The sequence below is a fragment of the Enterobacter cloacae complex sp. P12RS genome, from assembly GCF_014895875.1.
Classification (GTDB): Bacteria; Pseudomonadota; Gammaproteobacteria; order Enterobacterales; family Enterobacteriaceae; genus Enterobacter; species Enterobacter bugandensis.
On the sequence record NZ_JADBQO010000003.1, the window covers coordinates 1 to 57510 of the forward strand.

Genomic DNA, 57510 nt, shown 5'->3' on the forward strand with positions numbered 1-57510 from the left:
GTGGAAATACACTGCTCAATTGGTGATTTTGTGGGGCATTTTATTTTAATGCCCTTTTAATAACGCTTAAAAAAGTATTTATTGAATTTAATGATTTTATACTGTAATCATATATCAAGTTCTTCTAAAATTTTTGTAGCAAAATCCTCTTTTGGCCTACCTGCCGTCTGTTCAATTCACTTTCCGTCCTCGTCCAATTCTGAGGATGGCAACGTGGCCGAGTACGCGGACGGCGGCTGGTTCGAGTATGAACCCGAAACCGGGCGCTGATAAGTCCAAGGGATTAAATCCATGGTGATCGCGGCTACGATAACTTCACTTTCAAGACTGAAAACTTCGTAATAGAAGCCGACACCACCCACATTAACAGCAACGTAGTGATCAACAGTGCCGTTAACCAAAGCGGCGGTTCGAGGGATTCAAACGGGATTGTGGTTGATAGCCATGCGTATAACAAAGTTAAGTCCGGCGGTGAAACATCAGGAGGCCCGATATAACAATGTATTACGGCATGAACAACACCACGGGCAAAGCCATTTCAACGAAACCAAAGAACGCTATAACCAGTGCGCTAATATTGAGTGCGGGCATACCTTCGTTACGCATGAAATTTTTGTCCGATCGCGTGTTTTTACTGCGCCGCTAATCTTCTTTTCAAACCCCGCTCATTTGCAATATCCATTAAACGTGCTTCAACTGCCGCTTGAGTGCGCATCCGCGAAAGCGTGGGTTTAAAGCTGTGAGCATTTCCCTGAATATTCAAAGGAAGGGGAATGGATGCAATCAACTTGACTTCAATCTCCCACGGCGCTTCAAAAGGAAACCAATGAATCCTGGCATTTTGTTCCATCCAAAGGTCAAGCCACTGCTCGCCTGGGTGAGTAAATGTCATTCTGGAACCGGAACCAACCCGGCGAAGGGGAAAGTGACTGATATCGCTCAGTAGCACGCCAAGTGTGCGTCGAAGTGTAGAGCCTGCCGCATTGCCGCTGTAATGCGTTTTGATTCGTTTCCTTAAATTTGAACGGCTGTTAGGTTTCCCTCTCTGGTCGGGCGAAATACCAACGTATAGCAGCGTGTAGCCGTCTGAGGTGATGCAGCCCTCTGTCGGCACACCCGGAGGGATCTCCTTAAACCACCAGAAGTAGACGCCATTTACTGGCGGAACTGGCGATGGCTTGCTCATTACTTCTGTTCTGCTGTAGGTTTTCTCGGGATAAAAATCGAACATGCGGCTTTGCTTGCTGAGGTTTTTCCTGATTTTATTCTTTTGCTGTCAGGGAGCGATAGTTTTTAGAAGCCATGAAGAAAAAATGTAAGGGGATAGGGTTTTTGTCTGGCGCTTACGTCCAACATCAGAAAGCGTGGCTGTCGCGATTGATTTTGTGTGTGAGGGAATTTCAGGCAACAAAAAACCCATCAACCTTGAACCAAAACGGCGGGGTTGATGGGCTCCACAAATTGGGGACATCAAAGAAAAGCAGTGGCACTAGTTATGACTGCCCCCTGCTAAAAAAGTTCTGCGCGTTACAAAAATTTTTTCATTACGCGCAAACTTAGGAGTTATCCGAGTCCCGGCCAGATGATGATAATCAGCGTACCCGCCAGCGTCAGCAGTACGTTCGCGATAGCATAGGTGCCTGCATACCCCAGCGCCGGGATGTTGCTGCGCGCGGTATCGCTGATGATTTCCATCGCCGGCGCGCAGGTACGGGCCCCCATCATTGCCCCGAACAGCAGGGCGCGGTTCATACGCAGCACGTAGGCGCCGAACAGGAAGCAGATCACCACCGGCACCAGGCTGACGATAAGGCCGGAAACCAGCATCTGCCAGCCGACGGCGCCCAGGCTGTGGCCGATGCCGCTGCCCGCGCTCAGGCCGACGCCCGCCATAAACACCATCAGACCGAACTCTTTCACCATGTTCAGCGCGCCCTGCGGAATGTAGCCGAAGGTCGGATGGTTGGCTCGCAGGAAGCCCAGCATGATCCCGGCGAACAGCAGACCGGCAGCGTTACCGATGCCGAAGCTGAAGTTGCTGAACTGGAAGGTAATCATCCCGATCATCAGGCCAACGATGAAGAAGGCGCAGAAGGCCAGCAGGTCGGTGACCTGGCTGTGAATGGAGATAAAGCCGATGCGGTCGGCAACGGTTTTTACGCGTCGCGCGTCGCCGCTGACCTGCAGCACGTCGCCTTTGTTGAGCACGACGTTATCGTCGATGGGCATCTCAATCTGGCTGCGGATCACGCGGTTGAGGAAGCAGCCGTGGTCGGTCAGCTTCAACTGCGCCAGGCGGCGGCCCACGGCGTTATGGTTTTTCACCACGATCTCTTCGGTGACGATGCGCATGTCGAGCAGGTCGCGGTCGAACACCTCTTTGCCGTTACGGAAGCTCGGGTCGAGACGGGCGTGGGCGTCCGGGTAACCCACCAGCGCAATGTCGTCGCCCATCTGCAACACCGCGTCGCCGTCCGGGTTCGCCAGAATGCCGTTGCGGCGGATACGTTCGATGTAGCAACCTGTCTGGCGGTAAATCCCCAGTTCGCGAAGATTTTTGCCGTCTGCCCATGCCACCAGCTCCGGCCCGACGCGGTAGGCGCGGATAACCGGGAGATAGACTTTACGTTTGGAATCGGTATCCAGGCCGCGCTCGCGGGCGATTTGCTGGGCGCTGGTCTGCAGATCCTGGTGCTGCAGTTTTGGCAGGTAGCGCGCGCCAACGATCAGGCTCACCAGACCAATCAGATAGGTCAGGGCATAGCCCAGGCTCAGATGGTCGAGGGCGGTAGAGAGCTGCGCGCCCGCCATGCCGGAATGGCGCAGGGTATCACCGGCGCCCACGAGCACGGGGGTTGACGTCATAGAGCCGGCCAGCATACCGGCCGTAAGCCCGATATCCCAGCCAAACAGTTTGCCCAATCCTAACGCGATCAGCAGCGCGCTGCCGACCATCACCAGCGCCAGCATCAGATAATTTTTGCCGTCGCGGAAGAAAATTGAAAAAAAGTTAGGTCCCGCTTCTACGCCAACGCAAAAAATAAACAGCATAAAACCTAAGTTCAGCGCGTCCGTGTTAATGCTGAAGTGCTGCTGGCCTAATAATAAGGAGACGACTAAAACGCCAATGGAATTACCGAGTTGAACCGAACCCAGACGCAATTTACCCAGGCAAAGACCCAGCGCCAGTACCACAAATAATAACAGGATGTAATTCCCATTTAACAAGTCTGCGACGTTTATATTCACGGAGGCTAACTTCTTGTTTACCAGTAAGTTGTTGAATGAAAGGACTTTTTGGGCTACTGTTTTCTGGATCAGGGAAAAGCGCTAACGCTCCCTGTTTCCTGCTTTATTCCCTAAAACATTAGCTGGCGTGTAGTTTAATCGCATTAGCTACTGACAGCTACTGATTATCGCATCACCCTGTGCGTACTTTGGCATGGATTGCCGCACTGCTTTATCTGACTGGGCGTCTACCCGACGAATGTGTATTTGATAGAGATAAGTCAGGAGGATAGTTTGAATATGAAACGAAACTGGGCGGGGGTGATCAGCTGTTTTTTGCTGTTCACGGTCGTGTGCATGTCGCTCGCATTTAATGTAAAGGGCGCGTTCAGGGCGTCCGGGCATCCTGAGCTGGGGTTGCTCTTCTTCACGTTGCCGGGGGCTGCAGCCAGTTTTCTCTCCCGTCAAGGGGAGGTGGTGAAGCCGCTGCTGGGCGCCATGCTCGCTGCACCGCTGTGTCTGCTGATGATGCGCCTGATGTATATTTCAACGCGGAGTTTCTGGCAGGAGCTGGCATGGTTGCTGAGCGGCGTATTCTGGTGCGCGCTTGGCGCGCTGTGCTACCTGTTTGTGCGCAGCCTGGTTCAGCACCGACGGCACCGCAAATAAAAACGCCCTCAGGGTGAGGGCGTCTCTTCATTACTGCTCGGCAAACAGGCCCAGATGCTCTTTAGCGTAGGCCTCAAAGTCGGTGCAACCGCCGATGTGTTTCTGATCGAGGAAGATCTGCGGCACGGTTTCAACCGGCTTACCGACGGTTTTTTCCAGGTCGGCTTTGGTGATGCCTTCCGCGTGGATGTCCACATAGCGGAAGTTGAAGTCATCGCGCTCTTCGGTCAGTTTCTCAGCCAGCTCTTTCGCGCGCACACAGTAAGGGCACCCTGGACGACCAAAAATTACTGCAAACATTTCTCTCTCCTCAAAAAACAAGCCTGACGGCGAATGACACGTATAGTGCCCCATAACCCGCCGTCATTAAAGAAGGTTTCGCCTGTCGTTATAATACCTATGAGCTATGTTTCGCCAATTACACCGCGCACATCATTGCCTATACTGGCTGCCATACGTATTAAGCAAGACTAAAGAGAGACAAGATGACGCCAACCATAGACCTGCTCCAGTCCCACCGCTCCATTCGCCACTTTACCGATGAGCCGATTACCGAGGCGCAGCGTAATGCGATTATCGACAGCGCAAGAGCCACCTCCAGCTCCAGCTTTTTGCAGTGCAGCTCGATTATCCGTATTACTGATAAGGCCATGCGTGAACAGCTGGTGACGCTCACCGGCGGGCAGAAGCATGTGGCTCAGGCAGCCGAGTTCTGGGTGTTCTGCGCCGACTTTAACCGCCACCTGCAGATCTGCCCTGAGGCCGAGCTGGGGCTGGCCGAACAGCTGCTGCTGGGCGTGGTGGATACCGCGCTGATGGCGCAAAACGCCTTTACGGCCGCGGAATCGCTGGGGTTAGGCGGTGTCTATATCGGCGGGCTGCGTAACAACATTCAAAGCGTGACCGACCTGCTGAAGCTGCCAAAACACGTGCTGCCGCTGTTTGGCCTGTGCCTCGGCTGGCCGGCGGACAACCCGGATCTCAAGCCGCGCATTCCTGCCGCGATGCTGGTGCATGAAAACCATTACCAGCCAGTCGATCAGGATGTCCTGAATCAATACGACGAAGAGCTGGCGAACTACTACATGACGCGCGGCAGCAATAACCGTCGCGACACCTGGACGGACCATATTCGCCGCACCATCATCAAAGAAAACCGCCCGTTTATTCTTGAGTATCTGCACAAGCAGGGCTGGGCAACGCGATAGTCCATTCCTCCTGCGCCTGCCTGCGTATATGATATGCAGGCTTTTTCCATGTCTTCAGAGAGGTGCAGGGTGAAAATTGCCATATTGTCCCGGGACGGAACGCTCTATTCATGTAAGCGCCTGCGAGAAGCGGCGGCGAAACGCGGGCATCAGGTTGAGATCCTCGACCCGATGTCCTGCTATATGAACATCGACCCCGCCGCCTCGTCGATTCACTACAAAGGCCGCAAGCTGCCGCACTTTGACGCGGTGATCCCCCGCATCGGCTCCCAGATTACCTACTACGGCACCGCCGCGCTGCGCCAGTTCGAGATGCTGGGCAGCTATCCGCTCAACGAATCCGTCGCCATTTCCCGCGCCCGCGACAAGCTGCGCTCTCTACAGCTGCTCGCCCGACAGGGGATCGATCTCCCCGTCACGGGCATTGCTCATTCACCGGACGACACCAGCGATCTGATCGATATGGTGGGCGGCGCGCCGCTGGTGATCAAGCTGGTGGAAGGCACGCAGGGTATTGGCGTGGTGTTAGCGGAAACGCGTCAGGCGGCGGAGAGCGTGATCGACGCCTTTCGCGGGCTGAATGCGCACATTCTGGTGCAGGAGTACATTGAAGAGGCGAAAGGGCGCGACATTCGCTGTTTCGTGGTGGGGAACGAGGTCGTGGCGGCCATCGAGCGCCAGGCCAAAGAGGGCGACTTCCGCTCTAACCTTCACCGCGGCGGCGTTGCGCGGGTAGCCGATATTAGCGAACGCGAACGGGAAATAGCCGTGAAAGCGGCGCAAACCCTGGGGCTGGACGTAGCGGGCGTGGACCTTCTGCGGGCGACGCGCGGGCCGCTGGTGATGGAGGTGAACGCCTCCCCAGGGCTGGAAGGTGTGGAAAAAACCACAGGGGTCGATATTGCAGGTAAAATGATCTCATGGATCGAGCGTCATGCCACGCCGGGTTACTGTCTGAAAACGGGCGGTTAAATGGATTACCGGGCGCTTTTTGAGTACCCTATGCGAAGTTTTTACTAAAGAGGCTGCACAGCGATGGATTTACAGGTCGTACCTACACTGGATACGTTACGTCAATGGCTTGATGATGCCGGGATCACCTTCTTCGAATGTGATTCCTGCCAGGCGCTGCATCTGCCTCATATGCAGAATTTCGACGGCATTTTCGATGCCAAAATCGATCTGATTAACGACGTGATCCTTTTTTCCGCGCTGGCCGAAGTGAAGCCTTCTGCGCTGCTGGCGCTGGCCTCCGATCTCTCGGCTATCAACGCCAGTTCTTTGACGGTGAAAGCATTTCTCGATATACAGGACGATAATCTGCCAAAACTGGTCGTTTGCCAGTCTTTATTCTCCGGGGCAGGGCTGTCGTTCAAGCAGTTCGCCTGGTTTATGCGCCTGAGCGAAGAGCAAATTTCCATGGTTATGATGGAAGCCAATGCACATCATCTGCTGTATAGCGCGGAAGACGATGCTGAGAATAATGATGCATCTCCCAATTTTCTTCACTAAGCCTGTCTGACTTTTGCGCAGTCGCTGCCATAGCGGCTGCAGAAGGCCATTTTTTCTGCTGCCTTTAACCTTTCTTTAAAGAATTTTTCACCTCCCTCAAGGCCATTTCGGCTTATCACGTAGACTTAACCTGCATAAAAAATTGATAAAAGGCGTTTTTTCGTCTGGGCTATAGCCGGAGACACGGGCTACAGTTATTCTTGCGATGCTTAAAAAAGCGAGCGGATCCTGCCGGATAAAGAGGTTTCTTTTTATTTTGAGCAGAGCGACAAACTATGCATGATTTTTGCATATATCCAGATTGCACAGTTTAGTTCGTTTGTTAACGAGCTTTCAGAAGGAATAACACTATGATCGCCTTGAATAAAAAATGGTTATCGGGTCTGGTTGCGGGTGCTCTGATGGCCGTCTCTGCCGGCACGCTCGCTGCGGAACAAAAAACGCTGCACGTATACAACTGGTCTGACTATATTGCGCCGGACACGGTCGCTAATTTTGAAAAAGAGACCGGCATTAAAGTGGTCTATGACGTTTTCGATTCCAACGAAGTGCTGGAAGGAAAGCTGATGGCAGGCAGCACCGGTTTTGACCTGGTCGTACCTTCCGCAAGCTTCCTGGAGCGTCAGCTGACGGCGGGCGTCTTCCAGCCGCTGGACAAGAGCAAGTTATCGAACTGGAAAAACCTCGATCCGGAAGTGCTGAAGCTGGTGGCGAAGCACGACCCGGACAACAAATACGCCATGCCTTACCTGTGGGCGACCACCGGTATCGGCTACAACGTGGATAAAGTCAAAGCCGCGCTGGGCCCGGACGTTAAGCTGGACAGCTGGGACGTGGTGCTGAAGCCGGAAAACCTTGAGAAGCTGAAAAGCTGCGGCGTCTCCTTCCTCGATGCGCCGGAAGAGATTTTCGCCACCGTGCTGAACTACCTGGGCAAAGACCCGAACAGCAATAAAGCCGATGATTACACCGGCCCGGCGACCGATCTGCTGCTGAAGCTGCGTCCAAACATTCGCTACTTCCACTCGTCCCAGTACATCAACGACCTGGCGAACGGCGACATCTGCGTGGCGATCGGCTGGGCTGGGGACGTGTGGCAGGCGGCGAACCGCGCGAAAGAGGCGAAAAACGGCGTGAATGTGTCCTACTTCATTCCGAAAGAGGGGGCGCTGGCCTTCTTTGACGTCTTCGCCATGCCGGCTGACGCGAAAAACAAAGAGGAAGCCTACCAGTTCCTTAACTACCTGATGCGTCCTGAGGTGATCGCCCACATCAGCGACCACGTTTACTACGCCAACGGTAACAAGGCCTCCGTGCCGCTGGTGAGCGAAGCGATCCGCAGTAACCCGGCAATCTATCCGCCAGCGGACGTGTTCGCCAAGCTGTTCACCCTGAAGGTTCAGGATCCAAAAATTGACCGCGTGCGTACCCGCGCGTGGACCAAGGTGAAAAGCGGTAAATAACGGCGTTTGGTAACGTTGCCCGGTGGCGCTATCGCTTACCGGGCCTACACAACCCGTAGGCCGGGCAAGCGTTCGCGCCGCCCGGCGATGCGCACCCAGACGGTGCGTTTGCACCAGTATTGATCTATGCCGGAGAGCACCCCGTGAATGACGCGATCCCCCGCCCGCAGGCGAAAGTCCGTAAAGCGCTGACCCCGCTTCTTGAAATTCGTAACCTCACCAAATCTTTCGATGGCCAGCATGCCGTGGACGACGTCAGCCTGACTATCTATAAAGGCGAAATATTCGCGCTACTGGGCGCATCGGGCTGCGGTAAATCGACCCTGCTGCGTATGCTGGCCGGTTTTGAACAGCCTACCGCCGGGCAAATTATGCTCGATGGCGTGGATCTCTCCAGCGTGCCGCCGTATCAGCGCCCGATTAACATGATGTTCCAGTCCTACGCGCTGTTTCCGCACATGACGGTGGAGCAAAACATCGCCTTTGGCCTGAAGCAGGACAAGCTGCCGAAAGCCGAAATCACCGCGCGCGTGGCCGAAATGCTGAGCCTGGTGCATATGCAGGAGTTCGCGAAGCGTAAGCCGCACCAGCTTTCCGGCGGTCAGCGTCAGCGCGTAGCGCTGGCGAGAAGCCTGGCGAAACGCCCGAAACTGCTGCTGCTCGACGAGCCGATGGGCGCGCTGGATAAAAAGCTGCGCGACCGTATGCAGCTCGAAGTGGTCGATATCCTCGAGCGCGTGGGGGTGACCTGCGTGATGGTCACCCATGACCAGGAAGAGGCCATGACCATGGCCGGGCGTATCGCGATCATGAACCGCGGGAAGTTCGTGCAGATTGGCGAGCCGGAAGAGATTTACGAGCATCCGACCACCCGCTACAGCGCGGAGTTCATCGGCTCGGTCAACGTTTTTGAAGGGCTGCTGAAGGATCGTCAGGAGGATGGTCTGGTCATCGAATCGCCGGGGCTGCAGCATCCGCTTAAGGTCGATCCTGACAGCTCGGTGGTGGATAACGTGCCGGTCTACGTGGCGCTGCGCCCGGAGAAGATCATGCTCTGTGACGATCCGCCTGCTGATGGCTATAACTTTGCCGTCGGGGAAGTGGTGCACATTGCCTATCTGGGCGATCTCTCCATTTACCACGTGCGCCTGAAAAGCGGACAGATGCTCAGCGCGCAGCTACAGAACGAACATCGCTACCGCAAGGGGCAGCCGACCTGGGGCGATGAAGTGCGCCTGTGCTGGGACGCGGACAGCTGCGTCGTGCTGACGGTATAAGGAGCGATCATGAGCACACTTGAACCTCCAGCCCGCGTCAAAAAACCGGGCGGCTTTGCCCACTGGCTGACGCGCCTTAAGATGAACCACGGGCGCAAGCTGGTAATCGCCATGCCTTACGTGTGGCTGATCCTGCTGTTCCTGCTGCCGTTCCTGATCGTCTTTAAGATCAGCCTGGCGGAGATGGCGCGGGCGATCCCGCCATATACCGATCTGTGGGAGTGGGCCGACGGGCAACTGACGCTGACGCTGAATCTGGGCAACTTCCTCCAGCTCACCGAGGATCCGCTCTATTTCGAAGCCTATCTGCAGTCTCTGCAGGTGGCGGCGATCTCGACGCTCTGCTGTCTGGTGATGGGCTACCCGCTGGCGTGGGCCGTGGCGCACAGTAAGCCGTCAACGCGCAACATCCTGCTGCTGCTGGTGATCCTGCCGTCGTGGACCTCGTTTCTGATACGCGTTTACGCGTGGATGGGGATCCTGAAAAACAACGGGGTGCTGAATAATTTTCTGATGTGGCTTGGGGTTATCGATCAGCCGCTGACCATCCTGCACACCAACCTTGCGGTCTATATCGGCATTGTCTATGCCTATCTGCCGTTTATGGTGCTGCCGATTTACACCGCCCTGACGCGGATTGACTACTCGCTGGTGGAAGCCTCGCTCGATCTCGGCGCGCGTCCGCTGAAGACCTTCTTCAGCGTGATTGTCCCGCTGACCAAAGGCGGAATCATTGCCGGGTCGATGCTGGTGTTTATTCCGGCGGTCGGGGAGTTTGTGATCCCGGAACTGCTCGGCGGGCCGGACAGCATCATGATTGGCCGCGTGCTGTGGCAGGAGTTCTTCAATAACCGCGACTGGCCGGTGGCGTCGGCGGTGGCGATTATCATGCTCCTGCTGCTGATCGTCCCGATCATGTGGTTCCATAAGCATCAGCAGAAACAGATGGGAGATCGCGGATGAACAACTTACCGGTAGTACGCTCCCCGTGGCGCATTCTGATCCTCGTTATCGGCTTCACCTTCCTGTATGCGCCGATGCTGATGCTGGTGATCTACTCGTTCAACAGCTCTAAGCTGGTGACGGTCTGGGCGGGCTGGTCGACGCGCTGGTACAGCGAGCTGTTCCACGACGACGCAATGATGAGCGCGGTGGGGCTGAGCCTGACCATTGCCGCGCTGGCGGCCACGATGGCCTGCGTTCTGGGCACCATCGCCGCGCTGGTGATGGTGCGCTTCGGGCGTTTTCGCGGCTCAAACGGTTTCGCCTTTATGATCACTGCCCCGCTGGTGATGCCGGACGTCATTACCGGCCTGTCGCTGCTGCTGCTGTTCGTGGCCCTGGCGCACGCCATCGGCTGGCCGGCGGATCGCGGCATGCTCACCATCTGGCTGGCGCACGTCACCTTCTGTACCGCGTATGTGGCGGTGGTGATCTCCTCGCGCCTGCGCGAGCTGGACCGCTCCATTGAAGAGGCGGCGATGGATCTCGGCGCCACGCCGCTAAAGGTCTTTTTCATCATTACCCTGCCGATGATTATGCCGGCGGTGATCTCCGGCTGGCTGCTGGCGTTCACGCTCTCCCTCGACGATCTGGTTATCGCCAGCTTTGTTTCGGGGCCGGGCGCGACGACGCTGCCGATGCTGGTCTTCTCCAGCGTGCGCATGGGGGTGAACCCGGAGATCAACGCCCTGGCCTCTATCATCCTCGGCGTGGTCGGAATTGTCGGATTTATCGCCTGGTATTTGATGGCGCGCGCGGAAAAACAGCGCGTGCGCGATATCCAGCGTGCAAGACGCGGCTGAAGGATTTAATATTTCCGGTGATGTGCCGCGCATGACGCGGCACTGTTTTTCAGGGAAGTAAAACATTGGGATTAGTAAAAAAATCACGTATTACGCACGCTCGTCCTAACGTTCCTGCGCTGGTTCAGGTGGCGGCGCTCGCCATTATTATGATCCGCTGCCTGGACGTGCTGATGATTTTGAATACGCTGGGCGTGCGCGGCATCGGGGAATTCATTCACCGCAGCGTGCAGACGTGGAATCTGACGCTGGTCTTTTTAAGCAGCCTGGTGCTGGTGTTTATCGAGATCTACTGCGCGTTTTCGCTGGTCAAAGGGCGAAACTGGGCGCGCTGGGTCTATCTGCTCACGCAGGTGACCGCCGCCAGCTATCTGTGGGCCGCCTCGCTGGGCTATGGCTATCCTGAGCTGTTCAGCATTCCGGGCGAGTCGCGACGTGAGATTTTCCATGCGCTGGTCATGCAAAAACTGCCGGATATGCTGGTGCTCTGCCTGCTTTTCGTTCCGGCGTCCAGTCGGCGGTTCTTCCGCCTGCAATAATGTGTATAATCGCAGCCCTCGTTTTCCTTAAGGTTTTCATATGCAGTGCGCACTCTATGACGCCGGACGCTGCCGCTCCTGTCAGTGGATAGAACAGCCGGTTTCTCAACAACTCACCGCCAAAATGGCCGACCTGCAACAGCTGCTGGCAGCGCACGCGGTGGGCGAGTGGTGCGCACCCGTCAGCGGCGCGGAGCAGGGGTTCCGTAATAAAGCCAAAATGGTGGTCAGCGGCAGCGTTGAAAAACCGCTGCTGGGGATGCTGCACCGCGACGGCACGCCGGAAGACTTAACCGACTGCCCGCTCTATCCCGCCTCGTTTGAGCCGGTCTTTGCCGCACTGAAACCGTTTATCGCTCGCGCGGGGTTAACGCCTTACAACGTTGCCCGCAGGCGTGGCGAGCTGAAGTACCTTCTCCTGACGGAAAGCCAGATCGACGGCGGCATGATGCTGCGCTTCGTGCTGCGCTCGGAAGCCAAGCTGGCGCAGCTGCGCGCGGCGCTGCCGTGGCTGCAGGAACAGCTTCCTCAGTTAAAGGTGATTACCGCAAACATTCAGCCGGTGCATATGGCGATCATGGAAGGGGAGAAAGAGGTTTTCTTCACCGACCAGCACGCGCTGGCGGAGAGCTTCAACGGCGTGCCGCTGTGGATCCGCCCGCAAAGCTTCTTCCAGACCAACCCGACCGTGGCAAGCAGCCTGTACGCCACCGCCCGCGACTGGGTGCGCGCGTTAAACATCCATCATATGTGGGACCTGTTCTGCGGCGTGGGCGGTTTTGGCCTGCACTGCGCCACGCCTGAGATGCAGCTCACCGGCATTGAGATCTCCGCCGAAGCGATTGCCTGCGCAAAGCAGTCCGCCGCCGAGTTGGGGTTAACCAATCTGCACTTCCAGGCGCTGGACTCTACGCAGTTCGCGACCGGGCAGGGCAACGTGCCGGAGCTGGTGCTGGTTAATCCGCCGCGTCGTGGGATTGGCAAATCCCTGTGCGACTACCTGAGCCAGATGGCGCCGGAATACATCGTCTATTCAAGCTGTAACGCACAGACCATGGCGAAAGACATCGCTCAACTGCCGGGCTACCGCATTGAACGCGTGCAGCTTTTCGATATGTTCCCGCATACCGCGCATTATGAAGTCCTGACGTTGCTCGTGAAATCTTAAACAAAATGTGAACTCTGCCCGCCCATAAAATCAGGTAAGCTTACGTCATAAGAGATGAATAAAGGCTTACCCATGAAGCAGATCCTGCTGGTGGAAGACGACCACGATATCGCGGCGCTTCTGCGGCTCAACTTAGAAGACGAAGGCTACGCCATCACCCACGAGCCCGACGGGGGCAACGCCCTGCAGCGCCTTGAAAAACAGCCGTGGGATGCGGTGATCCTCGACCTGATGCTGCCCAACGTTGACGGCCTGGAGATCTGCCGCCGCATCCGCCAGATGACCCGCTACCTGCCGGTGATCATCATCAGCGCCCGCAGCAGCGAAACCGACCGCATCACCGGGCTGGAAACCGGCGCCGATGATTATCTGGCAAAACCCTTTTCAGTGCAGGAACTGATTGCCCGCATCAAAGCGCTGTTCCGCCGCCAGCAGGCAATGGGGCAGGCGCAGGCTGACGGGCAAATTCAGGCCCACGGCCTGACGATCGATCCTCTGGCGCGCAGCGTGCTGCTTCACGGCCAGGTGGTGGATCTCACCCCGCGCGAATTCGAACTGCTGTACTTCTTCGCCCGCCATCCCGGCGAGGTGTTTTCCCGTCTGGCGCTGCTGGAGCAGGTGTGGGGCTATCAGCACGAAGGCTACGAGCACACCGTCAACACCCATATCAACCGCCTGCGCATCAAGATTGAGAAGGACGCCGCCGAGCCGGAGATAATTCGCACCGTCTGGGGCAAGGGTTACAAATTTGCGGAGCCAAACCATGATGCGCCGCTTTAGCCTGAGCCAGCGCCTGACGCTGCTGTTTGTCCTGCTGATGATGCTCTGCGCTACCGTCGCCTGCGCGGTACAGCTCTACAGCAGTATGCAGTACGGCAACGCGATGGTGCAGCGGTTGTCGGGCGGCCTGGCGCAGCAGATTGTCCAGCGGGAACCGATTCTGGACGCGCAGGGCAGGGTTGACCGCACCGCGCTGAAGCCGCTGTTCGACCGGCTGATGACCTTCAACCCGAGCGTTGAACTGTACGTTATCTCGCCGGACGGCGAAATCCTGGCCGATGCCGCACCGCCGGGCCATATTCAGCGGCAAAAAATCGACCTGGCACCGGTTCAGACCTTCCTGAGCGGTACCGCCATACCGGTACTGGGCGACGATCCGCGCAGTCAAAATAAAAAAGTGTTCAGCGCCACGCCGCTGCGGCAGGACGGCGAGCTTAAGGGCTACCTGTACATTATTTTGCAGGGCGAGGAGTCGAACGCGCTGGCGGAAATGGCCTGGCATAAGGCGCTCTGGAGCACGGTGCTCTGGTCATTGCTGTGGGTCGCGCTGTTTGGCCTGCTGGCGGGTCTGCTGGTCTGGTACTGGGTAACGCGTCCGGTTAAGCGCCTGACGGAAGAGGTCACCGGCCTGGAGCAGGACAGCATTAGCGCAATCAGGCTGCTCGCAGCACAGCCGCCGGATGCCGCGGCCAATGACGAAGTGGCGCTCCTGCGCAACAGTTTCATCGAGCTGGCGCGGAAAATTACCCGCCAGTGGGACCAGCTGGCCGACAGCGATCGCCAGCGCCGGGAGTTTATCGCCAACATTTCGCACGATCTTCGTACGCCGCTGACCTCGCTGCTGGGCTATCTTGAAACCCTGTCGCTCAAATCCGCCACCCTGACGCCGCAGGAGCACCAGCAGTATCTCGCCACCGCGCTGCGTCAGGGACAAAAGGTACGACATCTTTCCCAGCAGCTTTTCGAGCTGGCGCGCCTTGAGCACGGCGGCATTAAGCCGCAGCGCGAGCGTTTCGCGATGGGAGAGCTGATCTCCGACGTGGCGCAGAAGTTTGAGCTTACCGCCCGCACGCGCGAGGTGAATCTGCATATTGACGTGCCGGGGCCGCTGCCCCTGATAAACGCTGATGTGTCGATGATCGAGCGCGTGGTGACCAACCTGCTCGATAATGCGATGCGTCATACGCCCACTGGCGGGGAAATTCGTCTGGCGGTGTGGCAGGAGAATGAACGGCTTCAGGTTGAAGTGGCAGACTCCGGAACGGGCGTGGATGCCTCGCTGCGCGACGATCTGTTCCAGCGGCCTTCGGCGCTGAATACCCAGGCATCGCGGGAGAACCGCGGCGGGTTAGGGCTGTTAATCGTTAAGCGAATGCTGGAGCTGCACGGCGGCGGGATCAGGCTGATGGAGTCCGTGAGCGGGGCGCGGTTCAGGTTCTTTGTGCCGCTGTGAGAAATTGCCGGGTGGCGCTGCGCTTACCCGGCCTACAGACCACCCCCGTAGGCCAGACCACCCGGCAAAAAGAGATTACTGCGGGAACCACTGCTCGCTGATTTTCTGGTACGTGCCGTCTGCTTTAATCGCCTTCAGCGCGCCGTTCAGTTTTTCCAGCAGGGCTTTGTTATCCGGGCGTACCGCGATGCCGAGGCCCGTGCCGAAGTACTGCGGATCGGTCACTTTTTCCGTTGCCGTACCCAGCTGCGGGTTGGTTTTCAGCCATTCGTTCACCACTGCGGTGTCGCCGAATACGCCGTCGATACGGCCGTTTTTCAGGTCGATAATCGCGTTCTGGTAGCTGTCATAGGCCACGGTTTTCACTTCAGGATGTTTGTCCTGCAGGTATTTCTGGTGCGTGGTGCCATTTTCCATCCCGATGCGTTTGCCTTTCAGCTCGTCAAAGGATTTATAAGCCCCTTTCTTCGCAATCACCACCGCCGAGTTGGCGTAGTACGGGTCGGTGAACGCGACCTGCTTGCTGCGCTCCGGCGTGATGTCCATCCCGGAGATCACCGCATCGTATTTCTTGAATTTCAGCGACGGGATCAGGCTGTCGAAGGCATGGTTGGTAAAGGTGCAGTCGGCCTGCATCTGCTTGCACAGGGCTTTCGCCAGGTCGATATCGAAACCGACGATCTGATTGCTGGCGTCCAGCGATTCAAACGGCGGATAGGTGGCCGAAACGCCAAAATTGATTTTATCAGCAGCGGATGCGCCAGCGGCGAAGGTGGCGAGTAGTGCGGCCAGAACTAACTTTTTCATTGTAATGCTCCCGTCTGTCTATCTTGTCATTATGCGCCGTGTCTGCGGCATGGATGTACAATGCCAGTTAATGAATTTATATGCAATAAATATGATTAAATATTGTATGTGGTATAAAAAAAAGCGGATAAGCCATCGGGTTATCCGCTCTGGTAATTACATTTTATGCACTCGCGTGATTAATTTCTGCGCTCAAACGCTAACGCTTTACGCTCAATCAGTCGCATCATCAGCGTCAGCAGACCGTTCACCACCAGATAGACCACGCCGGCCGCGCCGAACACCATCACGTCATAGGTGCGCCCGTACAGCAGCTGCCCGTGACCCATCACTTCCATCAGGGTGATGGTGTAGGCCAGAGAAGTACTCTTAAACACCAGCACCACTTCGTTAGAGTAAGAGGAGAGCGCGCGCTTGAAGGCGTACGGCAGCAGGATCGCCAGCGTGTCTTTTTTGCTCATGCCCAGCGCCCCGCAGGACTGCCATTGTCCTTCCGGGATGGCACGGATCGCCCCGTAAAACAGCTGGGTGGTATAGGCCGCGCTGTTCAGCGAAAGGGCAATCAGAGCGCAGAGCCACGGCTCAGAGAGCAGGTGCCAGATAACCGGATACGCCTGCAGTGACGGGAACTGGCCCGGTCCGTAGTAAATCAGGAAGATCTGCACCAGCAGCGGCGTACCGGTAAACAGGGTGATGTAACCGCGCACGATCCACACCAGCACCGGCGTTTTCAGCGTCAGGATGATGGTGAAGATGAGCGCCAGGATCAGCGCCACAATGATGGACGCCACGGTCAGCGTCAGGCTGGTGTGCAGCCCTTTCATCAGCTCCGGGAAATATTCAAGCATCAGCCTGGTCTCCGTTCAAAGCGCGTCGCACGCAGGTCAATACGCTTGAGGATGTACTGACTGAGCAGCGTGATTACCAGGTAGATAGCCGCCGCCACGATGTACCAGGTAAATGGCTCCTGAGTACGGGTGGCGATGCTTTTGGTTTGCAGCATCAAATCGTTCACGCTGATCAGACTCACCAGCGCGGTATCTTTCAGCAATACCAGCCACTGGTTGCCCAGGCCCGGCAGGGCGTGGCGCCACATCTGCGGCATCACCAGACGGAAGAAGATCGCTGCTTTCGACATGCCCAGCGCCTGACCGGATTCCCACTGCCCCTGCGGTACCGCTTTCAGCGCACCGCGCAGGGTTTGCGACGCGTACGCGGAGTAGAGCAGGGAGAGGGCAATCACGCCGCAGAGGAACGGGCTGACGTCAAAGTTGTCAATCTGCATCTGCACCGGTATCTGCGCAAAGCCGAGATTGATCGTGAAGCCGTCCGACAGCGTGAGCAGCAGCTGTGAGGAGCCGAAATAGATGAACAGGACCACCAGAATTTCCGGTAGCCCACGCAGTACGGTGACCAGCGCGGAGCCCGCCCAGGCGACGGGGAACCATTTTGCTGATTCCCACACCGCAAAGAACATCGCCAGCACCAGGCCGATAATCAGTGCGCAAACGGCAAGGCCGACGGTCATCCCGGCGGCGCTTGCTAAAGGAAAAATTTCATTCATCAGGAATTACTTCTGGAACCATTTTTTGTAGATGGTTTCGTAGGTGCCGTCTTTCTTCACTTTTTCCAGCGCAGCGTTGAATTTCTGCTGCAGCTCGGTGTTGCCCTGACGAACGGCAATCCCCAGACCGGTACCGAAGTAATCTTTATCGGTCACTTTGTCGCCCACTGGCGCCAGTTTGTCGTTGGCTTTCAGCCACTCGGTCACGACAGCGGTATCACCAAATACCCCGTCGATACGGCCATTCTGCAGATCCAGCTTCGCGTTCTGGTAGCTGTCGTACGGAACGGTGGTGATTTCCGGATGTTTATCCATGATGAACTTCTGGTGCGTGGTGCCGTTCTGCACGCCGACTTTCTTGCCTTTCAGCTGATCGACAGAGGTGAATTTACCTTTCTGACCAATAAACAGGGCGGAGTTGTCGTAGTAAGGGGTGGTGAACAGCACCTGCTTTTCGCGCTCAGGAGTGATGTCCATACCGGCCATGACGGCGTCAATACGGCGGAACTTCAGGCTTGGGATCAGGCTGTCGAACGCCTGATTGCTGAAGGTACAGGTTGCGTCGATCTCTTTACACAGGGCGTTTGCCAGGTCTACGTCGAAGCCAACAATTTTGTTGTTCGCATCAATGGACTCAAACGGAGGGTAGGAGGCTTCCGTGGCGAAACGAATGGTCTGGGCTGCGGTAGCGGAAAGGGTAACGCCAGCAAGCAGCACGGCAAGTAATACTTTTTTCATTATATTTCCCCTGACACAATCAATGAGATAAATAGTTTTTGAAGGCATCGGTTTGCGGGTTCGCGAAGCAGCTCGCGTCACCTTGCTCAACGATATACCCGTTTTCCATGTAGACCACACGGCTGGCGGTTTTACGCGCCACTTCCACTTCGTGGGTAACAATGACCTGCGTAATATTGGTTTCCGCCAGCTCGCGAATGATGCTGACGATCTGGGCGGTGATTTCCGGGTCCAGCGCCGCGGTCGGCTCATCAAACAGCAGTACCGCGGGTTCCATCATCAGCGCGCGGGCAATCGCCACGCGCTGCTGCTGACCCCCTGAGAGGTGCAGCGGATAGCGGTCGCTGTAGGGCTTAAGGCGCAGACGCTCCAGCAGCTTTTCAGCACGCGCGATGGCCTGATCTTTGCTTAACCCCAGCACGCGGCACGGGGCTTCAATCAGGTTTTGCAGCACCGTCAGGTGCGGCCAGAGATTGTATTGCTGGAAGACCATGCCGACGTTTTGACGCAGTTCGCGTATAGCTTTATCTGACGGGGTTTTCGCGAAATCAAAATGGTTACCGGCGATAGCCAGCGTACCGGAACGGGGCATTTCAAGCAGATTAAGGACGCGCAGAAGGGAGCTTTTGCCTGCACCGCTTGGGCCAAGTAAAACCAGCGTTTCGCCTTCCGGGCAGTTCAGCGTGATGTCAAACAGCGCCTGGTGTGCGCCGTAGAAGCAGTTAATGCCGTTTAGTTTAATACTCATCGGGGCAGTCTTTACTCATCCAGGCAATCTATAGCAATTGAGGCCGCAGATAGTACCGTTGACAGAATAGTTATGCAATATTTCTGCGTTAAAAGTTAAATATAACCCGCATTTCCTCTTAAACATAGCACAAAATAGCGAACGGCAAGGTCGGCGAGTATAAATGTCGGCATTCCGCGTGAAATGCCGGACATTTTACGGGGGTAACATTTTTATCACTAATGATCTAGCGGTTCTCAATCGACTGGCGCAGCGTGCCGGCCGGGGCATGAACGCTGCCGCCGATATAGCGCACATCGTCCACCGCCCAGCACTGGCCTTCACGGATCATCAGCACTTCGTCCTGCCAGGTTTGGGTTCCCTGGGTCAGCTTCACGCGCAGCGGAATGTTCCGCGCATCGGTGTTCGGGATGGTTGACGCGCTGGCCACCTCGGCGCTGTCCGGCAGCGTGGTGCGGCTGGAGAACGGATCGGATTTCAGCAGGGCGTTATGCTGCGGATCGCGAGTGGCATCGTTGAGCAGTTTTGCAAGATTATCGCTCAGGTACGGGCGCAGGGCGGTGAGATCATTTCCGCGATGCTGAATGCGGTAATCATAGAACTGTTGCGCCACGGTATCCGGGCCGCCGTCTATGCAGGGGCCGCTGCGGGTACCGATATCCTTAAAGGCTGGCGTGACCGTGGTAGTACAGGCGCTGAGCACCAGCGCGCAGGGCACTAAAAGTGTTAAAGCAGAGTAGCGCATGTTGATTTCCTTATTTATTAACTATCCTTTCAATCATAGCGTAACGAACCGATAATGCTGTTGCTAACGCATTGAACGCTAAAGAAGGAGAGAAAGTATGCAGTTTTCAACAACGCCAACCCTGGAAGGACAGACCATTACCGAGTATTGCGGCGTGGTCACCGGCGAAGCGATTCTGGGCGCGAACATTTTCCGGGATTTCTTTGCCGGGATTCGTGACATCGTCGGTGGACGCTCCGGCGCGTACGAAAAAGAGCTGCGTAAAGCGCGCGAAATTGCGTTTAAGGAGCTGGGCGAGCAGGCCAAAGCGCTGGGCGCAGATGCCGTTGTAGGAATCGATATTGATTATGAAACCGTCGGCAAAGATTCGAGCATGCTGATGGTGAGCGTAAGCGGCACGGCGGTGAAAACCCGTCGATGAAGCGCTCGCTTTCAACGTTCCTGCTGGCGATGTTGCTGGCAGGATGCGCCCAGGAAAAAGGCATTGTTGATAAAGGTGCCTACGAGCTGGATACCCGCCATCAGGCGCAGGCGGCCTATCCGCGGATAAAGGTGCTGGTGATCCACTACACCGCCGACGACTTCGACACCTCGCTTGCGACCTTAACCGACAAAAACGTCAGTTCCCACTATCTCATCCCCGCAAAACCGCCGACGCCGGACGGCAAACCGCGCATCTGGCAACTGGTGCCGGAGAGCGAGCTGGCCTGGCATGCCGGGATCAGCTTCTGGCGCGGCACCAACCGGATCAATGACACGTCTGTCGGCATTGAGCTGGAGAACCGCGGCTGGCAGAAGCGCGACGGTGTGAAAGTTTTCGCCCCGTTTGAGTCCGCGCAAATCGCGGCGCTTATCCCGCTGGCGAAAGACATTATCGCCCGGTACGACATCAAACCGCAGAACGTGGTGGCGCATGCTGATATCGCGCCCCAGCGTAAGGACGATCCCGGCCCGCTGTTTCCCTGGCAGGCGCTGGCGAAGCAGGGGATTGGGGCCTGGCCCGATGCCGGGCGCGTGAACTTCTATATCAATGGTCGTCCGCGCTATCAGGAGGTAGATCGTGCAGCCCTGCTCGATCTGCTGATGCGCTATGGCTATGAGGTGCCGGACAACGCCACGGATCAGCAGCAGCAACGCGTTATCACCGCCTTCCAGATGCACTATCGCCCGCAGGTATGGAACGGCGTCGCGGATGTGGAAACGATGGCCATTGCAGAAGCCCTTTTAGAGAAATACGGGCAGGGGTAAACCTTCGGTTTGCGCCCGAATGCACGTTTTCCCCTTATTTGTGCTTGAGATTAATCTTAAGTACAAACTCAATTCATTTTTAGTAAATTGACTTAAAATTATCCGGATTTAAGATAGACACATAGCTTGCTAAGTAAATCAAAAAAATATTGCTGGCGGCAGGCGTTATTATTTTCTCCTTGAGCCTTTCATCAGGAAAAGATTGTTGGTTTTCGGTTTTAATACCGCGGCCATGCTATGTCTAATAAATCTAATCTTAAATGGGTATAACAATGTTAAGCATTTACGGTAAAAAATTACGTCCACAACCTGAAATGGAAGCCATTATTTCTGCCACTGAAGGTTTTGAAGAGAAAACCTTAAAGAAATGGCAGAAAATTTCCACGGCTGACTCTCAGTATATTCATATTATCGTCAGCGGCGAAGTCGAATTCCGTCGTGAATCAGACGAACTCTGCATGTTTACCGTCACCGGACAGTGCGTGTTTGGCCTGTCCGCTATTTTCTATCAGTCAGCCCATATGTACGGCCTGGTCCGCGCAAACACTGTGGTACGCAGCATCAAAAAAGAGGCCTTCGCGCAGCTTATGACCGAGAAAAACCTGTGGCCTGAATTGACCAAAGTGCTCTCCTGGTACATCTGCCTGCTGAGCAAACGCGATGATGTTCTGGTCGCCCGTAGCGCCTATTCTGTGGTCCGCGAATTCCTCTACGAAATTAATGAGCTGATTGTTCACCAACAGCGCGATATTAATATCTATGACTATATTCAGGAATATACCAACCTGGCCCGCAGTACCATTATTAAAATCCTCTCCGACCTGAAAAAAGGTCAATATATTGTGGTAGAGAAAGGTCGTCTGCTTAACCTCACTACGCTGCCTGAAAAATATTAACTACTCCAGCCGGTCTCCTTTTTTACTCAAAGGAGACTGGACGTTATCGTTATGCAACAAACTGCTTTGCGATTGATCCTGCGTTTCGTCAACCGGCGGCGCGGGAATTTTGCCTTGAGAATAATCCTGCTCTTGTTCTTTCAACGCCTGCTTAAACAATTCGGCTAACGAAGCATCCTCACTTCCCGACGACGCGGTGGCGTTTTCGTGCGCCTCGGTTCCCGGCAGAGTATCACGCGAGGTATCGTGCCCGGCATCCTGCGGCACGGTGCTGTCAGGGGCCTGTTGCCAGTCAGCATCATCGGTGCTTATCGGTAGATCCTGCATGGGCGGCATCTCTTCCCGTACCGGCGCCGGTTTAGGATGCGGATGCGGGAACGGTTTACTCACGTACACATAATGCATATCGGAAAGCTGCGTTTCCGGTTTAGCGACGCTCGCTTTTACCGGTTCAGGGGCCGGGTGGCGGAAATTCCAGTAAATATGCGCGTACAGCCCCGCCATGACCAGGGCGCACAAACCCAATACCCATAAAAAAGTATGACCGCAAATTTTTCTCAGGCTGGGGAGGCGGTACGAAAACCAGACCGCCTCTCCGGTGGTGTAGCTGCGCTGAGCCGCAAGACAGATGGTAGACATTAGGAATGCTTCTCCTGCGTGTTGGCGTCCGGTGTGGCATGCGTGGCCTGAATCAACACGCTCGGCGTGGTATGGGTTTCACGCATTAACTGCATCAGCGTATCTTCCCCTGGAATACCATCCACATGCAGATGCATTTTTTGCTGGAACTCGCGGGTGCGTTTCATCATCTCAGCCGTCCAGGTCTGAGCATGGGTTTCAGGCTGGCCAAGAGCCAGACTCAGCGCCTGATCCAGCCAGCCCATGTCTTTCGCATCGCTGGCGGCGCTGATGGCATCTTTGCCTTCCGGCGTCAGGCGATGCAGCTGGGTAAAGTTACCGGTGGCATGCTGGTTAAACCAGCTGCGGCTCACCTGCCAGGTGCGGTTATTCATCAGCAGATCCATCGAGTCATCGCCTACGCGGGCGACAACAGCGTAGTTAAGATGGGTACCGGTTTTGAGTTCACTGACCCACGGATAACCCTCCTGTGCCAGCGTATCCGGTGACGCGTTACCCTGTTTACACATCAGATTGACCTTCCCGGCGTTCTGACACAGCGCATCATCCGCGGAGGCGTCATACCCCCACATCAGGTACAGCTGGTGCATCGCATCCGGCTGATTAACCACTTCATTGTCGATAACCGGCACGACAGGCGCGTCGGCTTTTGGCTTCTGCTGTTTCCAGCTCGCCGGTACGGGAAGCTGAATCGGCAGTTTTGCATTGATTGAGGCGGTTAAATACCATCCGCAGGCGGCGAACAGAACCGAGGCGAACAATCCCACGGTCGCCAGGCGCTTACCGTGTTTTTTTGCCGGGAGGATCTCGCCTGCCGCCAGGCGTAAATGACGCGGGCTGACCTGCGCTGCACGTTCGGTCCAGGCCGCGAGCATTGACAGGTGCGCCAGTTCATTCAGTTTGCTGATGTTGCCTTTGGTCAGCGCGTGCATCTTGCGCACGCGCGCCGGGGTTAGCGGCGAATTCTCGCACCCGTGCTCTTCACACTGCGCCTGCACATAGCTGAGAAATTCCCGGCAGGTCAGGGGACGCAATGTATGACGGGTATGGGCATATTCGCGAAGTTCAGATGGGTGTAAGAGGGCGGCTTCCTGATCCGCGCTGCCCATCAGCACGATGGACAGACGGAACTCCAGCTCCTGAGCACGCGTAAGCAACATCCCCAGCACCTCACGGCAGGTCTCCTTCATCGCTTCCGCGTGACGGATGACCAGGGTTTTGCTGCGGTTTTTTCCGCCCTGCCACTGATGCAGCACGGCATCCACCGCCTGAATGCGACTCTTGCTCTCTTTCGTTCCCGGGTTGAGCTTGTACAGCAGGCTACTGGCACTCAGCTTAGGAAACGCGTTGATGGCAATGGCGCCAGGAAGGCTGGCCTTCAGCGCATCGCTGAAGTGGCCCAGCAGCGGTGCGTCGTTGCAAAAGAGCCCGATAATTCCCGCCACCTGGCTTTTCTCTTTCAGCAGGTTGAATACGTCCTGATGATAAGGCACCAGAAAATCGCCGGAGAAACCCGTGATTGTTCTGAATGGCGGTTGTTTAAATTTAAAGTGGCTCTGATACATAACGACTTACCGTCTCTGATTAGGAATAGCAACAGGACGAGAAAGTAAAGCAACGCCACAGGGTGGTCAATTTGCGCACAGGGTAAAAATATCCAGTTGCAATGACCTAACATCCCGATTTTATTTGGTCAATAGTTTTTTTTATTAAAGTTAATGGCGAAGTCGATGGTCGTATTTACGGCAGTTAATTACTATTTTTCACACATATTGGCGCAGCCCGACGCTGCTTATTTCCGCTTTGTTAAAGGCCAGATGAAAAATGAGGTTCTCATTTCTGTCACGGTGGATAACGCCTTGTATTATGTTTGTGCTGTTAATTTTTTGCGGCCAGCAAGGCTATCTGACGTTTAAAGATTATAAAAAAGTTACGAATAAGTTGGCTAAATCTGATGAACAGCCGCTGAAAAATCGTCGTGAAGAAAAGACATTTACTCTGTTCACGGCTGCGGTGCGTCAGGATAACTTACCGGCTGCCGCGAAAGCCCCGCTGGCAGCGGAAATTGAAGGAATTGTCAGCAGTGACGATGCCTGGCTCTCCTTTGCGGTGATTAAAACCCCGGCAGGCCAGCGCAGCTATCGCGAAGGCGAGCCGCTGACCGGTTTTAACGATGCCTTTATTCAGGAAATTAACAAAGACAATGTGGTGGTTAATTATGAAGGTGCTACGCAGGTACTGGCGTTAAATAAGCCTGACTATTTTAAGGGCGGCGTTGACAGCGGCCCGGTAACCAAATCGACGAAAGATGCAGGCGCGGAAAGCGTGCATCTGGATGATTATCTGGTGTTAAAACCAGTAATCGAAAAAGGCCAACTGGAAGGCTACAACATCAATCCAAGGAATGCCTCAGCGTTCTTCAGCCATTCCGGGCTGGAAAAGGGCGACGTGGCTGTGAAAGTCAACTCTGTCGATATGACCGATGAAGCAAAGGCAAAAAGTATTATTGCCAACTGGTCGAAAATGAAAGAAGCGGAGGTTGTCGTCAGACGTCACGCTCACCTTGAAAATATTCGGGTTAATGTTCTAAACAATTAACAAGTGTACAGACATGAAGAAATTTCCTTGGGCGTGCGTGGCGCTGACCGCATTGTCGTTATATTCCAGTTCGCTGCTTGCAGCTAACTTTAGCGCGAGCTTTAAAAATACCGATATCCGCGAGTTTATCGATACGGTAGGCCGCAATCTTAACAAAACCATTCTCGTCGACCCGTCCGTTCAGGGCACGGTGTCGGTCAGAACCTATAACGTGCTGACGGAAGATGAGTATTACCAGTTCTTCCTGAGCGTGCTGGACCTGTACGGTCTGTCGGTGATCCCGATGGACAACGGCATGGTCAAAGTGGTGCGCTCAAGCGTAGCCCGCACCGCCGGGGCCCCGCTGGCAGACAGCAAAAATCCGGGCAAAGGCGATGAGATCATCACCCGCGTCGTGCGCATGGAAAACGTGCCGGTGCGTGAGCTGGCGCCGCTGCTGCGCCAACTGAACGATGCCACCGGTATCGGTAACGTGGTGCATTTTGAGCCGTCGAACGTCCTGCTGTTAACCGGGAAAGCCTCGGTGGTGAACCGCCTGGTGGATCTGGTGCAGCGCGTCGACAGAGACGGCATTCAGCGTCGCGAAATCGTGCCGCTGCGCTTTGCGTCCGCCAAAGAGCTCTCCGACATGTTGAACAACCTCAACAACGAAGAGCAGAAGGGGCAGAACGCGCCGCAGCTCGCCACCAAGGTGGTAGCGGATGACGAGACCAACAGCCTGGTGATCAGCGGTTCGGAAGATGCGCGCATGCGCACCCGTTCCCTGATCCATCAGCTGGATCGCGAGCAGAACAACGAGGGGAATACCCGCGTCTTCTACCTCAAATACGCCAGCGCCACCAAAGTGGTTCCGGTGCTGACCGGTATTGGCGAGCAGCTGAAAGACAAGGCGGGTGCGCCGAAGTCGAAAACCGCCACGGCGGCCAGCGATCTGAATATTAGCGCCGACGAGTCAACGAACTCGCTGGTGATCACCGCGCAGCCTAACGTGATGAACTCCCTGGAGAAGGTGATCGACAAGCTCGACATTCGCCGTCCACAGGTGCTGGTGGAAGCGATCATTGCTGAAGTGCAGGACGGTAACGGCCTGGATCTCGGCGTGCAGTGGACCAGCAAGCACGGCGGCGTGCAGTTCGGCTCAACCGGCCTGCCTATCAGCCAGATTAAAAACGGCACCATGAAGGGGGCAAGCTTCACCGGCCTGGCGACCGGTTTCTTCAACGGCGACTTCGGCGCCCTGATGACCGCGCTCTCCACCGACGGTAAAAACGACATTCTCTCCACGCCGAGCGTGGTCACGCTGGATAACAAAGAAGCGTCGTTTAACGTGGGCCAGGACGTGCCGGTCCTTGCCGGTTCGCAGACCACCAGCGGCGACAACGTCTTTAACTCCGTTGAGCGTAAGACCGTCGGTACCAAGCTGAAAATTGTGCCGCAGATTAACGACGGTGACATGATCCACCTGAAGATTGAGCAGGAAGTTTCCAGCGTTGACAACAGCGCGACGGAAGACGCCAGCCTCGGCCCAACCTTCAACACTCGCACCATTAATAACGAAGTGATGGTCCACAGTGGCCAGACGGTGGTGCTCGGCGGCCTGATGGAAAACGTCACCAAGCAGTCGGTTTCCAAAGTGCCGCTGCTCGGCGATATCCCGCTGGTGGGCCAGCTGTTCCGCTACACCTCGCAGGACACATCGAAACGCAACCTGATGGTGTTTATCCATACCACCGTCCTGCGTGACGACGACAACTACAGCGCCGCGTCGAAAGAGAAATATGACCAGATCCGCGTTCGCCAGATGCAGCGCGTGGAGGAGAAAAAGCTCGGCATTATTGAGCCAGCGGATAACGCCATTCTGCCCGCGTTTCCGTCTGCCGACACTAAGACTGCCACCCATGCCGCACCGGTGAAAACCAGCGCGACACGCAATCCGTTTAAAGAGTAAGGCGGAGGGGCAACGTGGACGAACTGAGTAAAACACTGTGTAGCAGCAGCTACGCAAAAGATAACGGCGTTTTATTTTATAACAATGACGTCTATATCCGTGATGACACCCCGGCATTTGCACTGCTGGAAGTGCGCCGGGTGCTGGGACGCGCGTTCGTCCCGGTCACCCTCACGCCGGAAGCGTTTGACGAGATGCTGGCCAAAATCTGGCAGCAGAGCAGCGGCGTCTCGCAGCAGCTGGTGGACGATATGGACGCGGATATCGACCTGATGGCGTTAACCGAGGAGATCCCGGATAACGAAGATCTGCTCGATAACGACGAAAACTCGCCGGTAATCCGCCTGATCAACGCCATTCTCGGCGAGGCGGTGAAGGACGGCGCGTCGGATATTCATATCGAAACCTTCGAGCGCACGCTGAGCATTCGCTTCCGCGTTGACGGCGTGCTGCGCCCGGTGCTGCAGCCTGCGCGCAAGCTCGCGCCGCTGCTGGTATCGCGCATCAAGGTCATGTCAAAACTCGACATCGCCGAGAAGCGCCTGCCGCAGGATGGCCGTATCTCCCTGCGCATTGGTCGCAAGGCGATCGACGTGCGCGTCTCGACCATTCCGTCCCAGTACGGCGAGCGCGTGGTGATGCGTCTGCTCGATAAAAGCAATCTTAAGCCTGACATCAACAAGCTGGGCCTGATTGATGAAGAGCTGGAGAAGCTGAAAGGGCTGATTGACCGCCCGCACGGCATTATCCTGGTCACCGGGCCGACAGGCTCCGGTAAAAGTACCACCCTGTACGCCATTCTTTCGGCGCTGAACGGTCACGAACGCAACATTCTGACCGTTGAAGACCCGATTGAATACGAGCTGGAAGGGGTGGGGCAGACGCAGGTTAACCCGCGCGTGGACATGACCTTTGCCCGCGGGCTGCGCGCCATTCTGCGTCAGGACCCGGACGTGGTGATGATCGGGGAAATTCGTGACGGTGAGACCGCGCAAATTGCGGTGCAGGCGTCGCTTACCGGTCACCTGGTCATGTCTACGCTGCACACCAACAGCGCCGCAGGGGCGATAACCCGCCTGCGGGATATGGGGCTGGAATCCTTTTTAATCGGTTCATCGTTGCTCGGTGTCATTGCCCAGCGTCTGGTGCGTCGGCTGTGTACGCACTGCCGGACCACCAGTCCGCTGGATGCCAATGAAAAAGCGCTGTTCAGCTTTATGGACGCGCCGCCAAAAGCAATCTACCGCGCGGTGGGCTGTGAACACTGCCGCCAGAGCGGCTATCAGGGCCGGGCCGGTATTCATGAGTTCCTGGTGGTGGACAGCACCATGCGCCGCGCCATTCATGAAGATAAGGACGAAATGTCCATCGAGACGCAGCTCTTTAAGCAGGCTTACAGCCTGCGTGAAAACGGGCTGCTGAAGGTGATTAGCGGCGTGACCTCGCTGGAAGAGGTGATGCGCGTCACCGCCGAGCGTGGGGGGGATGCGTAATGGCCTTCTACGCCTGGACCGCAACGGACGGCGCGGGGAAAACCCAGCGCGGCACGCTGCAGGCCGAGGGGCAAAAGCAGGTTCGCCAGTGGCTTCGCGAGCAAAAGCTGATGCCCGTCAGCATCAACGAAACCCGCGAGGCGGCGGCGTCCGGTAAAGCGAAAACCGGCGCAAAGCTCTCCACGCCGGTGCTGTCGATGTTTACCCGCCAGCTTTCGACGCTGGTCAACGCCGCGCTGCCGCTGGAAAGCGCCCTGAAGGCTATCTCGAAGCAGACGGAGGACAAAAAGCTGGCGGCGATGGTGGTGGAGATCCGCGAGAAAGTAGTGGAAGGCCACACGCTGTTCGACGCGTTTAGCCAGTTCCCGCGCACCTTCGACAAGCTTTACTGCACACTGGTGATGGCCGGCGAAAAAACCGGCCACCTGGGCGACGTGCTGGAGAAGCTGGCGGAGTACAACGAGCAGCGCCAGAAGATGAAAAGCAAGCTGACGCAGGCGATGGTCTACCCGATTACCCTGACCGTGGTCGCCATCGCGGTCATCAGCATTCTGCTGGTGGCGGTGGTGCCGCAGGTGATCGAGCAGTTCACCCACATGAAGCAGCAGCTGCCGATCACCACCCGCACGCTGATTGCGGTGAGTGATTTTCTGCAGGCGTACGGGATCTACATCGTGGGGATCCTCGGCGGCGGGTTTGTCGGCTTTAAGACCTGGCTGAGAAACGCCAAAAACCGTTTTCGCTGGCACAGCTGGCTGGTGAACGGATCGCCGATCAAAAAGCTGGTGTGCGCCATCAACAGCGCCCGCTACATCCGTACCCTGAGCATTCTTCAGGCCAGCAGCGTGCCGCTGCTGGAGGGGATGTATATCGCGATGGACGGTATCGAAAACCTCTATGCCCGGCAGGTACTGGAGCAGGCCGCTGATACCGTGCGCCAGGGGGCATCGCTCTATGCCGCGCTGGAGCAGGCGAAATTATTCCCGCCAACCATGCTGTATATGATTGCCTCCGGCGAAGAGAGCGGGGAATTAGGCAATTTAATGGACCGCGCGGCGGAAAACCAGGAATCGGCATTGCAGCATCGAATTACATTAACGCTGTCGGTATTTGAACCGGCGCTGGTGGTATCCATGGCGACGATTGTTTTATTCATCGTGCTGTCAATATTACAACCGCTTCTGCAACTTAATAATATGGTAGGTTAAATCATGGCTTTAAAACGTAAAAACCTGGCGCGTCAGGCGGGTTTCACCTTGCTCGAATTAATGGTGGTCATTGTTATTCTCGGCGTACTGGCGAGCATGGTGGTGCCAAACTTAATGGGCAATAAAGAAAAAGCAGATACGCAAAAAGCAACCAGCGATATTGTCGCGCTCGAAGGTTCGCTGGATATGTATAAGCTGGATAATCACCGCTACCCGACAACCGAGCAGGGTTTACAGGCGCTGGTAACCAAGCCTGAAATCGCGCCAATCCCGAACGGCTACCGTGCTGATGGCTATATCCGTCGCCTGCCGCAGGACCCGTGGGGCGGAGATTATATTCTGGTTAGCCCGGGCGAACACGGCGCGGTCGACGTATTCTCCGCCGGTCCGGACGGTGAAGCCAATACCGCCGATGATATTACGAACTGGTCTCTGGATAAGAAAGAGAAATAATGAATAAACAACGCGGCTTTACGTTGCTGGAAATTATTCTGGCGCTGGTGATATTTGCCAGCTGCGCCATGATGGTGGTGTCAACAATACCTTCACGCAGCGGTGCGGATATATTTGGCCAGCAATTAAAAGCCCTCGTTGATTATGGTTCAGACCGTGCGGTGATGGACGGAAATATCGTCGGGCTGGTCATCACGACGGATAATTATCAGCTGGTGACGCTCGAGGATAAAAACGGCGAACGTCACTGGGCGCCGTTATCCGCCGGGCGTATTACCACCAAAGGCGATTTCCCGGAAGAGATGCACGTTTCGCTCTCGCCCCAGCGCCTTGCCGCCACGGTAAGCGCCGACCCGCAGGTACTCTTTTTACCGGACGGCGAAATCAGCCGCTTCACGCTGACGCTGCAAAGCTATGACAAACAGCACCATTTCCGCGTTGTGTCGCAAGGCGCTGCGCCTGTATCGGTAGAGAACGATGGCTAACGGCAAAAAGCAAAAGGGGATGACGCTGCTGGAGGTGATGGTCGCGCTGGTGATCTTCTCCACCGCCGCGCTGGCGCTGATGAATTCCGTCTCCCTGAACGTGCGTTTCACTCACGGCCTGGCCGACACGCTGCAGGCCAGCTGGGTGGCGGAAAATCAGCTGGCGGAAGCGCAGCTCACGAAAACCGACTTCCCTGACGCCGAGGCGCAGGGAACGGAAATCATGGGCGGGCGCAGCTGGAACTGGCGCAAGCAGCGGGTGAAAACCGCCGACAACGGCTGGGCGAACGCCATTCGCGTCTACGCGGAAGGGGACGACAGCCAGCCGGTTATCGCTTTGCAAATCGTTCCGCCGGGAGAGAGCAAGTGAAAAAAACGCGACGCCAGCGCGGGTTTACCCTGCTGGAGATCATGATTGCCCTGACCATTTTCGCGGTGATCAGCACCCTGGCCTGGCAAATTCTGGACGGCGCAATGCGCACCAGTTCGGCAACCGACGCCAGCGCCGCGAAGCTCAATCAGTTGCAGCGGGCCTGGAATCTGATGGAGCGCGATTTCTACCAGCTGCAGGCGCGCGCCCCGCGTAACGAGCCGGATCTGTTTCGTCAGGTGGATGATGCGCTTGAGCTGACCACGCTGAATGGCGTGAGCGGAACGATCCAGCTGGAGCGTGTGCGCTGGCGCCTGGAAGAGGGGCGTCTTTATCGCGACGTCTGGCCGGTGATTGATGGCCCGGTGGACGCGAAGCCCGATGAAGTGCCAATTGTCAGTGAGGTGAAATCGCTGCAGTGGCGTTTTTATCGTCAGGGCTGGCAGAAAAGCTGGAGCGACCCGGCGCATCTGCCGGACGGCGTGGAGCTGACGCTGACCATGGAAAATGGCGATACCTGGCGCTGGGTCTTTACGACCCCGGGCGATATGCCTGAAGCGGCGGCGCCAGCGCCCGCCGCTGCGCCAGAGACCGCGCCTGCGCCGGTGGCGGCACCGGCACCGGAAGCAAAATCATGAGTGCATTACGTAAACAGAAAGGGGTAGCGCTGCTGGTGGTGCTGATCCTGCTGGTCATGATGTCGGCACTGGCCGCCAAAATTAGCCAGCAGTTCTGTCGCAATCTGCAGAAAACCCATTATCAGGTCAGCCAGCAGCAGTTGCGCTGGGCGATGCAGGCGCAGGAGAAGGTGGTGAAGGACCGCCTGCAGACCGACGCCACCGGTGAAAACAAGGCTCTGAACCTTGACGGCGACTGGCACCAGCCGCTGGAGACGCGGGGCGAAGATTACACGGTGGTCAGCCAGGTGGAAGACGCGCAGGACTGCTTTAACGTCAATAACCTGCTGGCCGCAGAGAAAATACCACAGGGGCAAAACGCGCCCGCCGTGCCGGAAAAACCGCGCAACGAGCAGATTGTTGAACAGATCCTGACGGAAAGCGGCATCAGCCACACTACGGCAGAAGAGGTATATCAACAGCTGGTGGACTATCTCGATGGCGACGCGACGACGGCCAAAGACGGTGCAGAGAGCGATGCCTGGGCGGGCGTCTTGCCCGCCCGACAGCCCGCGAACCAGATGATGCGCACCATTGCGGAGATCAAACAGCTGCCCGCGTTCCCGGTAGCGGCATATCCGAAGGTGAGCAAGCTGCTCTGCGCGCTGCCGGACTCTGCCAGCAAGGTGGATGTGAACACCCTGAAACCGGAACAGGCCGCCTTACTGGCCGCGCTGTTCCCCGGAAAATTAACGGAAGATGATGCCGTTCGCCTGATTGATTCGCGTCCAGAAACCGGCTGGGAAAATATGGAAACCTTCAGCAAAGCGCTGGAGCAGACCTTCCCGCAGTTGAAAGACGATCTCCCGCAGGTGGCTGAGCTTCTCTCCATCAGCAGCCGGTATTTCCGCGTGAACTATACCGGCAATACCGATGAATTAACGCTTCGCGTGGTTAGCCAGCTTCAGGTCAATAACGAGGCCGGTGAGATCGTGACGTGGCAACGTCGTTACCGAATGATTGAATAAGAAAAGTAGATCGCTATGAAACAGGTACTTTTTGTTCGTCCCGATAACCGCGAGGGCGGGAAAATAATGGGGTGTGTCTCCGGCAGCCAGCAGGTTGAGACGCTGGAGAGCCTGGACGCGCTGGCGGATCACCCACTGGCGGCCCGTGTTTGTCTGCTGCTGCCCGCCAGCAGCATGATCTTCCGCCATTTTACGCTGCCGAAGAAAGTCGCCTCTCAGGCGACGGCATTCTCCTAGATGGCGGAAGAGACGCTGATTGGCGAGGTGGATAATCTCCACTGGACGGTGCTGAACAAAAAAGGCGCTGAGGTTGATGCGGTGGCGATAGACGCCGATCTGCTGCGCGGGTGGTTAAGCCGCTGTCAGGAGGCGGGGTTAAAAGTGATCCAGGTGCTGCCGGATGCCTGGCTGCTGCCCGTGACGGCTGGCGGAAGTACTCTTGTCGCTCAGGACGACGGCTACTGGCTACGTTTATCACCGCATGTTGCCAGCGAAATGGAAGCGAGCCTGCTGCCGCTTCTGATGCAGAAGGCCGGAGAGGGGGAGGTGTGCTGTTACGGCGAAGCGCCTGCTGGTGTGGACGTCGACATTGCCCAGCCCTGGCAGCATCCGTTGGTGCTGATCCAGCCGCAGTGGCAGGCCTGTCGCGTGAATCTGCTTCACGGTGAATTCAGCCTTAAGGCCGGTAACGGGCGCGTCGCGAAAAGCATGAAAGCCGCAGTGGCGATTGCGGGCCTGCTGTCCGTTGGCCTGCTGCTGGGGCCGCGCATTGCGATGGCCTGGATGCTGGTGCAGCAGGAAAACCAGATACAGGAGGAGATCCTCCAGGTGTATAAGCACCATTTCCCCAGCATGCGTCACCAGACCAATATCAAATATCACTTTGGTCAGAACGTCAAAAAACAGAGTAAGGGGATCTTCCTTCAGTTGGACGAGCTGGCGGCCGCCCGGCAGTCAGTGCCTGCGATGGAAATCGATTTGCTGGAATACGATGCGCAGCAAAACACGCTGACGCTGAGCGTCAGCGCGCAAAACCAGCCCGCGTTGCAGGCGTTTGTTAACCAGACCCGTGAGAATTTCGATTTTACCTTACAGCCTGTTTCAACCACCGAACCCTATACCGCCATGATCGCAGGGAAACATAAATGAAAGAGCGAATCGCGCAGCTGAAATCACGCTACCAGAACTACAGCGCCCGGGAGAAAGTTATTTTAAAACTCTGCATCGTTGCCCTGCTTGGGGCTGCGGTGTATTACGCAGGAGTCATCCCTTTGGATAATATGATTCAAAATAGTAAATCGACGCTTAAAAGACAAAAAGAGACGCTTAACTGGATGCGCAATGAAATTGATAAAAATCATCTTCAGGTTCAGTTAGTCAAAACGGATAATCCACGCACGGTGGTAGAGAAAAGCGCCAATGAAATTAACCTGTCGCTGACGGACGTGCGCCAGGAGGGACAAACTTTATCGTTCGTGGTTAATAGGGTAAATGTTTATGAATTAAAAAACTGGCTGCGCGAAATTAATCAAACCTCCGGCGTCAGATTGCAAAAAATAAACCTCACGCCGGTTGACCATCTCAGCGATGTAAAAGCGCAGGTGCAGCTCACCTGGGCAAAAAACGCATGAATACCTTCTCGCTGATCCGGGAGGCCTGCCCGGTTAGTTTTCCGATAATGAGTGCGATCCTGGGCGGGATTATGGGTAGTTTTCTTGGCGTTGTTGCCGAGCGCCTGCCGGGGATCGTGATGGATGAAGAGGGAAGCGGCAATCTGCTCTTTCCTGCCTCGCACTGTCCGGTGTGCCAGCACACGCTTGCTGCATGGGAAAATATCCCCCTGGTCAGCTGGCTGTTATTACGGGGACGCTGCCACCAGTGCGGCACGACCATCCCGCTGCGGTTATTTTTGATCGAATTTTTCTCGGCGCTGTTTTTTGGCGTTACGGCCTGGTGCATGCCGGACGTTCAGGGGGTGTTTTCGCTGTGGTTACTCGCGCTGTTTTTACTGCCTCTGGCGATGATCGACTGGCAGCATCAGCTTCTCCCGGACTGCCTGACCCAGCCGCTGTTGTGGGCAGGTCTCTTACTCCATGCATTTGACCACAGGTTGCCGTTGCAGGACGCGCTGTTCGGTGCGGTAGCGGGCTATCTGTCGCTCTGGCTGCTTTACTGGGCCTTTCGCCTGCTGACCGGGCGGGAAGGACTGGGCTACGGCGATTTTAAGCTGCTGGCGGCCTTAGGTGCCTGGTGCGGCTGGCAGGCGCTGCCTTCAATTGAACTTGCCGCAGCGTTGAGCGGTATCGCGGGCTATTTCGCGTTAAATAATTTAAATAAAAATAACCTCACTATTTCTTTCGGACCCTATCTGTCATTTGCTGGAATAGTCGTGTTTATTGGACAGCAGTTTGCTTTCATATTTTAAATATACAGGTCAAGTTTTTTTATAAGTTTTTTTGACGGTGGAAGAGAAGGATGTCTCTTTGCGCTCAGTGTATCGTAAAAGATATAAGCTACACGGAATTTGGGCTTGTATCTTTTTATGGAGGAATACAACGCAGCAAGACGTTTTTTGTCACGGTTTTCAGGTTGGTTAAATACGCATTACGCAAATAGACTCCATGCTCTCAAGGAAGACATGGATTATTACGTTACGAATAAATTTATCAGGAAATAAAAAATGAAATTTATGAAGCCTAAATATCTGGCGCTTTTTGTTGCAGCCGCAACAAGCTCAGTATTTGCAGCGGCGCCGGGTACACCGTCAATTACATCAGGCAATGATAAGTTTGCGCTGGTAGAGGTGGATCAGGCGGCACAGGACTACAACAACCTCATCAAAGTGCATAAAGATGGCGTTGACGTGAAGGTGGAGTGGAACGTCTGGAGCGGCGATGCCCCAACGTCTGCAAAAGTTTTGCTGGACGGCAAGACCGTCTGGACCGGTGCGGGTAGTGCCGCAGGCTCTGCGACCTTTAAAGTGAAGAAAGGCGGACGCTATCAGGAGCAGGTTGAGCTGTGTAACGACAGCGGCTGCACCAAGAGCGCCAGCAAGCTGATCATCGTGGCGGACACCGACGGTAGCCACCTGCTTCCTCTGAACACCCCGCTGCTGGAAAACAACAAAGCGTTCGCGCAGCACACCGATAAAGTGGTTGGCGCTTACTTCCCTGAGTGGGGCGTGTACGACCGTAACTTCTCGGCAGACAAAATTCCTGTCGCGAACATTAACCACCTGCTGTACGGCTTCATTCCAATCTGTGGCGGCGACGGCATTAACGACAGCGCCAAATCCTCCGGCGCGCTGGAGTCTCTGAAACGCGCCTGTCAGGGCCGCCAGGACTACACCGTGGCGATCCACGACCCGTGGGCTGCGCTGCAAAAACCTCAGCAGGGCGTAAGCAACTGGGACGACCCGTACAAAGGCAACTACGGCCAGCTGATGGCGATGAAAAAAGCCCATCCTGATCTGAAAATCCTGCCATCCGTAGGCGGCTGGACTCTGTCTGACCCGTTCTATCAGATGGATAACAAAGTGCTGCGCGACCGCTTCGTTGCGTCCGTTAAAGACTTCCTGACCACCTGGAAAGTGTTCGACGGTGTGGATATCGACTGGGAATTCCCGGGCGGCGGCGGTGAGAACGCCAAGCTGGGTAACCCGCAGACCGACAAAGCGACTTACACCGCGCTGATGCATGACCTGCGTCAGATGCTGAACGAGCTGTCTGCGGAAACTGGTCGTACCTACGAGCTGACCACGGCAATCGGTGCAGGTAAAGATAAGATCGAAGACGTGGACTACAACACCGCGCAGCAGTACATCGACCATATCTTCCTGATGAGCTACGACTTCTACGGTGCGTGGAGTAATACCGATTTGGGTCACCAGACCGCGCTGTACGGTGCGTCCTGGAAACCAGATACCAACTACACCACCGATAACGCAGTGAAAGAGATGCTGGCGCAGGGCGTTCAGCCTGGCAAGATCGTCGTCGGTGCGGGCATGTATGGCCGCGGCTGGACCGGCGTTCACGGTTACACGGGTGACAATCCATTCACCGGTACCGCGACGGGTCCAATCAAAGGGACATGGGAAAACGGTATTGTTGACTACCGTCAGATTGTAAACCAGATGCTGGGCAAACCAGGCTGGGAATACAAATACGACGAAGCAGCAGAAGCGCCGTACGTGTTCAACAAATCCACCGGTGAGCTGGTGACATACGATAACGCCCGTTCCGTCAATGCGAAAGGCAAATACGTGCTGAGCAAAAACCTGGGTGGTTTGTTCGCATGGTCTATCGAATCCGATAACGGCGATATCCTGAATGCCATGAACGAAAGCCTGCTGGGCGGCAGCTCTACGCCTGTTGAGCCGGTTGTAACCAACCATGCGCCTGTCGCTTCTGCAACCGACATGACGGTAACGGGCCCGGCGACTGTCACGCTCGACGGCTCAGCCTCCAGCGACCAGGACGGCGATGCGCTGACCTATAAATGGACGCAGGTTTCCGGCGCCACCGTGACCCTGGCGAACAGCACCAAAGCGAAAGCCAGCTTCAGCGTACCGGCCGTGACCAGCGATCAGAACCTGGTGTTCCGCCTGACCGTGACCGACGCGAAAGGGTTGAGCAACGCTATCGACGTACAGGTAGTGAACAAAGCGCCTAAGGCCAACCAGGCTCCGGTGATCAATGCTATGGAATCCGTTACCGTTGAATCCGGTGAAGCGATTTCTCTGCATGCACAAGCCTCCGATCCTGATGGCGATGCGCTGACCTACAGCTGGAGCGTACCGGCTGATATGAACGCAACGGGTACTGATACTGCTAACGTTCGCATCACTGCGCCAGAGGTGAACAATACCTCTTCTTACACGCTGAGCGTTGTTGTGACGGATGGTAAAACCAGCGTGCAGTCTAACGTGCAGGTAACTGTGAATCCAAAACCGGCTGACGTAACGCCACCGGCTGATGAGGTGACCCCTCCGGCTGACGATGTGACCCCACCAACTGACGATGTGACCCCTCCGGCTGATGATGTGACTCCGCCATCTGACGAAGGTTCTGCAACCGGTAGCTGCGACGCGCCTGTCGATGCTAACGCCAGCAAATATGCTGCGTGGGATGCCAGCAAAATCTACAACAATGGCGATACCGTAAGCTTCGACCATCTGGTGTGGAAAGCGAAGTACTGGACGCAGGGCAACCAGCCTGGCTTCGGTGTGGATGCATGGGAACTGGTGAGCAACGTGAAGATGAACTGGCGTTCTGACCTGGTCTACAACGGCGGCGATACCACCACTTACCAGGGCAGCGTTTACCGTGCCAAATGGTGGACTCGTGGTGATAACCCGGCTAACAGCGATGTATGGGTAAAAGAAGGCGCAGCAACAGACTGCAAATAATCTAGCCCAATAAATGCTCCCCCCTTATTGGGGGGAGCAATTCAAACTTCATTTTACAGGATGTTGGCCAGGAGAAATAACCGAAAATGTCAGCAGGTAAAAATGAAAAAGTTAATATTGTTGTTATTGATAATAAGCCAAAGCGCACTGGCAAATTGTTGGGACAGAGCTGCGCATTATTATCATGTCGATCCTTATTTGCTGTATGCCATTGCTAACGTTGAATCCGGGATGAATCCGTATGCGGTTGGGCAAAACCACGATGGCACTCGCGATGTGGGATTAATGCAAATAAACAGCTCGCACTTTACGGAGCTTGAGAGCAAAGGCATTGATGAATATCAGTTGATGGCCGAACCCTGTACCTCAATTATGGTGGGAGCGTCAATTCTCTCAAACATGATTAAGGTCTATGGCTATAACTGGGAAGCGGTGGGTGCCTATAACGCCGGGTTGAAAAAAGAGAATTATCCGCAGCGTATGATGTATGCCCACAAAGTCTGGAAAAAATATCAAGAGTTGAAATTAGCAGCGCGTTATTAACGTTTTTTATTTTTGAAGAATTCCTTTTGGTGTTCTTCGAAAAGTGAAAACAGCTGTCTGTGGTTTATTTATTAATGGATTAATACATAAACCGGGATTCTTTTTTTAATCTTAACGAAACAGGAATATTGAAATGAACAAAAGGACGTTACTGAGTGTACTTGTTGCTGGTGCTTGCGTTGCACCTTTTATGGCGCAGGCTGCCTCTTTGCAGGCGACCACCGGCGAGCCGTACACCATGAAAGCCAGCGATCTGGCGAAGAAAGAGCAGGAGCTCACTAACTTCCCGCTGATGACCTCCGTTAAAGAGACGATTCAGACCCTTGATAACGCGCAGGTCGAAATGATTGAGCCAGGCCGTGCGGCGAACCCGGACAACGTTAAGCGCGTGGAAGGGATCGTGAAGGCCAGCGACTGGGATTATCTCTTCCCGCTGCGCGCTCAGGCCTATACCTACAGCAACTTCCTGAAAGCCGTAGGTAAATTCCCGGCGCTGTGTAAGACCTATAACGACGGTCGCGACAGCGATGCGATCTGCCGCAAAGAGCTGGCCACCATGTTTGCCCACTTTGCCCAGGAAACCGGCGGTCACGAAAGCTGGCGTCCGGAAGCCGAGTGGCGTCAGGCGCTGGTCCACGTGCGTGAAATGGGCTGGAGCGAAGGGCAGAAGGGCGGCTATAACGGCGAATGTGACCCGAAAGTATGGCAGGGCCAGACCTGGCCGTGCGGTAAGGATAAAGACGGTGACTTCCTGAGCTACTTCGGTCGCGGCGCGAAGCAGCTGTCCTACAACTACAACTACGGTCCGTTCTCCGAAGCAATGTACGGCGACGTGCGTACCCTGCTGGATAAACCTGAGCTGGTGGCGGATACCTGGCTGAACCTGGCGAGCGCGATCTTCTTCTTCGCCTACCCGCAGCCGCCAAAACCAAGCATGCTGCAGGTTATCGACGGCACGTGGCAGCCGAACGATCATGATAAAGCCAACGGTCTGGTCCCTGGCTTCGGTGTGACCACCCAGATCATCAACGGCGGCGTAGAGTGCGGCGGCCCGACTGAAATTGCTCAGTCTCAGAACCGTATCAAGTACTACAAAGAGTTCGCGAACTACCTGAAAGTGCCTGTTCCGGCCAATGAAGTGCTGGGCTGCGCCAACATGAAGCAGTTCGACGAATACGGTGCCGGCGCCCTGAAGATCTACTGGGAGCAGGACTGGGGATGGAGCGCGGATACGCCAGACGGTAAGACCTACTCGTGCCAACTGGTGGGCTACCAGACGCCGTTCAGTGCGTTCAAAGACGGCGACTATACCAAGTGCGTGCAGAAGTTCTATAACGTCAATATCGTGAACGATGACGGCTCTGCCGTAACGCCGGACGAAACCCCGGTAACGCCAGCACCAACGCCTTCAGAAGATGAAACGCCGGCACCAGCTCCAGCGCCAACGCCGGATGAAACCCCGGCTGAACCTGTTGCGGTGAACCACGCGCCGGTAGCGCAGATTGCGGGTCCAATCGGTGCCGTTGAAGCGGGCGCACAGGTTTCTCTGAGCGCGGAAGGCTCTTCCGACGCGGACGGCAACAAGCTGACCTACACCTGGCATTCTCAGGATGGCCAGACTGTGACCGGCGAAGATAAAGCGGTGGTGACCTTCAAGGCGCCTGAGTCCGCAACGGCGCAGCAGATTGAAATCAGCCTGACCGTCAGCGATGGCGAGCTGAGCAATACCACCACTTACCTGCTGAACGTGAAAGCGAAAGCGGCAACGCCATCAGGTGACGAAGGTGCTTACCAGGCGTGGAGCGCGAACAGCAAGTACAACGCAGGTGATATCGTGAACAACCACGGTAAACTGTTCCAGTGCAAACCGTTCCCGTACAGCGGCTGGTGTAACAACTCCCCGGCATACTATGAACCAGGCGCAGGTCTGGCATGGGCTGATGCCTGGACGGCTCTGTAAAAGCAAACGGCAACCGAAAGGTTGCCGTTTTAGTATTTGCACTTTCCCCTCTCCCCGGAGGGGCAAGGGGATGTAGGCCCGGTAAGGCGAAGCCGCCACCGGGCAAAAAGGCTAGCGGTGCAACTTCCCGTGATCCCGTAACCACGCTGCCGTGCGCACAATGCCTTCATCCAGCGTCACAATCGGCTTATACCCCAGCTCAGTCTCCGCGCGCGTGATATCCAGCGTAAAATCAAAGTTAAGCTTCGATACGCCGTAGTGCGTCAGCGCGGGCTCTTTGGCGGATTTACTGCCAAAACGCTCCATGCTGCGGGCGATCATGTCCAGCATCGGGTAGGGCACGGAACGGATACGGCAGTCGATCTGCAGTTCATCAATCAGCCGCTGCACAATGCTGCGCAACGTGCACGGTTCACCGTTGGTGATGTTATAGGCGCGACCGGAGATAAGCTTATCGCAGTCCGGCTGGCTTGCCAGCCACATGGCGTGGACGGCATTTTCGTAATAGGTCATGTCCACCAGCGCATCGCCGCCGCGCGGCAGCAGCACGCTGCCGTAGTGGTGCATCATCTGCGCCAGACGCGGAATAAACACTTTGTCGTGCGGTCCGAAGAGGCTCTGCGGGCGCAGGACGGTAAAACGGGTATGCGGGTTTGACTGCGCCAGCAGGTCGATTACCTCTTCGCTGGCCGCCTTGCTGCGGGCAAACTCGCAGGCAAAGCGAGCAGGGCGGAAATCTTCCTGCACGTCGCGATGGTGGTGATAATCAAAATAGAGCGACGGGGAGGAGATATGGATAAAGTTACGCACGCCCCAGGCGACGGCCCATTCGCCCAGACGACGCGTGGCGCGCACGTTGGCGAGATCGAAGGCTTCCTGGGTTCCCCACGGGGAGGTAAAACTGGAGCAGTGCCACAGCGTGTCGATACCGGCGAGCATCACCTTCGCCTGCGAGGAGACCAGCTCCGTCAGGTCGGCATGGACGAACTCCGCGCCCATTTTTTGCAGCAGTTTCCCCATCGCTTCGTTGCGACCGGTGGCCCTGACGCTGATGCCCTTGTTGCGCAGAAATTCGACCGCATTTCGGCCTAAGCCGCTGGTCGCCCCGGTAACCAGTACCTTCATATCAATCCACTGTGTTGAAAAGAATTTCGTGCGCATTCTTTCGTGAATTACGATGTGTTGCAATGGGAAAGGTGAAAGAAAGAGGGTTTTATTAACTTATTTTCGTCTTTTGTTCTGCCAGTTGCGCAATGCGTTTTGCCATACCCCGGAAGATAAACAGATGGGCGGGGATCATAAACAGCCAGTAGAACAGACCCGGCATCCCGTGTGGGTGCCACCAGGCGCGAACGTCCAGTTCCCGATGGTCGCCTTTGTCCTTGAGCGTAAAGCAGAGCCGCCCCAGCCCCGGCGCCTTCATGCCGAACAGTAGCGCCAGCTGTTTTTCCGGCTCGACGACGATCACCTTCCAGCTGTCGACCGCATCGCCTGGCGCAAGATACGGATGCGCGGGGCGGCCTTTCGCCAGCCGGTGGCCCACCAGCAGATCCATCGCACCGCGCGTCTGCCAGAGGATATTGCCGAAGAAATAGCGCTCTTTGCCGCCGATCTGGTTCACCACCTCCCACAGCGCGTGAAGGCTGGCAGAGGTTTTTACCGTGCAGCCCGCCTGCTTCGGGTAATAGCCGTACTCGGGGCGCCAGCGGGCAAAGGCCTGCGCGTCGTAGCCCCAGTCGCTGGAGTTCACCAGCTTCTCTTCTTCTTTCAGCGTATGGCGCACCGCGTCGTCAAAGCGGATCAACGCCTGGGGGATCAATGCGCGCAGCGCGCGATCGTCCGCCAGCAAATCGTGCTTTAGCCCCTGGATCAGTGCTTTGGCAGTCGTCGGGGGAACCGAGGTGATCACATTCAAAAACCACACCGATATCCAGCGGGTCGGGAAGGGAATGGGGATCAGCCAGCGGCGGCGTCCGCTGACGCGCATGAAATGTTCGAACTGCTCCTGATAGCTCAGCACTTCCGGGCCTGCCGCCTCCAGCACGCGGTGTTGCTCTGCCGGGTGATCCAGCAGGGCCACCAGATAGTGGAGCAAATTCTCCAGCGCAATCGGCGTGGTGCGCGAGCGCACCCAGCGCGGCGGGGTCAGCACCGGCAGGTTGTAGACCATATCGCGCATTACTTCGAAGGCGGCGGAACCCGCGCCGACGATGATCCCGGCGCGCAGTTCGGTGACGGGAATATTCGCCCCGCGCAGCGTGTCTGCCGTCAGCTGGCGGGCGCGCAGATGGTCGGACTGCTCGTGTTCGGGTGCCTGGAGCGAGCTTAAAAAAATCACCTGCTTCACCGGCGTTTGCAGCAGGGCATCGCGGACGTTCATCGCCACCTGACGCTCGTGGGCGATAAAATCCCCGCCTTCGCCCATGCTGTGGACCAGGTAGTAAAGCGTGTCGACCCCTTCCAGCAGCGCGGGGAGTTCCTTCGGCCAGTTGAGATCGACGTTGTGACAGGTCACGCCAGGCAAACCAAGCTTTTGCAGGCGCTCGGTATTGCGTGCCGCTGCCCGCACCTGATGCCCCTGCTGGCTTAATGCAGTAGTGAGGTGCTGACCGATATATCCGCTGGCGCCAAGCACCAGAATACGTTGCGGCACGTGATGCTCCTTAACGCTGTAAAAACGCCTGCCAGTGTTTCACCACGTCTGCCAGCTGTTCGCGGCTCACGTCGAGATGCATCACCAGGCGCACGACCGGGGAGGCGTTGATCAGCACGCCACGCGCTTTCATAAATTCACCCAGCGCAGCGGCGTGCTCGTCGCCCACGCGCACAAAAAGCATGTTGGTGTCGTGACGCATCACGTCCGCGCCGATCTCGCGCAGCTGCGTTGCCATCCACGCGGCGTTGTCATGATCGTCCTTGAGGCGCGCCACGTTATTTTTTAATGCGTACAGTCCGGCAGCCGCCAGAATGCCCGCCTGACGCATGCCGCCGCCGGTCATTTTACGCCAGCGGTTGGCGCGCTTGATGTAGTCTGCGCTGCCGACCAGCAGCGAACCCACCGGCGTACCCAGCCCTTTTGAGAGGCAAATGGTGAACGAGTCGCAATATTGCGTTATCTCTTTCAGCTCGCAGCCGTACTCCACCACGGCATTGAAAATACGTGCGCCATCGACGTGCAGGCCGAGCCTGCGCTCGCGAGTGAATTCCCACGCCGCTTTCAGGTATTCGCGCGGCAGCACTTTACCGTTGTGGGTGTTTTCGAGGCTGAGCAGCCTGGTGCGGGCGAAGTGAATATCGTCAGCTTTGATTTTTGCCGCGACTTTATCCAGCGGCAGGGAGCCGTCCGGCGCGGCGTCAATCGGCTGCGGCTGGATGCTACCGAGCACCGCCGCGCCGCCAGCTTCGTACAGGTAGTTATGCGCACCCTGGCCGACGATATACTCTTCGCCGCGCTCGCAGTGGCTGAGCAGTGCCACCAGGTTAGCCTGCGTGCCGGTCGGCAGGAACAGCGCGGCCTCCTTGCCGCTCAGCTCTGCCGCATAGCGCTGCAGTTCGTTGATCGTCGGGTCATCGCCGTAGACGTCGTCCCCGACCGGGGCAGCCATCATCTCTTCGAGCATGGCGCGGCTCGGGCGGGTAACGGTATCACTGCGTAAATCAATCATGGCATTTCCCTATAGTTAAAAAGGCGATGCCAGATGTTTTACCTGAGCCAGTTGGTTTTTGCCAGTTCGATCACTTCGTCACCGCGCCCGCTGATGATGGCGCGCAGCATGTAGAGGCTAAAACCTTTGGCCTGTTCCAGTTTGATCTGCGGCGGGATCGCCAGCTCTTCTTTGGCGACGACGACGTCAACCAGTACCGGACCGTCGATGGAGAAGGCGCGCTGCAGGGCTTCATCCACCTCTGAAGCTTTCTCCACGCGGATGCCGGTGATGCCACACGCTTCGGCGATGCGGGCAAAGTTGGTGTCGTGCAGCTCGGTGCCATCCGTGAGATAGCCTCCGGCTTTCATCTCCATCGCCACGAAGCCCAGCACGCTGTTGTTAAAGACCACGATTTTCAGCGGAAGCTTCATCTGCACCACCGACAGGAAATCGCCCATCAGCATGCTGAACCCGCCGTCGCCGCACATCGCCACCACCTGACGCTCCGGCGCCGTCGCTTTTGCGCCCAGCGCCTGCGGCATGGCGTTGGCCATCGAACCGTGGTTGAACGAGCCGAGCAGGCGGCGTTTGCCGTTCATTTTCAGGTAGCGTGCCGCCCAGACGGTTGGCGTGCCCACGTCGCAGGTGAAGATGGCATCGTCGTCCGCAAAATGGCTGATCTGCTGCGCCAGATACTGCGGGTGAATGGCTTTGTCGCTCGGTTTGGCGAGGTCGTCGAGCCCCTTGCGCGCGTCGCGATAGTCGCTCAACGCTTTATCGAGGAACTTGCGGTCGGTTTTCTCTTCCAGCAGCGGCAGCAGGGCGGCAAGGGTGGATTTGATGTCGCCCACCAGCGCCATATCGACCTTGCTGTGCGCGCCGATGCTGGCCGGGTTGATATCAATCTGAATGATTTTGGCATCCGTCGGGTAGAACGCGCGGTACGGGAACTGGGTGCCGAGCAGGATCAGCGTGTCGGCGTTCATCATGGTGTGGAAGCCGGAAGAAAAACCGATTAGCCCGGTCATGCCCACATCGTACGGGTTATCGTATTCGACGTGCTCTTTGCCGCGCAGGGCGTGGACGATCGGCGCTTTCAGCTTTCCGGCAAATTCCAGCAGCTCTTTATGCGCGCCCGCACAGCCGCTGCCGCACATCAGGGCGATATTGCTGGAGTAGCGCAACAGCTGCGCCAGCTTTTTCAGCTCCTCTTCGGCTGGCGTTACCACCGGCTGCGGGGCGTGATACCAGTGGGTGCTGGCCCCTTCGGGCGCAGCCTTGAGCGCCACATCTCCCGGGATAACGACCACGGAAACGCCACGGTTTAGTACGGCTTTGCGCATGGCGATCGCCAGCACCTGCGGGATCTGCTCCGGGGATGAAACCAGCTCACAGTAGTGGCTGCATTCACGGAACAGCTCCTGCGGATGCGTCTCCTGAAAATAGCCGCTGCCGATTTCGGAAGAGGGGATATGGGCGGCAATCGCCAGCACCGGCACGTGGTTACGGTGACAGTCGAACAGGCCGTTGATCAGATGCAGGTTGCCAGGCCCGCACGAGCCTGCACACACGGCCAGTTCTCCTGTGAGCTGCGCTTCGGCACCGGCCGCGAAGGCAGCGACCTCCTCATGACGGGTCGGCATCCATTCGATGGTTTTCATCTTGTTCAGGCTGTCGCTGAGCCCGTTCAGGGAATCGCCGGTCACGCCCCAGATACGTTTTACGCCAGCCTGTTCGAGCGTTTTCGCTATATATGCAGCCACGGTTTGTTTCATGGTTGTCCGTCTCCTTTTTGTGATATCGCTTACAAGCTTAGAAGAAAGTCACTGTATTGCCCGTCAAATCCCCCCATTTAAAAGGTGCTTTTCACGCGCCACGCTTCGGCATAATCTGGTGATGCCTCAGTGAAAACAGGAATCATTTCAAATTGTTAAATCATTGTTAATTGCTGTTAATGAAAAGCTATCGTACGACGATCTCGGCAAACTCTTGTTACGACTTGCCGTCGGTGGGCTGATGCTTTTTCACGGTTTACATAAGCTGTTTGGTGGCGTGGGATTTATCAGCGGCATGCTGGTAGAGAAAGGGCTGCCGGGATTTATTGCCTACGGCGTGTTGATTGGCGAAGTGGTGGCACCGATCCTGATTATTGTCGGGCTCTTTACGCGCCCGGCCGCGCTGGTGCTGGCGTTTACGATGATCGTGGCATGGCTGATGGTGGGAGTGGGTGAAACGTTCGCGCTCGATAAGGTTGGGGCATGGGCGATTGAAAGCCTGGTGTACTTCTTTGTTGGCTCGCTGGCGGTAGCGTGTTTAGGGGCAGGGCGGTTTGCGTTAGGGAAAGCGCCTGCGTGGCAATAAAGCTGGGTGCTAAAAATATAAGGGTCTCTGGACCCTTTTTTATTGGTGGTTTTTAAGTCTTTGATTTTATTAAGCGGAATTATTTGTGATGAAAAAAGGGTTTAAAGGGTATTTTTTAGGGGAATTCTTTATCTGACAAGGTGATAGATGTAGATTGTTCCCTTCACTGCCGTACAGGCAGCTTAGAAAACTATGACCACAAGACAAAGAGCTGCCCAAAGCTTCACTGCCGTACAGGCAGCTTAGAAATGAATTGGGATTGACGGGCCATTCAGGTTGTCGTTCACTGCCGTACAGGCAGCTTAGAAAAGTACGTCCCGCACACCGGGTTGATCGCCTTGTTCACTGCCGTACAGGCAGCATGCACAACGTAGGCCGGGTAAACGCAGTGCCACCCGGCAAAAAAGCCCGGTGGCGCGAGCGTTTACCGGGCCTACGATCGAACGTTTATCGCTTATGCGAGGACCAAATTCCCCTGCGGGTGGCACGAGCACGCCAGCACGTAACCCTCGGCAATTTCCGCGTCGGACAGCGTCATGGTGCTGGTGACGGTATATTCCCCTGAAACCACTTTCGTTTTACAGCAGCCGCACACGCCCGCACGGCAGGCCGCGACTACCGGCACCTTGTTGCTTTCCAGCGCTTCCAGCAGCGTGGTGCCCACGCGGCCAAAGAAGGTCTGTGCGGGCTGCAGTTTGGTGAACTGAATCCCGCTGGTTGCCGCTTCCGCCACCGGCGTGAAGAACTGCTCTTTGAAGAAGCGGGTCACGCCAAGCGCTCTAACTTCTTTCTCCACGATATCCATGTACGGCGCCGGGCCGCAGGTCATCACGGTACGGTTCGCAATATCCGGCACGCTTTGCAGCAGCTCGCGGCTCAGGCGACCGGGCACAAAACCGTGGGTCGCGTTGTGTTCCGCCACCAGCGTCACCGGATAGTCACGCCACTCACCGGCAAAAATCACATCTTCCGGAGAGCGCACGCTGAAGATTGTCTGCACGTCGGCCTGCGGGCGGTTCTTCGCCAGCCAGCGGCGCATCGACATGATCGGCGTTACGCCGCAGCCCGCCGCCAGCAGCAGGAATTTATCGTCTGCCTTGTCGTCACAGGTGAAATCCCCCTGCGCGTCAGACAGCCAGATGTAATCCCCGCGCTTCACGTCACGGGTCAGCCACTGGGAGCCTGCACCGTCATCAATGCGGCGGATAGTGAGCGTAATGTACTCGCTCACGTCCGGCGTGGAGGAGATCGTATAGGCGCGAAGCGTGTCCGCCGAGTTGCGAACGCTGACCAGCGCATACTGGCCCGCACGGTACGGATAGTAGTCGTGGCAGAGCAGCGACAGCGTCCACACATCCGGCGTCTCCTGATGGATGTGATGAACCTGCATCCGCCACGGACATTGTGAGGTTGGCATGGTCATGAATCGCTCCTTACGCGCTCAGCAGTTGCTTCATATCATCTTCAACGTTGGTCACGGAACGCAGACCGAATTTCTCGTTCAGCACCGCCAGCAGGTCCGGCGTCAGGAAGCCTGGCGCGGTCGGGCCGGTTACGATGTTGGTCACGCCGAGAGAAAGCAGGGTCAACAGAATGACGATCGCTTTCTGCTCGAACCAGGAGAGCACCAGCGACAGCGGCAGATCGTTCACGCCGCAGCCGAGTTTTTCCGCCAGCGTGACCGCCAGAATGATGGCCGAGTAAGCATCGTTGCACTGGCCTGCATCAATCAGGCGCGGCAGGCCTTCGATGTTGCCGAAGTCCAGCTTGTTGAAACGGTATTTACCGCACGCCAGGGTCAGGATCAGGCAATCATCCGGCACGCTGGTGGCGAAATCGGTGAAGTAGTTACGCTCGCCGCGCGCGCCGTCGCATCCCCCAACGAGGAAGATGTGGCGCAGCTTTTCACGGCTGACGAGGTCAATCAGAGAATCTGCCGCACCCAGCAGCGTTTCGCGACCGAAGCCAACGGTGATCAGATGTTCGATTTCGCTGTACGGGAAGCCCGCCATCTGCTGCGCCTGCTCGATAACCGGACCGAAATCGTCGCCTTCAAGGTGGCTCACGCCCGGCCAGCCGACGATGCTGCGGGTCCAGATGCGGTCGTCATACGCGCCCACGGTAGGGTCGATGATGCAGTTGGAGGTCATCACGATAGGGCCAGGGAAGCGGGCGAACTCTACCTGCTGATTCTGCCAGCCGCTGCCGTAGTTACCCACCAGATGCTTGAACTTGCGCAGTTCCGGGTAGCCGTGGGCGGGCAGCATTTCGCCGTGGGTATAGACGTTAACGCCGGTGCCTTCGGTCTGCTTCAGCAGGTTGTAGAGATCTTTCAGGTCGTGCCCGGAAATCAGGATGCATTTGCCTTCGGTCGCTTTGACGTTGACCTGCGTCGGGGTTGGATGACCGTAAGTGCTGGTTTCACCGGCATCAAGAATGCTCATGACCCTGAAGTTCATCTGGCCGATTTCCATTGCGCACTCGAGCAGGGCGTTCATGTCGGAAGGCCAGGTGCCGAGCCACGCCATAATTTTGTGGTACTGGGCGTAAATGTTGTTATCTGACTTCCCGAGAACGTGCGCGTGTTCCATATAGGCCGCTGCACCTTTCAGGCCATACAGGCACAGCAGACGCAGGCCGAGGATGTTTTCGCCAATCGCCGCTTTGTCCTTATTAGGGGTAAATTCTGCGGCCTGGCGCTGTAGCTCGCCGAGGTCGTCGCTAACCAGCTGAAGCTCCGCCATTGGGTTGTCCACGCGGGCACTGGTATCGGCATTCAGGCACTGCGCTTTCAAAGCTTCGCGCAGGGCAATCGCTTCGCGGGCATAGCCGACGATGCGCGGAGAATCGAAGTTGACGTTAGTCAGCGTGGAGAAAAACGCGCGCGGCGCGAAGCTGTCGACGTAATGGTCGACGATGCCGTATTCACGGGCTTTGAAGGCCCAGGCGGAAAGACCATGCAGGGCGGCTATCAGCAGATCCTGAAGGTCTGATGTTTCTGCGGTTTTACCGCACATACCCTGCGCGTAAGAGCAGCCGTTGCCTGCCGGGGTACGGATGGTTTGTTCACATTGCACACAAAACATAATCACACCTGTAAAAGTTATATTTAATATACATGTTTAAGGGTATGCCTGTGCCAGAACGGTGAAAAGAGCTTTCTGCGACAAAATAGAGGGAGATTGATTTAGCGCAATTTTGGCGGCAGGAGCCCTACCGCCACAGAGGTATCAGGCAGAGAAAAACGCCATCAGGACGGGAACCAGCAGGCTCAAAATAAAGCCGTGAACGATGGCTGCGGGCACCATCTCCAGCCCGCCCGAACGCTGGAGGACCGGCAGGGTAAAGTCCATCGACGTGGCGCCGCACAGGCCCAGTGCCGTCGAGCGGCTGCGGCGAACCAGACCCGGGATCAGCATGATGGCAATCAGCTCTCGCGCCAGATCGTTAAAGAAGGCGGCGCTACCGATCACCGGGCCGAAGGATTCGGTCAGCAGAATACCGGAGAGGGAGTACCAGCCAAACCCGGAGGCCATCGCCAGGCCGGTTTTTAGCGGCAGATCGAGAATAAAGGCATTAATCACGCCCGCGACCATTGAGCTGACGACAACCATAACGGCAACGATCATTCCCCGACGGTTCAGGACAATCTGTTTCAGCGTCATACCGTTATTTCGCAGCTGAATACCAATCAGGAACAGCAGGAAGATCAGGGTATATTCGCTGGCGTCCGTCGCGTGCTGCAAAAATGTCCATCCGGTAAGGCCCAGAAGAAATCCAAGCACCACGACGCCGCAGAGCTTTAATGATTCCAGCGCCATTGCAATTCGGGAGGGAAGCTTTTCCTGGTGGTGATTATTTTTCCACGGAATAGTGCGTTCCAGCCACAGCAGGGCGGCAATATTGCACAGCAAAATAACCACCACGGTGACCGCAGAATAATGCAGGATGGAAAGTAAATTTGTCGCCAGATTATCCAGGAAGGCCAGGCTGATCCCCATAAAGAACAGAATGACGTAAACAATCCAGCTGAGAAAACGGTTAATAAGCTTTAAGGCCGATTCATGACGCAGCGGAATAAGATAGCCCACAATCAGGGGCAGCAGAATAATGAGGAGTCCTGAAAACATGAACAGCCGGTCCTTTTGAGTTTCTGTTAAGCGCCAGAGACACTACCCAATAAAGGCTGCTCAGTAAAGCGGCAAAAGAAAGCCGGGCGGCGGCTGCGCCTTACCCGGCTTGTGTCTATGTGGGGGTGCGGCCTGTTGCCCTCACCCCGACCCTCTCCCACGGGGAGAGGGAGGGAAAGATTAATCGCGTTTTTCCAGCAGAGTGCGGTACAGCACGCCGCCCAGAATACCGCCGACGATCGGCATCACCCAGAACAGCCACAGCTGCTCAAGCGCCCAGCCGCCCTGGAAAATGGCGACGGCGGTGCTGCGCGCCGGGTTAACGGAGGTGTTGGTCACCGGAATGGAGATCAGGTGGATCAGCGTCAGAGCCAGACCAATGGCGATGGGCGCGAAGCCTGCAGGCGCGTGTTTGTCGGTTGCACCGTGGATCACCAGCAGGAAGCCTGCGGTCAGTACAATTTCAATTACAATGGCAGAAAGCATGGAATAACCGCCCGGAGAGTGTTCGCCGAAGCCGTTAGAGGCGAAGCCGCTGGCCGCCGCGTCAAAGCCTGCTTTACCGCTGGCAATGACGTACAGCACGCCCGCCGCAATAATACCGCCAACCACCTGCGCCACGATGTAGCCAATAACCTCTTTCGCCGGGAAACGTCCGCCCGCCCATAAGCCTAATGTCACCGCCGGGTTAAAATGACCGCCGGAAATATGCCCCACGGCGAAAGCCATGGTTAATACGGTTAAGCCAAATGCCAGCGCGACGCCGACAAAACCAATACCTAATTCCGGGAATGCTGCTGCCAGAACGGCGCTACCGCAGCCACCAAATACCAGCCAGAATGTACCAAAGCATTCTGCTGCCAATTTTCTAAACATAACCACCTCAAAATAATTTTCCACGCGTTTTCCCGCGCACGGGATATATCGCCATAAAGGGATGACGACTCAAAGAGCCCGTATTTTAAAAACCAACAACATCCCTTCGCCACTTAAATAAATTCGGTTAATTTGATTTAAGGCAATGTGATGTCAATCCTTGTTCAAATCAGCGGTAAATAGAGCATAGTTCAAATCTCGCAAGGGTGAATGTTCTGCTGTCGTGCCAGGGTTCCTGCCGCTATACTGCTGATAACTTAAAGGAAAAAGTGATCATTTCGCGGGGGATTTATGCTTCTCGAACGTGTGGAAATTGTCGGGTTTCGCGGTATTAACCGCCTGTCGCTGCAGCTGGAGCAGAACAACGTCCTGATCGGCGAGAACGCGTGGGGTAAGTCCAGCCTGCTTGATGCGCTGACGCTGCTGCTTTCACCCGAAGACAAGCTGTATCACTTCGTCCACGATGATTTCTGGTTCCCGCCCGGCGATATCGCGGGCCGCGAGAAGCACCTGCATATCATCCTGACGTTCCGTGAATCTGAACCCGGCCGTCACCGCGTGCGTCGCTTCCGCCCGCTGTCGCCCTGCTGGGTGCCCTGCGACGACGGTTTCCACCGGATTTTCTATCGGCTGGAAGGTGAAATGGCGGAAAACGAGGGGGTACTGACCCTGCGTGAATTCCTCGATGAGAAAGCCAACCCGATTCCGCTGGAGAATATCGACGATCTGGCGCGTCACCTTATCCGCCTGACGCCGGTGTTACGCCTGCGCGATGCGCGCTTTATGCGCCGTATTCGTAACGGCACCGTACCGAATATGCCGGAAGTGGAAGTCACCGCCCGCGAGCTGGATTTCCTGGCGCGAGAGCTGGTGTCGCGTCCGCAAAACCTCACCGATGGTCAAATTCGTCAGGGGCTGTCGGCGATGGTGCAACTGCTGGAGCACTATTTTTCCGAGCAGGGCACCTCGGAGTCGCGCCATCGTTTGATGCGCCGCCGTTCTCATGATGAACAGCGCAGCTGGCGCTATCTCGACATCATCAACCGGATGATCGACCGGCCCGGCGGGCGTACTCATCGGGTGATTTTGCTGGGGCTGTTTTCAACGCTTCTGCAGGCGAAGGGCACCGTGCGTCTTGACCGGGATGCCCGCCCGCTGCTGCTGGTGGAAGATCCGGAAACGCGCCTGCACCCCATCATGCTCTCCGTAGCGTGGCACCTGCTGAATCTGCTGCCGCTCCAGCGGATTACCACCACCAACTCCGGTGAGCTGCTATCGCTGACGCCGGTGGAGCACATCTGCCGTCTGGTGCGCGAGTCCTCCCGCGTATCCGCATACCGCCTCGGGCCCGGCGGGATGAACGCCGAAGACGGGCGGCGAATCGCGTTTCATATACGCTTTAATCGCGCCTCGTCGCTCTTCGCCCGCTGCTGGCTGCTGGTGGAGGGGGAAACGGAGACCTGGGTCATCAACGAACTGGCGCGCCAGTGCGGCCACCATTTTGATGCCGAAGGTATTAAGGTGATCGAATTTGCCCAGTCGGGATTAAAACCGCTGATAAAATTTGCCCGCCGAATGGGAATTGAATGGCATGTGCTGGTGGACGGCGACGAAGCGGGGAAAAAATATGCCTCAACCGTGCGCAGCCTGCTGAACAACGAGCGGGAAGAAGAACGGGACCATTTAACGATGCTGCCCGCGATGGACATGGAGCATTTTATGTACCGTCAGGGCTTTGACGACGTATTCCACCGCATTGCGATGGTGCCGGTCGACGTCCCGATGAACATGCGGCGCGTGATCGCCAAAGCTATTCACCGTTCGTCGAAACCGGACTTAGCCATTGAAGTGGCGACGGAAGCGGGAAGGCGGGGCGTAGAGGCGGTTCCGACCCTGCTGCGGAAAATGTTCTCCCGCGTGCTGTGGCTGGCACGCGGAAGGGCGGATTAACGTTCGGTCGCCTGTTTCACCTGCTGAATCAGGCTATCCAGCAGCGCGTAGCGGCGACGGTATTCGGCGCGTTTTTTGCTCGCGATCTCTTCTACGGGTTTACGCGGCATGGCAAGCGGCAGCATAAAGTGGCCGCTCTCCTGTTTTTCCCCACCGAGGGAACTCCAGAAGCCGTCGTAATCGGCCAGCAGTTTTCCCTCTTTTTTCTTGCGGTAGCGCCAGCTGCGATAAATATGGGTGGCATTACTGACGGCAACAATCTGCACGACCGGGAATGCGGCGCCGAACGTCATGGCGGCTTCAACCAGCAGGCGTTTCGGGAACAGACCGTGGCAGGCCTTCGTCGCTTTCTGGATCAGCTCATGGGGAACATGCGCTTTCGCGCCCTGCAAACCGCCGATGAACAGCGTCGATTTACCTTCAAACTGGCAGAGCGTAAAGGTTAGCTCCGCCAGCACCGTATTCTGAACGTCGCAGAAGGTGAGGGTGGCCTCTCCCTCTTTATCCAGGAACGCATCGGCACACAGGCGGACGGTAAATTGCTGTTCATCTTTCCCGGTTAAGGTCAGCAGCGTAGTCCCCTGTGTCGAAAGATAGCCCTTCAGGAGCGTGGCCGGGAGCTGGCGGCTCATGGCCTGATAGTGCCAGTTCAGGGATTCCAGCGCGTGCTGGCGATCCATCTTCACCGTCAGCCAGGGACGATGAAGCCGACACGGCAGACCGGGCTGCACCTGCAGCATCTGCATCAGACGCGGCTGCTTAGCGAGGTTTGTTAACAGGCGAGAGGTGCTCACGGGCGTCGCCAGAGAACGCAGCATGAACTTACGGCGATAGGCGGGGTTCTGCCATGCAAGGCCGGGCGCGATCTTGCCGAACGCCAGATTTTTGAAGAGCTGCCAGCCGGATGTCGGCTGCGTCAGGTTTGGAAGAGGTGTATCGACGATAGAAGACATGATAAATCCTGAGTCTTTTGGAATACCGCTATTTCAGCAGGGGAAATATCAACGTCTTGTAAACAAATTAGGGTGATTTCGGAGAACAGGGGTTTCGTTAAGGAGTCGTTTAGATAGAATCAACGTTTATTATTGCCAGAACATTTATTTGGAATATTTATGAACCTCAAGGGAAAACGCAGAACGCTGTTTCTGCTGCTGGCGCTGGTGATTGTAGCCGGTGGATTCTGGTTATGGCAGGTGCTTAACGCGCCTGTGCCGCAGTACCAGACGCTGATCGTTCGTCCGGGTGAACTGCAGCAAAATGTCCTTGCGACGGGCAAACTTGATGCGCTGCGCAAAGTTGACGTCGGCGCTCAGGTCAGCGGCCAGCTGAAAACGCTGTCGGTAGAGATTGGCGACAAGGTGAAAAAAGGCCAGCTGCTTGGCGTTATCGATCCCGAGCAGGCTGAGAACCAGATCCGCGAAGTGGAAGCGACGCTGATGGAGCTGCGCGCGCAGCGTGCGCAGGCGCAGGCAGAGCGTAACCTGGCGCAGGTAACGCTGACCCGCCAGCAGGCGCTGGCGAAAACCCAGGCTATCTCGAAACAGGATTTAGACACCGCCGCGACTGAACTGGCGGTGAAACAGGCGCAGATTGGCACGATCGACGCGCAAATCAAGCGTAATCAGGCCTCGCTGGATACGGCGAAAACCAATCTTGATTACACAAAGATCGTTGCGCCGATGGCCGGGGAAGTGACGCAAATTACCACGCTGCAGGGCCAGACGGTGATTGCCGCCCAGCAGGCGCCAAACATTCTGACGCTGGCGGACATGAGCACCATGCTGGTGAAGGCCCAGGTCTCCGAGGCGGACGTGATCCATCTTAAGCCGGGACAGAATGCCTGGTTTACCGTACTCGGCGATCCCCAGACCCGCTACGAGGGCGTGCTGAAAGACATTCTGCCGACGCCGGAAAAGGTTAACGACGCCATTTTCTACTATGCGCGTTTTGAAGTGCCAAACCCGAAGGGCGTGCTGCGCCTGGACATGACCGCGCAGGTGCACATCCAGCTGACCGGCGTGAAGAACGTGCTGACCGTTCCGCTCTCCGCGCTGGGTGAATCCGCCGGGGACAATCGCTACAAGGTGAAAGTGCTGCGCAACGGTGAAACGCGCGAGCGCGAGGTGGTGATTGGCGCGCGCAACGACACCGACGTGGTGGTGGAGAAAGGGCTGGAAGAGGGCGAGGAGGTTGTTGTCAGCGAAAGCCTGCCCGGAGCCGCTAAATGACCGCGCTACTTGAGCTGAACGACATTCGCCGCAGCTATCCGTCCGGCGACGGCCCGGTGGAGGTGCTGAAAGGCATCTCCCTGAGCGTGGAGGCGGGCGAGATGGTGGCGATTGTCGGGGCATCGGGCTCCGGTAAATCGACGCTGATGAACATTCTCGGCTGTCTGGATAAACCCACCAGCGGTACGTACCGCGTGGCCGGGACGGACGTCTCGACGCTGGACGGCGACGCGCTGGCGAAGCTGCGCCGGGAACACTTTGGCTTTATCTTCCAGCGTTACCACTTGCTCTCTCACCTGAGCGCGGCGCAGAACGTGGAGGTTCCCGCGGTGTATGCGGGCGTTGAGCGGAAGAAACGCCTTGAGCGCGCGAAGGCGCTGTTAACGCGCCTGGGGCTGGCGGAGCGGGTGGAGTACCAGCCGTCGCAGCTGTCCGGCGGCCAGCAGCAGCGCGTGAGTATTGCCCGCGCCCTGATGAACGGCGGGCAGGTGATCCTCGCGGATGAACCGACCGGGGCGCTCGACAGCCACTCCGGCGAAGAGGTGATGGCGATCCTGCACCAGCTGCGCGATCAGGGCCACACGGTGATTATCGTGACCCACGATCCGCAGGTGGCAAAGCAGGCCGAACGCATTATAGAGATCCACGACGGCGAGCTGGTGAGCAACCCGCCGCCGCGTGAGTCCCGCGCGGCGGCACCGAAGGAAGCGCTGCCTGCGTCAACCGGCTGGGCGCAGTTCTCCAGCGGCTTTCGTGAAGCGCTGACCATGGCCTGGCTGGCGATGGCGGCCAACAAAATGCGCACCCTGCTGACCATGCTCGGCATCATTATCGGTATTGCCTCGGTGGTGTCGATTGTGGTGGTGGGCGACGCGGCCAAGCAGCTGGTGCTGGCGGATATCCGCGCCATCGGGACCAACACCATTGACGTCTATCCCGGCAAAGACTTCGGCGACGACGAGCCGCAGTATCAGCAGGCGCTCAAGTATGACGATCTGGCGGCGATTCAGAAGCAGCCGTGGGTGAACTCCGCCACGCCTGCGGTCTCGCAAAACCTGCGTCTGCGCTACGGCAACATCGACGTGGCGGCCAGCGCCAACGGCGTGAGCGGCGACTACTTCAACGTCTACGGCATGACCTTCAGCGAAGGCGCCACCTTCAACGCCGAGCAGCTGGCGGGGAGGGCGCAGGTGGTGGTGCTGGACGCCAACTCGCGCAGGCAGCTTTTCCCCAATAAAGCGAATGTGGTGGGCGAAGTGATCCTCGTCGGCAACATGCCTGCCACGGTCATTGGCGTGGCGGAAGAGAAGCAGTCGATGTTCGGCAGCAGCAAGATCCTGCGCGTCTGGCTGCCGTATACCACCATCTCCGGGCGGATTATGGGCCAGTCGTGGCTTAACTCCATCACCGTGCGCGTGAAGGAGGGCTATGACAGCGCGCTGGCGGAACAGCAGCTGGAACGGCTGTTAACGTTGCGCCACGGGAAGAAGGATTTCTTCACCTGGAATATGGACGGCCTCTTGAAAACGGCGGAAAAGACCACACGTACTCTTCAGCTGTTCCTGACGCTGGTGGCGGTGATCTCGCTGGTCGTTGGCGGTATCGGGGTGATGAATATCATGCTGGTGTCGGTAACTGAACGCACCCGGGAGATTGGCATCCGCATGGCGGTCGGGGCCAGGGCCAGCGACGTGCTTCAGCAGTTTTTAATTGAAGCGGTG

54 protein-coding genes, 2 pseudogenes and 1 CRISPR repeat array (1 of these 57 only partly in view) are annotated in these 57510 nt (G+C 56.6%); of the genes and pseudogenes, 36 read left to right on the forward strand and 20 right to left on the reverse strand.

Annotated elements, in window-relative coordinates:
* Positions 1 to 141: 141 nt before the first annotated feature.
* Positions 142 to 497: pseudogene (locus tag IM284_RS23700) on the forward strand (phage baseplate assembly protein V); the annotation flags it as partial.
* A complete protein-coding gene (locus tag IM284_RS23705) occupies positions 472 to 735 on the forward strand; it encodes an ogr/Delta-like zinc finger family protein (protein ID WP_370552111.1) in 264 nt (87 codons plus the stop codon). The pseudogene IM284_RS23700 and the gene IM284_RS23705, both read left to right, overlap by 26 nt.
* Here the strand turns inward: IM284_RS23705 and IM284_RS01140 are convergent.
* Positions 632 to 1231: a GIY-YIG nuclease family protein gene (locus IM284_RS01140; protein ID WP_047368180.1), complete on the reverse strand. Its 600-nt coding sequence runs from the start codon at positions 1229 to 1231 to the stop codon at positions 632 to 634. The genes IM284_RS23705 and IM284_RS01140 overlap by 104 nt on opposite strands.
* A 332-nt stretch (positions 1232 to 1563) precedes the next feature.
* Positions 1564 to 3249 carry an aspartate:alanine antiporter gene (locus IM284_RS01145; RefSeq protein WP_014169303.1) on the reverse strand — a complete coding sequence of 562 codons (1686 nt, stop codon included), beginning with the start codon at positions 3247 to 3249 and terminating at the stop codon, positions 1564 to 1566.
* Positions 3250 to 3528: 279 nt separating this feature from the next.
* Between IM284_RS01145 and IM284_RS01150 the strand changes: the two genes are divergently transcribed.
* The gene (locus IM284_RS01150; RefSeq protein WP_080339193.1) at positions 3529 to 3897 is read left to right on the forward strand and encodes an inner membrane protein YbjM; all 369 of its coding nucleotides are present in this window, start codon (positions 3529 to 3531) and stop codon (positions 3895 to 3897) included.
* 30 nt (positions 3898 to 3927) lie between these two features.
* Here the strand turns inward: IM284_RS01150 and IM284_RS01155 are convergent, their stop codons facing one another.
* On the reverse strand, positions 3928 to 4197 hold the full coding sequence (locus IM284_RS01155; protein WP_028012502.1) for a GrxA family glutaredoxin: 270 nt from the start codon (positions 4195 to 4197) through the stop codon (positions 3928 to 3930).
* A gap of 185 nt (positions 4198 to 4382) precedes the next feature.
* On the opposite strand from IM284_RS01155, the gene nfsA reads away from it, so the two are divergent.
* From nfsA to IM284_RS01210, 11 genes are all read left to right on the forward strand, one after another.
* The gene (nfsA, locus tag IM284_RS01160) at positions 4383 to 5105 is read left to right on the forward strand and encodes a nitroreductase NfsA (protein WP_028012503.1); all 723 of its coding nucleotides are present in this window, start codon (positions 4383 to 4385) and stop codon (positions 5103 to 5105) included.
* A 69-nt stretch (positions 5106 to 5174) separates the two neighbouring features.
* Complete coding sequence (rimK, locus tag IM284_RS01165) at positions 5175 to 6077, forward strand: 30S ribosomal protein S6--L-glutamate ligase (protein ID WP_028012504.1); 903 nt, start codon at positions 5175 to 5177, stop codon at positions 6075 to 6077.
* Between the two features lie 63 nt (positions 6078 to 6140).
* On the forward strand, positions 6141 to 6617 hold the full coding sequence (locus IM284_RS01170; RefSeq protein ID WP_003858385.1) for a YbjN domain-containing protein: 477 nt from the start codon (positions 6141 to 6143) through the stop codon (positions 6615 to 6617).
* A gap of 350 nt (positions 6618 to 6967) precedes the next feature.
* The gene (potF, locus tag IM284_RS01175; protein WP_028012505.1) at positions 6968 to 8080 is read left to right on the forward strand and encodes a spermidine/putrescine ABC transporter substrate-binding protein PotF; all 1113 of its coding nucleotides are present in this window, start codon (positions 6968 to 6970) and stop codon (positions 8078 to 8080) included.
* A 143-nt stretch (positions 8081 to 8223) separates the two neighbouring features.
* Positions 8224 to 9357 (forward strand): putrescine ABC transporter ATP-binding subunit PotG, encoded by a 1134-nt coding sequence (gene potG / locus IM284_RS01180; protein ID WP_045630953.1) that lies wholly within the window; start codon positions 8224 to 8226, stop codon positions 9355 to 9357.
* A gap of 9 nt (positions 9358 to 9366) precedes the next feature.
* Complete coding sequence (gene potH / locus IM284_RS01185; protein ID WP_041910674.1) at positions 9367 to 10320, forward strand: putrescine ABC transporter permease PotH; 954 nt, start codon at positions 9367 to 9369, stop codon at positions 10318 to 10320.
* Positions 10317 to 11162 carry a putrescine ABC transporter permease PotI gene (potI, locus tag IM284_RS01190; protein WP_028012508.1) on the forward strand — a complete coding sequence of 282 codons (846 nt, stop codon included), beginning with the start codon at positions 10317 to 10319 and terminating at the stop codon, positions 11160 to 11162. The genes potH and potI overlap by 4 nt, the downstream gene beginning before the upstream one ends.
* Positions 11163 to 11227: 65 nt before the next feature.
* Positions 11228 to 11701, forward strand: a complete 474-nt coding sequence (locus tag IM284_RS01195; RefSeq protein ID WP_028012509.1) for a YbjO family protein — start codon at positions 11228 to 11230, stop codon at positions 11699 to 11701.
* Between the two features lie 40 nt (positions 11702 to 11741).
* Complete coding sequence (gene rlmC / locus IM284_RS01200) at positions 11742 to 12869, forward strand: 23S rRNA (uracil(747)-C(5))-methyltransferase RlmC (protein ID WP_047368182.1); 1128 nt, start codon at positions 11742 to 11744, stop codon at positions 12867 to 12869.
* Between the two features lie 72 nt (positions 12870 to 12941).
* A complete protein-coding gene (locus IM284_RS01205) occupies positions 12942 to 13649 on the forward strand; it encodes a response regulator transcription factor (protein ID WP_041912037.1) in 708 nt (235 codons plus the stop codon).
* On the forward strand, positions 13633 to 15102 hold the full coding sequence (locus tag IM284_RS01210) for an ATP-binding protein (RefSeq protein ID WP_047368183.1): 1470 nt from the start codon (positions 13633 to 13635) through the stop codon (positions 15100 to 15102). Before IM284_RS01205 ends, IM284_RS01210 begins: the two co-directional genes overlap by 17 nt.
* Positions 15103 to 15177: 75 nt before the next feature.
* On the opposite strand, the gene artJ is transcribed toward IM284_RS01210, so the two are convergent.
* The 6 genes from artJ to IM284_RS01240 form a co-directional block, all read right to left on the reverse strand.
* Positions 15178 to 15909 carry an arginine ABC transporter substrate-binding protein ArtJ gene (artJ, locus tag IM284_RS01215; protein ID WP_015571008.1) on the reverse strand — a complete coding sequence of 244 codons (732 nt, stop codon included), beginning with the start codon at positions 15907 to 15909 and terminating at the stop codon, positions 15178 to 15180.
* 179 nt (positions 15910 to 16088) lie between these two features.
* Positions 16089 to 16757, reverse strand: coding sequence for an arginine ABC transporter permease ArtM (gene artM / locus IM284_RS01220; protein ID WP_028012513.1), 669 nt, complete (start codon positions 16755 to 16757; stop codon positions 16089 to 16091).
* Complete coding sequence (artQ, locus tag IM284_RS01225; protein ID WP_028012514.1) at positions 16757 to 17473, reverse strand: arginine ABC transporter permease ArtQ; 717 nt, start codon at positions 17471 to 17473, stop codon at positions 16757 to 16759. Before artQ ends, artM begins: the two co-directional genes overlap by 1 nt.
* Before the next feature lie 6 nt (positions 17474 to 17479).
* Positions 17480 to 18211: an arginine ABC transporter substrate-binding protein ArtI gene (gene artI / locus IM284_RS01230; protein ID WP_008500032.1), complete on the reverse strand. Its 732-nt coding sequence runs from the start codon at positions 18209 to 18211 to the stop codon at positions 17480 to 17482.
* A 19-nt stretch (positions 18212 to 18230) separates the two neighbouring features.
* Positions 18231 to 18959: an arginine ABC transporter ATP-binding protein ArtP gene (artP, locus tag IM284_RS01235; RefSeq protein WP_008500030.1), complete on the reverse strand. Its 729-nt coding sequence runs from the start codon at positions 18957 to 18959 to the stop codon at positions 18231 to 18233.
* Between the two features lie 226 nt (positions 18960 to 19185).
* Positions 19186 to 19704 carry a lipoprotein gene (locus IM284_RS01240; RefSeq protein WP_028012515.1) on the reverse strand — a complete coding sequence of 173 codons (519 nt, stop codon included), beginning with the start codon at positions 19702 to 19704 and terminating at the stop codon, positions 19186 to 19188.
* A gap of 97 nt (positions 19705 to 19801) precedes the next feature.
* On the opposite strand from IM284_RS01240, the gene IM284_RS01245 reads away from it, so the two are divergent.
* The 3 genes from IM284_RS01245 (at position 19802) to IM284_RS01255 (ending at position 21848) form a co-directional block, all read left to right on the forward strand.
* A complete protein-coding gene (locus IM284_RS01245) occupies positions 19802 to 20125 on the forward strand; it encodes a heavy metal-binding domain-containing protein (RefSeq protein WP_028012516.1) in 324 nt (107 codons plus the stop codon).
* Positions 20122 to 20952 (forward strand): N-acetylmuramoyl-L-alanine amidase, encoded by an 831-nt coding sequence (locus IM284_RS01250; protein WP_047368184.1) that lies wholly within the window; start codon positions 20122 to 20124, stop codon positions 20950 to 20952. Before IM284_RS01245 ends, IM284_RS01250 begins: the two co-directional genes overlap by 4 nt.
* 272 nt (positions 20953 to 21224) lie before the next feature.
* On the forward strand, positions 21225 to 21848 hold the full coding sequence (locus tag IM284_RS01255) for a helix-turn-helix domain-containing protein (RefSeq protein ID WP_028012518.1): 624 nt from the start codon (positions 21225 to 21227) through the stop codon (positions 21846 to 21848).
* Here IM284_RS01255 and IM284_RS01260 read toward each other — a convergent pair whose 3' ends face one another.
* Together IM284_RS01260 and IM284_RS01265 are read right to left on the reverse strand one after the other, a co-directional pair.
* Positions 21849 to 22487, reverse strand: coding sequence for a hypothetical protein (locus IM284_RS01260; RefSeq protein ID WP_047368185.1), 639 nt, complete (start codon positions 22485 to 22487; stop codon positions 21849 to 21851).
* Entirely contained in the window at positions 22487 to 24052 is a 1566-nt protein-coding gene (locus tag IM284_RS01265) for an ExeA family protein (protein WP_047368186.1), read from the reverse strand. The genes IM284_RS01260 and IM284_RS01265 overlap by 1 nt, the downstream gene beginning before the upstream one ends.
* A gap of 301 nt (positions 24053 to 24353) precedes the next feature.
* Between IM284_RS01265 and gspC the strand changes: the two genes are divergently transcribed.
* From gspC to IM284_RS01340, 15 genes and pseudogenes are all read left to right on the forward strand, one after another.
* Entirely contained in the window at positions 24354 to 25085 is a 732-nt protein-coding gene (gspC, locus tag IM284_RS01270) for a type II secretion system protein GspC (protein ID WP_041910664.1), read from the forward strand.
* 13 nt (positions 25086 to 25098) lie between these two features.
* Positions 25099 to 27033 (forward strand): type II secretion system secretin GspD, encoded by a 1935-nt coding sequence (gspD, locus tag IM284_RS01275; RefSeq protein WP_048959671.1) that lies wholly within the window; start codon positions 25099 to 25101, stop codon positions 27031 to 27033.
* A gap of 14 nt (positions 27034 to 27047) precedes the next feature.
* Positions 27048 to 28526, forward strand: coding sequence for a type II secretion system ATPase GspE (gene gspE, locus IM284_RS01280; RefSeq protein ID WP_006809432.1), 1479 nt, complete (start codon positions 27048 to 27050; stop codon positions 28524 to 28526).
* A complete protein-coding gene (gene gspF / locus IM284_RS01285; RefSeq protein ID WP_045261802.1) occupies positions 28526 to 29734 on the forward strand; it encodes a type II secretion system inner membrane protein GspF in 1209 nt (402 codons plus the stop codon). The genes gspE and gspF overlap by 1 nt, the downstream gene beginning before the upstream one ends.
* A 3-nt stretch (positions 29735 to 29737) precedes the next feature.
* Positions 29738 to 30187, forward strand: a complete 450-nt coding sequence (gene gspG / locus IM284_RS01290; RefSeq protein ID WP_028012525.1) for a type II secretion system major pseudopilin GspG — start codon at positions 29738 to 29740, stop codon at positions 30185 to 30187.
* Positions 30187 to 30672: a type II secretion system minor pseudopilin GspH gene (gspH, locus tag IM284_RS01295; protein ID WP_047368187.1), complete on the forward strand. Its 486-nt coding sequence runs from the start codon at positions 30187 to 30189 to the stop codon at positions 30670 to 30672. Before gspG ends, gspH begins: the two co-directional genes overlap by 1 nt.
* The gene (gene gspI, locus IM284_RS01300; RefSeq protein WP_028012527.1) at positions 30665 to 31042 is read left to right on the forward strand and encodes a type II secretion system minor pseudopilin GspI; all 378 of its coding nucleotides are present in this window, start codon (positions 30665 to 30667) and stop codon (positions 31040 to 31042) included. The genes gspH and gspI overlap by 8 nt, the downstream gene beginning before the upstream one ends.
* Positions 31039 to 31680: a type II secretion system minor pseudopilin GspJ gene (gene gspJ / locus IM284_RS01305; RefSeq protein WP_047368188.1), complete on the forward strand. Its 642-nt coding sequence runs from the start codon at positions 31039 to 31041 to the stop codon at positions 31678 to 31680. Before gspI ends, gspJ begins: the two co-directional genes overlap by 4 nt.
* Complete coding sequence (gspK, locus tag IM284_RS01310; RefSeq protein ID WP_041910659.1) at positions 31677 to 32687, forward strand: type II secretion system minor pseudopilin GspK; 1011 nt, start codon at positions 31677 to 31679, stop codon at positions 32685 to 32687. The genes gspJ and gspK overlap by 4 nt, the downstream gene beginning before the upstream one ends.
* Before the next feature lie 15 nt (positions 32688 to 32702).
* A pseudogene (gspL, locus tag IM284_RS01315) lies at positions 32703 to 33836 on the forward strand (type II secretion system protein GspL).
* On the forward strand, positions 33833 to 34318 hold the full coding sequence (gene gspM, locus IM284_RS01320; RefSeq protein ID WP_045261799.1) for a type II secretion system protein GspM: 486 nt from the start codon (positions 33833 to 33835) through the stop codon (positions 34316 to 34318). Before gspL ends, gspM begins: the two are co-directional and overlap by 4 nt.
* Positions 34315 to 35112, forward strand: coding sequence for an A24 family peptidase (locus tag IM284_RS01325; RefSeq protein ID WP_047368190.1), 798 nt, complete (start codon positions 34315 to 34317; stop codon positions 35110 to 35112). Before gspM ends, IM284_RS01325 begins: the two co-directional genes overlap by 4 nt.
* A 255-nt stretch (positions 35113 to 35367) precedes the next feature.
* Positions 35368 to 38094, forward strand: coding sequence for a glycosyl hydrolase family 18 protein (locus IM284_RS01330; protein WP_193055699.1), 2727 nt, complete (start codon positions 35368 to 35370; stop codon positions 38092 to 38094).
* Between the two features lie 102 nt (positions 38095 to 38196).
* A complete protein-coding gene (gene iagB, locus IM284_RS01335) occupies positions 38197 to 38637 on the forward strand; it encodes a type III secretion system invasion protein IagB (RefSeq protein WP_045261797.1) in 441 nt (146 codons plus the stop codon).
* Between the two features lie 133 nt (positions 38638 to 38770).
* Entirely contained in the window at positions 38771 to 40597 is a 1827-nt protein-coding gene (locus tag IM284_RS01340; RefSeq protein WP_047368192.1) for a chitinase, read from the forward strand.
* A 111-nt stretch (positions 40598 to 40708) separates the two neighbouring features.
* Here the strand turns inward: IM284_RS01340 and IM284_RS01345 are convergent, their stop codons facing one another.
* From IM284_RS01345 to poxB, 4 genes are all read right to left on the reverse strand, one after another.
* On the reverse strand, positions 40709 to 41722 hold the full coding sequence (locus tag IM284_RS01345) for an NAD(P)-dependent oxidoreductase (RefSeq protein WP_028012536.1): 1014 nt from the start codon (positions 41720 to 41722) through the stop codon (positions 40709 to 40711).
* 91 nt (positions 41723 to 41813) lie between these two features.
* The gene (locus tag IM284_RS01350; protein ID WP_047368194.1) at positions 41814 to 43250 is read right to left on the reverse strand and encodes an SDR family oxidoreductase; all 1437 of its coding nucleotides are present in this window, start codon (positions 43248 to 43250) and stop codon (positions 41814 to 41816) included.
* A gap of 10 nt (positions 43251 to 43260) precedes the next feature.
* A complete protein-coding gene (gene ltaE, locus IM284_RS01355) occupies positions 43261 to 44262 on the reverse strand; it encodes a low-specificity L-threonine aldolase (RefSeq protein ID WP_047368195.1) in 1002 nt (333 codons plus the stop codon).
* Positions 44263 to 44300: 38 nt separating this feature from the next.
* On the reverse strand, positions 44301 to 46019 hold the full coding sequence (gene poxB, locus IM284_RS01360) for a ubiquinone-dependent pyruvate dehydrogenase (RefSeq protein ID WP_041910648.1): 1719 nt from the start codon (positions 46017 to 46019) through the stop codon (positions 44301 to 44303).
* 151 nt (positions 46020 to 46170) lie between these two features.
* Here poxB and IM284_RS01365 point away from each other — a divergent pair, with 151 nt between their 5' ends.
* Entirely contained in the window at positions 46171 to 46605 is a 435-nt protein-coding gene (locus tag IM284_RS01365; protein WP_047368196.1) for a DoxX family protein, read from the forward strand.
* 162 nt (positions 46606 to 46767) lie between these two features.
* Positions 46768 to 46974: direct repeats of the CRISPR family, unit length 28 nt; unit sequence TTCACTGCCGTACAGGCAGCTTAGAAAA.
* An 85-nt stretch (positions 46975 to 47059) separates the two neighbouring features.
* Here the strand turns inward: IM284_RS01365 and hcr are convergent.
* The 4 genes from hcr to aqpZ all read right to left on the reverse strand — a co-directional run bounded on the left by hcr (position 47060) and on the right by aqpZ (position 51611).
* Positions 47060 to 48028 (reverse strand): NADH oxidoreductase, encoded by a 969-nt coding sequence (gene hcr / locus IM284_RS01370; RefSeq protein ID WP_063437598.1) that lies wholly within the window; start codon positions 48026 to 48028, stop codon positions 47060 to 47062.
* A gap of 10 nt (positions 48029 to 48038) precedes the next feature.
* A complete protein-coding gene (gene hcp / locus IM284_RS01375; protein ID WP_028012542.1) occupies positions 48039 to 49691 on the reverse strand; it encodes a hydroxylamine reductase in 1653 nt (550 codons plus the stop codon).
* Positions 49692 to 49835: 144 nt separating this feature from the next.
* On the reverse strand, positions 49836 to 50735 hold the full coding sequence (locus tag IM284_RS01380; protein ID WP_028012543.1) for a lysine exporter LysO family protein: 900 nt from the start codon (positions 50733 to 50735) through the stop codon (positions 49836 to 49838).
* A 180-nt stretch (positions 50736 to 50915) separates the two neighbouring features.
* Complete coding sequence (gene aqpZ, locus IM284_RS01385) at positions 50916 to 51611, reverse strand: aquaporin Z (RefSeq protein WP_028012545.1); 696 nt, start codon at positions 51609 to 51611, stop codon at positions 50916 to 50918.
* A 291-nt stretch (positions 51612 to 51902) separates the two neighbouring features.
* On the opposite strand from aqpZ, the gene IM284_RS01390 reads away from it, so the two are divergent.
* On the forward strand, positions 51903 to 53561 hold the full coding sequence (locus tag IM284_RS01390) for an ATP-dependent endonuclease (protein WP_041910643.1): 1659 nt from the start codon (positions 51903 to 51905) through the stop codon (positions 53559 to 53561).
* Here IM284_RS01390 and IM284_RS01395 read toward each other — a convergent pair.
* Positions 53558 to 54514, reverse strand: a complete 957-nt coding sequence (locus IM284_RS01395) for a VirK/YbjX family protein (protein WP_047368198.1) — start codon at positions 54512 to 54514, stop codon at positions 53558 to 53560. The genes IM284_RS01390 and IM284_RS01395 overlap by 4 nt on opposite strands.
* Before the next feature lie 159 nt (positions 54515 to 54673).
* On the opposite strand from IM284_RS01395, the gene macA reads away from it, so the two are divergent.
* Together macA and macB are read left to right on the forward strand one after the other, a co-directional pair.
* Positions 54674 to 55789 (forward strand): macrolide transporter subunit MacA, encoded by a 1116-nt coding sequence (gene macA, locus IM284_RS01400; protein WP_041910641.1) that lies wholly within the window; start codon positions 54674 to 54676, stop codon positions 55787 to 55789.
* A protein-coding gene (gene macB, locus IM284_RS01405) for a macrolide ABC transporter ATP-binding protein/permease MacB (protein WP_047368199.1) crosses the window boundary here: on the forward strand, positions 55786 to 57510 show its 5' portion. 216 nt of this gene lie beyond the right edge of the window; the window shows 1725 of its 1941 coding nt (coding positions 1-1725); it begins with the start codon at positions 55786 to 55788; its stop codon lies beyond the right edge, outside the window. The genes macA and macB overlap by 4 nt, the downstream gene beginning before the upstream one ends.

Coding starts and splice junctions, on each gene's coding strand:
- artM (WP_028012513.1), bottom strand. CDS start 16,757: ATGCTTGAATATTTCCCGGAGCTGATGAAAGGGCTGCACACCAGCCTG.
- IM284_RS01395 (WP_047368198.1), bottom strand. CDS start 54,514: ATGTCTTCTATCGTCGATACACCTCTTCCAAACCTGACGCAGCCGACA.
- gspG (WP_028012525.1), top strand. CDS start 29,738: ATGGCTTTAAAACGTAAAAACCTGGCGCGTCAGGCGGGTTTCACCTTG.
- IM284_RS01170 (WP_003858385.1), top strand. CDS start 6,141: ATGGATTTACAGGTCGTACCTACACTGGATACGTTACGTCAATGGCTT.
- artI (WP_008500032.1), bottom strand. CDS start 18,211: ATGAAAAAAGTATTACTTGCCGTGCTGCTTGCTGGCGTTACCCTTTCC.
- IM284_RS01240 (WP_028012515.1), bottom strand. CDS start 19,704: ATGCGCTACTCTGCTTTAACACTTTTAGTGCCCTGCGCGCTGGTGCTC.
- IM284_RS01330 (WP_193055699.1), top strand. CDS start 35,368: ATGAAATTTATGAAGCCTAAATATCTGGCGCTTTTTGTTGCAGCCGCA.
- rlmC (WP_047368182.1), top strand. CDS start 11,742: ATGCAGTGCGCACTCTATGACGCCGGACGCTGCCGCTCCTGTCAGTGG.
- IM284_RS01325 (WP_047368190.1), top strand. CDS start 34,315: ATGAATACCTTCTCGCTGATCCGGGAGGCCTGCCCGGTTAGTTTTCCG.
- IM284_RS01140 (WP_047368180.1), bottom strand. CDS start 1,231: ATGTTCGATTTTTATCCCGAGAAAACCTACAGCAGAACAGAAGTAATG.
- gspI (WP_028012527.1), top strand. CDS start 30,665: ATGGCTAACGGCAAAAAGCAAAAGGGGATGACGCTGCTGGAGGTGATG.
- IM284_RS01245 (WP_028012516.1), top strand. CDS start 19,802: ATGCAGTTTTCAACAACGCCAACCCTGGAAGGACAGACCATTACCGAG.
- artJ (WP_015571008.1), bottom strand. CDS start 15,909: ATGAAAAAGTTAGTTCTGGCCGCACTACTCGCCACCTTCGCCGCTGGC.
- IM284_RS01255 (WP_028012518.1), top strand. CDS start 21,225: ATGTTAAGCATTTACGGTAAAAAATTACGTCCACAACCTGAAATGGAA.
- macA (WP_041910641.1), top strand. CDS start 54,674: ATGAACCTCAAGGGAAAACGCAGAACGCTGTTTCTGCTGCTGGCGCTG.
- iagB (WP_045261797.1), top strand. CDS start 38,197: ATGAAAAAGTTAATATTGTTGTTATTGATAATAAGCCAAAGCGCACTG.
- IM284_RS01205 (WP_041912037.1), top strand. CDS start 12,942: ATGAAGCAGATCCTGCTGGTGGAAGACGACCACGATATCGCGGCGCTT.
- gspK (WP_041910659.1), top strand. CDS start 31,677: ATGAGTGCATTACGTAAACAGAAAGGGGTAGCGCTGCTGGTGGTGCTG.
- nfsA (WP_028012503.1), top strand. CDS start 4,383: ATGACGCCAACCATAGACCTGCTCCAGTCCCACCGCTCCATTCGCCAC.
- aqpZ (WP_028012545.1), bottom strand. CDS start 51,611: ATGTTTAGAAAATTGGCAGCAGAATGCTTTGGTACATTCTGGCTGGTA.
- hcr (WP_063437598.1), bottom strand. CDS start 48,028: ATGACCATGCCAACCTCACAATGTCCGTGGCGGATGCAGGTTCATCAC.
- IM284_RS01345 (WP_028012536.1), bottom strand. CDS start 41,722: ATGAAGGTACTGGTTACCGGGGCGACCAGCGGCTTAGGCCGAAATGCG.
- gspC (WP_041910664.1), top strand. CDS start 24,354: ATGTTTGTGCTGTTAATTTTTTGCGGCCAGCAAGGCTATCTGACGTTT.
- poxB (WP_041910648.1), bottom strand. CDS start 46,019: ATGAAACAAACCGTGGCTGCATATATAGCGAAAACGCTCGAACAGGCT.
- IM284_RS01380 (WP_028012543.1), bottom strand. CDS start 50,735: ATGTTTTCAGGACTCCTCATTATTCTGCTGCCCCTGATTGTGGGCTAT.
- IM284_RS01250 (WP_047368184.1), top strand. CDS start 20,122: ATGAAGCGCTCGCTTTCAACGTTCCTGCTGGCGATGTTGCTGGCAGGA.
- gspF (WP_045261802.1), top strand. CDS start 28,526: ATGGCCTTCTACGCCTGGACCGCAACGGACGGCGCGGGGAAAACCCAG.
- IM284_RS01340 (WP_047368192.1), top strand. CDS start 38,771: ATGAACAAAAGGACGTTACTGAGTGTACTTGTTGCTGGTGCTTGCGTT.
- IM284_RS01260 (WP_047368185.1), bottom strand. CDS start 22,487: ATGTCTACCATCTGTCTTGCGGCTCAGCGCAGCTACACCACCGGAGAG.
- potH (WP_041910674.1), top strand. CDS start 9,367: ATGAGCACACTTGAACCTCCAGCCCGCGTCAAAAAACCGGGCGGCTTT.
- potF (WP_028012505.1), top strand. CDS start 6,968: ATGATCGCCTTGAATAAAAAATGGTTATCGGGTCTGGTTGCGGGTGCT.
- potI (WP_028012508.1), top strand. CDS start 10,317: ATGAACAACTTACCGGTAGTACGCTCCCCGTGGCGCATTCTGATCCTC.
- hcp (WP_028012542.1), bottom strand. CDS start 49,691: ATGTTTTGTGTGCAATGTGAACAAACCATCCGTACCCCGGCAGGCAAC.
- gspH (WP_047368187.1), top strand. CDS start 30,187: ATGAATAAACAACGCGGCTTTACGTTGCTGGAAATTATTCTGGCGCTG.
- artP (WP_008500030.1), bottom strand. CDS start 18,959: ATGAGTATTAAACTAAACGGCATTAACTGCTTCTACGGCGCACACCAG.
- ltaE (WP_047368195.1), bottom strand. CDS start 44,262: ATGATTGATTTACGCAGTGATACCGTTACCCGCCCGAGCCGCGCCATG.
- artQ (WP_028012514.1), bottom strand. CDS start 17,473: ATGAATGAAATTTTTCCTTTAGCAAGCGCCGCCGGGATGACCGTCGGC.
- IM284_RS01150 (WP_080339193.1), top strand. CDS start 3,529: ATGAAACGAAACTGGGCGGGGGTGATCAGCTGTTTTTTGCTGTTCACG.
- IM284_RS01210 (WP_047368183.1), top strand. CDS start 13,633: ATGATGCGCCGCTTTAGCCTGAGCCAGCGCCTGACGCTGCTGTTTGTC.
- IM284_RS01265 (WP_047368186.1), bottom strand. CDS start 24,052: ATGTATCAGAGCCACTTTAAATTTAAACAACCGCCATTCAGAACAATC.
- gspD (WP_048959671.1), top strand. CDS start 25,099: ATGAAGAAATTTCCTTGGGCGTGCGTGGCGCTGACCGCATTGTCGTTA.
- gspM (WP_045261799.1), top strand. CDS start 33,833: ATGAAAGAGCGAATCGCGCAGCTGAAATCACGCTACCAGAACTACAGC.
- IM284_RS01390 (WP_041910643.1), top strand. CDS start 51,903: ATGCTTCTCGAACGTGTGGAAATTGTCGGGTTTCGCGGTATTAACCGC.
- IM284_RS01155 (WP_028012502.1), bottom strand. CDS start 4,197: ATGTTTGCAGTAATTTTTGGTCGTCCAGGGTGCCCTTACTGTGTGCGC.